General features: G+C 60.2%; 49 protein-coding genes. 30 read left to right on the top strand and 19 right to left on the bottom strand.

All coding sequences use genetic code 11. The annotated features are described in order from the left end of the window. Nucleotides 1–32 precede the first annotated feature (32 nt). Nucleotides 33–2,123 (top strand): S9 family peptidase, encoded by a 2,091-nt coding sequence (locus tag JNM85_02865; protein MBL8086998.1) that lies wholly within the window; start codon nt 33–35, stop codon nt 2,121–2,123. Here JNM85_02865 and JNM85_02860 read toward each other — a convergent pair whose 3' ends face one another. Further along, entirely contained in the window at nt 2,124–3,356 is a 1,233-nt protein-coding gene (locus tag JNM85_02860; GenBank protein MBL8086997.1) for a cysteine desulfurase, read from the bottom strand. Between the two features lie 4 nt (nt 3,357–3,360). Then, entirely contained in the window at nt 3,361–5,277 is a 1,917-nt protein-coding gene (gene uvrC / locus JNM85_02855; GenBank protein ID MBL8086996.1) for an excinuclease ABC subunit UvrC, read from the bottom strand. A gap of 213 nt (nt 5,278–5,490) precedes the next feature. Here uvrC and JNM85_02850 point away from each other — a divergent pair, with 213 nt between their 5' ends. The 9 genes from JNM85_02850 to JNM85_02810 all read left to right on the top strand — a co-directional run bounded on the left by JNM85_02850 (nt 5,491) and on the right by JNM85_02810 (nt 22,516). Then, the gene (locus JNM85_02850; GenBank protein MBL8086995.1) at nt 5,491–8,496 is read left to right on the top strand and encodes a hypothetical protein; all 3,006 of its coding nucleotides are present in this window, start codon (nt 5,491–5,493) and stop codon (nt 8,494–8,496) included. 8 nt (nt 8,497–8,504) lie between these two features. Then, nucleotides 8,505–9,911 carry a hypothetical protein gene (locus JNM85_02845; protein ID MBL8086994.1) on the top strand — a complete coding sequence of 469 codons (1,407 nt, stop codon included), beginning with the start codon at nt 8,505–8,507 and terminating at the stop codon, nt 9,909–9,911. A 52-nt stretch (nt 9,912–9,963) separates the two neighbouring features. After that, complete coding sequence (locus JNM85_02840) at nt 9,964–11,484, top strand: beta-N-acetylhexosaminidase (GenBank protein MBL8086993.1); 1,521 nt, start codon at nt 9,964–9,966, stop codon at nt 11,482–11,484. 69 nt (nt 11,485–11,553) lie between these two features. Beyond that, a complete protein-coding gene (gene rpsA / locus JNM85_02835; protein ID MBL8086992.1) occupies nt 11,554–13,122 on the top strand; it encodes a 30S ribosomal protein S1 in 1,569 nt (522 codons plus the stop codon). 86 nt (nt 13,123–13,208) lie between these two features. Further along, nucleotides 13,209–13,763, top strand: a complete 555-nt coding sequence (gene coaE / locus JNM85_02830; protein ID MBL8086991.1) for a dephospho-CoA kinase — start codon at nt 13,209–13,211, stop codon at nt 13,761–13,763. A gap of 227 nt (nt 13,764–13,990) precedes the next feature. Then, a complete protein-coding gene (locus tag JNM85_02825) occupies nt 13,991–15,901 on the top strand; it encodes a hypothetical protein (protein ID MBL8086990.1) in 1,911 nt (636 codons plus the stop codon). Nucleotides 15,902–15,986: 85 nt separating this feature from the next. Next, the gene (locus tag JNM85_02820) at nt 15,987–18,884 is read left to right on the top strand and encodes a hypothetical protein (protein MBL8086989.1); all 2,898 of its coding nucleotides are present in this window, start codon (nt 15,987–15,989) and stop codon (nt 18,882–18,884) included. A 67-nt stretch (nt 18,885–18,951) separates the two neighbouring features. Continuing rightward, complete coding sequence (locus tag JNM85_02815; GenBank protein ID MBL8086988.1) at nt 18,952–20,946, top strand: hypothetical protein; 1,995 nt, start codon at nt 18,952–18,954, stop codon at nt 20,944–20,946. Then, nucleotides 20,927–22,516: a hypothetical protein gene (locus JNM85_02810; protein MBL8086987.1), complete on the top strand. Its 1,590-nt coding sequence runs from the start codon at nt 20,927–20,929 to the stop codon at nt 22,514–22,516. Before JNM85_02815 ends, JNM85_02810 begins: the two co-directional genes overlap by 20 nt. On the opposite strand, the gene JNM85_02805 is transcribed toward JNM85_02810, so the two are convergent. Continuing rightward, nucleotides 22,513–23,298, bottom strand: coding sequence for a prepilin-type N-terminal cleavage/methylation domain-containing protein (locus JNM85_02805; GenBank protein MBL8086986.1), 786 nt, complete (start codon nt 23,296–23,298; stop codon nt 22,513–22,515). The genes JNM85_02810 and JNM85_02805 overlap by 4 nt on opposite strands. A 137-nt stretch (nt 23,299–23,435) precedes the next feature. Here JNM85_02805 and JNM85_02800 point away from each other — a divergent pair, with 137 nt between their 5' ends. The 4 genes from JNM85_02800 to JNM85_02785 all read left to right on the top strand — a co-directional run bounded on the left by JNM85_02800 (nt 23,436) and on the right by JNM85_02785 (nt 27,377). Then, nucleotides 23,436–24,089 carry an ankyrin repeat domain-containing protein gene (locus JNM85_02800; GenBank protein ID MBL8086985.1) on the top strand — a complete coding sequence of 218 codons (654 nt, stop codon included), beginning with the start codon at nt 23,436–23,438 and terminating at the stop codon, nt 24,087–24,089. 72 nt (nt 24,090–24,161) lie between these two features. Then, entirely contained in the window at nt 24,162–24,677 is a 516-nt protein-coding gene (locus JNM85_02795; protein MBL8086984.1) for a hypothetical protein, read from the top strand. A gap of 5 nt (nt 24,678–24,682) precedes the next feature. Further along, a complete protein-coding gene (locus JNM85_02790) occupies nt 24,683–26,104 on the top strand; it encodes a DUF1800 domain-containing protein (GenBank protein MBL8086983.1) in 1,422 nt (473 codons plus the stop codon). Nucleotides 26,105–26,108: 4 nt separating this feature from the next. Beyond that, on the top strand, nt 26,109–27,377 hold the full coding sequence (locus JNM85_02785) for a DUF1501 domain-containing protein (GenBank protein MBL8086982.1): 1,269 nt from the start codon (nt 26,109–26,111) through the stop codon (nt 27,375–27,377). Here the strand turns inward: JNM85_02785 and JNM85_02780 are convergent. Both JNM85_02780 and JNM85_02775 read right to left on the bottom strand, forming a co-directional pair. Further along, a complete protein-coding gene (locus JNM85_02780) occupies nt 27,369–28,079 on the bottom strand; it encodes a gamma-glutamyl-gamma-aminobutyrate hydrolase family protein (protein ID MBL8086981.1) in 711 nt (236 codons plus the stop codon). The genes JNM85_02785 and JNM85_02780 overlap by 9 nt on opposite strands. Next, a complete protein-coding gene (locus JNM85_02775) occupies nt 28,076–29,587 on the bottom strand; it encodes a 2-oxo acid dehydrogenase subunit E2 (protein MBL8086980.1) in 1,512 nt (503 codons plus the stop codon). Before JNM85_02775 ends, JNM85_02780 begins: the two co-directional genes overlap by 4 nt. Nucleotides 29,588–29,630: 43 nt before the next feature. On the opposite strand from JNM85_02775, the gene JNM85_02770 reads away from it, so the two are divergent. Continuing rightward, complete coding sequence (locus JNM85_02770; protein ID MBL8086979.1) at nt 29,631–30,587, top strand: DUF3187 family protein; 957 nt, start codon at nt 29,631–29,633, stop codon at nt 30,585–30,587. Nucleotides 30,588–30,833: 246 nt separating this feature from the next. On the opposite strand, the gene JNM85_02765 is transcribed toward JNM85_02770, so the two are convergent. The 3 genes from JNM85_02765 to JNM85_02755 form a co-directional block, all read right to left on the bottom strand. Continuing rightward, the gene (locus tag JNM85_02765) at nt 30,834–31,511 is read right to left on the bottom strand and encodes an STN domain-containing protein (GenBank protein ID MBL8086978.1); all 678 of its coding nucleotides are present in this window, start codon (nt 31,509–31,511) and stop codon (nt 30,834–30,836) included. 49 nt (nt 31,512–31,560) lie between these two features. Further along, entirely contained in the window at nt 31,561–32,481 is a 921-nt protein-coding gene (locus tag JNM85_02760) for a zf-HC2 domain-containing protein (GenBank protein MBL8086977.1), read from the bottom strand. A gap of 111 nt (nt 32,482–32,592) precedes the next feature. Further along, on the bottom strand, nt 32,593–33,756 hold the full coding sequence (locus JNM85_02755) for a hypothetical protein (GenBank protein MBL8086976.1): 1,164 nt from the start codon (nt 33,754–33,756) through the stop codon (nt 32,593–32,595). Between the two features lie 121 nt (nt 33,757–33,877). Here JNM85_02755 and pdxS point away from each other — a divergent pair, with 121 nt between their 5' ends. Further along, nucleotides 33,878–34,759 carry a pyridoxal 5'-phosphate synthase lyase subunit PdxS gene (gene pdxS / locus JNM85_02750; GenBank protein MBL8086975.1) on the top strand — a complete coding sequence of 294 codons (882 nt, stop codon included), beginning with the start codon at nt 33,878–33,880 and terminating at the stop codon, nt 34,757–34,759. 4 nt (nt 34,760–34,763) lie between these two features. Here pdxS and ruvB read toward each other — a convergent pair whose 3' ends face one another. Next, nucleotides 34,764–35,789, bottom strand: a complete 1,026-nt coding sequence (gene ruvB / locus JNM85_02745; GenBank protein MBL8086974.1) for a Holliday junction branch migration DNA helicase RuvB — start codon at nt 35,787–35,789, stop codon at nt 34,764–34,766. Continuing rightward, nucleotides 35,786–36,418, bottom strand: a complete 633-nt coding sequence (gene ruvA, locus JNM85_02740; GenBank protein ID MBL8086973.1) for a Holliday junction branch migration protein RuvA — start codon at nt 36,416–36,418, stop codon at nt 35,786–35,788. Before ruvA ends, ruvB begins: the two co-directional genes overlap by 4 nt. A gap of 63 nt (nt 36,419–36,481) precedes the next feature. Here ruvA and JNM85_02735 point away from each other — a divergent pair, with 63 nt between their 5' ends. From JNM85_02735 to JNM85_02715, 5 genes are all read left to right on the top strand, one after another. After that, nucleotides 36,482–37,135, top strand: a complete 654-nt coding sequence (locus tag JNM85_02735; protein ID MBL8086972.1) for a hypothetical protein — start codon at nt 36,482–36,484, stop codon at nt 37,133–37,135. Next, a complete protein-coding gene (locus JNM85_02730) occupies nt 37,135–37,626 on the top strand; it encodes a hypothetical protein (protein MBL8086971.1) in 492 nt (163 codons plus the stop codon). Before JNM85_02735 ends, JNM85_02730 begins: the two co-directional genes overlap by 1 nt. Before the next feature lie 9 nt (nt 37,627–37,635). Then, complete coding sequence (locus tag JNM85_02725; GenBank protein MBL8086970.1) at nt 37,636–38,466, top strand: GNAT family N-acetyltransferase; 831 nt, start codon at nt 37,636–37,638, stop codon at nt 38,464–38,466. 125 nt (nt 38,467–38,591) lie between these two features. Continuing rightward, the gene (locus tag JNM85_02720) at nt 38,592–39,350 is read left to right on the top strand and encodes a PEP-CTERM sorting domain-containing protein (protein MBL8086969.1); all 759 of its coding nucleotides are present in this window, start codon (nt 38,592–38,594) and stop codon (nt 39,348–39,350) included. A 10-nt stretch (nt 39,351–39,360) separates the two neighbouring features. Further along, the gene (locus JNM85_02715; GenBank protein MBL8086968.1) at nt 39,361–39,840 is read left to right on the top strand and encodes a hypothetical protein; all 480 of its coding nucleotides are present in this window, start codon (nt 39,361–39,363) and stop codon (nt 39,838–39,840) included. Nucleotides 39,841–39,880: 40 nt separating this feature from the next. On the opposite strand, the gene JNM85_02710 is transcribed toward JNM85_02715, so the two are convergent. Then, nucleotides 39,881–40,642, bottom strand: coding sequence for a PEP-CTERM sorting domain-containing protein (locus JNM85_02710; protein ID MBL8086967.1), 762 nt, complete (start codon nt 40,640–40,642; stop codon nt 39,881–39,883). Nucleotides 40,643–41,115: 473 nt separating this feature from the next. Between JNM85_02710 and JNM85_02705 the strand changes: the two genes are divergently transcribed. Genes JNM85_02705 through JNM85_02690 form a run of 4 tightly spaced genes read left to right on the top strand, consistent with a single transcriptional unit; the run spans nt 41,116 to nt 46,129 of the window. Beyond that, entirely contained in the window at nt 41,116–41,889 is a 774-nt protein-coding gene (locus JNM85_02705) for a hypothetical protein (GenBank protein MBL8086966.1), read from the top strand. A gap of 16 nt (nt 41,890–41,905) precedes the next feature. Further along, on the top strand, nt 41,906–44,431 hold the full coding sequence (locus JNM85_02700; GenBank protein ID MBL8086965.1) for a patatin-like protein: 2,526 nt from the start codon (nt 41,906–41,908) through the stop codon (nt 44,429–44,431). Beyond that, nucleotides 44,428–45,492 (top strand): hypothetical protein, encoded by a 1,065-nt coding sequence (locus tag JNM85_02695; GenBank protein ID MBL8086964.1) that lies wholly within the window; start codon nt 44,428–44,430, stop codon nt 45,490–45,492. The genes JNM85_02700 and JNM85_02695 overlap by 4 nt, the downstream gene beginning before the upstream one ends. A gap of 49 nt (nt 45,493–45,541) precedes the next feature. Then, a complete protein-coding gene (locus tag JNM85_02690; protein MBL8086963.1) occupies nt 45,542–46,129 on the top strand; it encodes a M15 family metallopeptidase in 588 nt (195 codons plus the stop codon). A gap of 2 nt (nt 46,130–46,131) precedes the next feature. Here the strand turns inward: JNM85_02690 and JNM85_02685 are convergent, their stop codons facing one another. The 5 genes from JNM85_02685 to JNM85_02665 all read right to left on the bottom strand — a co-directional run bounded on the left by JNM85_02685 (nt 46,132) and on the right by JNM85_02665 (nt 50,437). Continuing rightward, nucleotides 46,132–46,284, bottom strand: a complete 153-nt coding sequence (locus JNM85_02685) for a hypothetical protein (protein ID MBL8086962.1) — start codon at nt 46,282–46,284, stop codon at nt 46,132–46,134. Nucleotides 46,285–46,435: 151 nt separating this feature from the next. Continuing rightward, nucleotides 46,436–47,812, bottom strand: a complete 1,377-nt coding sequence (locus JNM85_02680; protein ID MBL8086961.1) for a cytochrome ubiquinol oxidase subunit I — start codon at nt 47,810–47,812, stop codon at nt 46,436–46,438. Nucleotides 47,813–47,821: 9 nt separating this feature from the next. Further along, nucleotides 47,822–48,892, bottom strand: a complete 1,071-nt coding sequence (locus tag JNM85_02675) for a cytochrome b N-terminal domain-containing protein (protein MBL8086960.1) — start codon at nt 48,890–48,892, stop codon at nt 47,822–47,824. Nucleotides 48,893–48,896: 4 nt separating this feature from the next. Next, nucleotides 48,897–49,379 (bottom strand): Rieske (2Fe-2S) protein, encoded by a 483-nt coding sequence (locus tag JNM85_02670; protein ID MBL8086959.1) that lies wholly within the window; start codon nt 49,377–49,379, stop codon nt 48,897–48,899. After that, the gene (locus JNM85_02665; GenBank protein ID MBL8086958.1) at nt 49,376–50,437 is read right to left on the bottom strand and encodes a hypothetical protein; all 1,062 of its coding nucleotides are present in this window, start codon (nt 50,435–50,437) and stop codon (nt 49,376–49,378) included. The genes JNM85_02670 and JNM85_02665 overlap by 4 nt, the downstream gene beginning before the upstream one ends. 241 nt (nt 50,438–50,678) lie before the next feature. Here JNM85_02665 and JNM85_02660 point away from each other — a divergent pair, with 241 nt between their 5' ends. Next, a complete protein-coding gene (locus tag JNM85_02660) occupies nt 50,679–51,380 on the top strand; it encodes a Crp/Fnr family transcriptional regulator (GenBank protein MBL8086957.1) in 702 nt (233 codons plus the stop codon). Between the two features lie 5 nt (nt 51,381–51,385). Here JNM85_02660 and JNM85_02655 read toward each other — a convergent pair whose 3' ends face one another. After that, nucleotides 51,386–52,552, bottom strand: a complete 1,167-nt coding sequence (locus JNM85_02655) for an alginate export family protein (GenBank protein ID MBL8086956.1) — start codon at nt 52,550–52,552, stop codon at nt 51,386–51,388. A 95-nt stretch (nt 52,553–52,647) separates the two neighbouring features. Here JNM85_02655 and nrfH point away from each other — a divergent pair, with 95 nt between their 5' ends. From nrfH to ccsA, 4 genes are read left to right on the top strand one after another with little or no spacing between them, the layout of a single operon-like run. Then, nucleotides 52,648–53,229, top strand: coding sequence for a cytochrome c nitrite reductase small subunit (gene nrfH, locus JNM85_02650; protein ID MBL8086955.1), 582 nt, complete (start codon nt 52,648–52,650; stop codon nt 53,227–53,229). Further along, the gene (locus tag JNM85_02645) at nt 53,226–54,653 is read left to right on the top strand and encodes an ammonia-forming cytochrome c nitrite reductase subunit c552 (protein MBL8086954.1); all 1,428 of its coding nucleotides are present in this window, start codon (nt 53,226–53,228) and stop codon (nt 54,651–54,653) included. Before nrfH ends, JNM85_02645 begins: the two co-directional genes overlap by 4 nt. Further along, a complete protein-coding gene (locus JNM85_02640) occupies nt 54,650–55,879 on the top strand; it encodes a hypothetical protein (GenBank protein MBL8086953.1) in 1,230 nt (409 codons plus the stop codon). Before JNM85_02645 ends, JNM85_02640 begins: the two co-directional genes overlap by 4 nt. Continuing rightward, nucleotides 55,876–56,676: a cytochrome c biogenesis protein CcsA gene (ccsA, locus tag JNM85_02635; GenBank protein ID MBL8086952.1), complete on the top strand. Its 801-nt coding sequence runs from the start codon at nt 55,876–55,878 to the stop codon at nt 56,674–56,676. Before JNM85_02640 ends, ccsA begins: the two co-directional genes overlap by 4 nt. Nucleotides 56,677–56,685: 9 nt before the next feature. Here the strand turns inward: ccsA and JNM85_02630 are convergent, their stop codons facing one another. Further along, the gene (locus JNM85_02630; GenBank protein ID MBL8086951.1) at nt 56,686–57,198 is read right to left on the bottom strand and encodes a hypothetical protein; all 513 of its coding nucleotides are present in this window, start codon (nt 57,196–57,198) and stop codon (nt 56,686–56,688) included. A 56-nt stretch (nt 57,199–57,254) separates the two neighbouring features. After that, nucleotides 57,255–57,671 (bottom strand): hypothetical protein (locus JNM85_02625; protein ID MBL8086950.1); only part of this gene is annotated, 417 nt, incomplete at its 5' end.

Raw genomic sequence — 57,671 nt, 5'->3', positions numbered from 1 at the left:
TTTCGCGGACGACGCGGCAGTAATCTATGAACATGTGGTCTTCGATCCTGCTCGCCGTCGTTTCCGCGTTGAATTTGTCGTACCCCTTGACCGAAAAGGGCGATACGGTGGACGATTTCAACGGCGTAAAGGTCGCGGACCCTTACCGCTGGCTTGAAGAACCGGCATCGACGCCCAAGGTTCGTAGTTGGATCGAGGCTCAAAACAAGGTCACGACCAGTTTTCTCGACTCGCTGCCGAACAGAAAGGCTCTGCACACCGAATTGCTGCGTCGCTTCAGCTTCGAGCGCTACGAAACGCCCATCGAACGCAAAGGCCGCCTGATTTATGAGCGAAACGACGGCTTGCAGAACCAAAGCGTTGTTTACGTTGTCGATGCCGCAGGCAAGACCCCGCGTGTTCTTCTCGATCCAAACAAGCTAAAGGCAGACGGCACGGCACAATTGACCTCAAGCGACCTTTCCCTGGACGGGAAACGCTTCCTATACGCCGTTTCCTTCGGAGGAAGCGACTGGGTCGAATGGCGCGTCCGGGACATCGCAACAGGAAAGGACCTTCCCGACGTAGTTAAGCAATCGAAGTTTGGACTCGGCTTTTGGGATGCGAGCGGCGAAGGCTTCTACTATTTGCGATTCACGACGGAACAAGGTGCGAACGCTTTGACCGCGCGTAACTTGCCCGGCAAGCTCTACCATCACCAGCTCGGCACGCAGGAATCGGCCGACACTCTCGTCTACGAGACAAAGAAGGAGACCGAGTTCCTGTGGCCCTCCGCATCTTCGGACCGAAAGACGATCTTCCACTACATCGAGTCTGGATCGATCAACAATCGCATTCATGTTCAGGCCGTCGATAAGCCCGGCATGCCCGTAACCAAGCTCTTCGACGACGACTCTGGGCAATTTCTGCCGATCGATCGAGTTGGTTCGAAGATTTACTTCACTACGACGCGGAACGCTTCTTTCGGCAAGGTCATCGCCGTCGATCTGAAGACTCCGGGACACATTGCCACCATCGTCCCCGAGTCCAAAGACACGCTCAATACAGCTGCGATCGTGGGCGGCAAGCTCTTCGTAAGCTATTTGCAAGATGCCAAGGCCGCGCTGCGTCGCTTTGACCTGGATGGCAGCCATGCGCGAACCGTGAATCTTCCCGGGCTCGGCACCATCGGCGGGATTTCGGGCACGCAGGCCGATTCCAGCGCGTACCTCAGTTACGTCGACCTGACCTCTCCTTCGGAAATCCTGAAGCTCGATACCGCAAAGGCGGCGACGACAGTCTGGCGCAAGCCGAAACTCAAGTTCGACACAAGCAAGTACACCGCGAAGCAGATTTTCTTCAAGAGCAAGGACGGCACCCGCGTTCCGATGTTCGTCGTGCACAAGAAGGGTCTGAAGCTGGATGGCTCGAATCCGACCATCCTGTACGGTTACGGCGGGTTCGGCAGTGCGACGCTTCCATGGTTCTCGGTCAGCCGTACGGTTTGGATGGACATGGGCGGCGTCTTCGTCATCGCCAACATCCGCGGCGGCAATGAGTACGGCAAGAAGTGGCACGAGGCCGCGATCAAGACGAACCGTCAGAAGGCATTCGATGACTTCATCGCTGCGGGCGAGACGCTGAATCGCCTTGGCTACTCGAGCCCCAAAACGCTCGCGATTCAGGGCGGATCGAATGGTGGCGTGTTGGTCGGGGTCTGCATGATCCAGCGTCCCGAGCTCTTCGCCGCCGCTATCCCTGAAGTCGGAGTCATGGACTTGCTCCGCTTCAACCTGTTCACGGTCGGCAAATCTTGGGAGAGCGATTACGGCTCGCCGCAAGATCCGGTGGAGTTCGCATCGCTTCTCAAGATTTCTCCGCTGCACACGCTGCGAGCGGGGGTTAAGTACCCGGCCACGCTTGTATGCACTGCCGACACCGACGACCGGGTGGTCCCCGCGCACTCGTTCAAGTTTGCCGCACGGTTACAGGAGTGCCAGGCGGGTCCTGCGCCTGTGCTCTTGCGCGTCGATACGAGCAGTGGCCACGGAGCATCAAACCTCTCCAAGTCGCTGGAGGAAACGCGCGACATCTATGCCTTCGTTCTGAGCGCAGCAGGGAAGAAGATTCCGTCGAAGTTCTGATCAGCCGAACAGTTCGGTCACCCGACCAAGCGCCTTTACGAGCGCATCGGCGTCCTCTCGCGTGTTGTAGAGGGCGAACGATGCGCGTGCGGTTGCTGGGAGCTTCAGCCGCTTCATGAGCGGCATACAGCAGTGGTGGCCGGTGCGAATGGCGACGGCCTGCTGATCGAGAATCGTGCCTATATCGTGCGGGTGTGCGCCGTCCATGATGAAGCTGATGATGCTCGCTTTCTGTGGCGCAGTACCGACGATGCGCAAGCCCGGAACCGTGCTGAGTTGCTCGGTGGCGTAGTGGAGTAGATCGTCTTCGTGGGCACGGATCTCCTCGCGGGGGAGCGCAGACAACCACTCGATCGCCGCGCCCCATCCGATAACGCCTGCCATGTTCGGTGTGCCTGGCTCAAATCGGTATGGCAGATCGTTGTACGTGGTCTCCTCGAAGCTCACGGAGCGGATCATCTCGCCGCCGTATTGGAAGGGTGGCATCGATTCCAGCAGTTCTTGGCGAGCGTACAGCGCACCGGTGCCGGTCGGGCCGTACATCTTGTGGCTTGACATCGAATAGAAATCGGCATCCAGCGCGCGGACATCGACTTCTAGGTGCGCGAGCGATTGGGCACCGTCGACGAAAACCTTCGCTCCCGCCGCGTGGGCCATCGCCACGATCTCCTTGATGGGGTGAATGGTGCCGAGCGCATTGCTAACGTGGCCGATCGCGACCATCTTGGGTCCGCGCTCAAGCAACGTCTGAAATCCTTCCAGATCCAGCGTCCCTTCATCGTGGATGGGAATGGGTTCAAAATTCGCACCGCGGTCGCGGCAAATCATCTGCCAAGGCACGAGGTTCGCGTGGTGCTCCATGTGGCTGGCGATCACCAAGTCACCCTGGTTCAGGAATGCCCGGCCCCAACTGCTGGCGACAAGGTTGACCGCCTCGGTGCAGCCCTTTGTGAAGACGATCTCTTGGGTCGATGCAGCGTTGATAAACTTGCGCAAACCCTCGCGCGCATTCTCGTACGACTCGGTGGCTCGCTCGGCGAGCTTGTGGGCACCGCGCCGGATGTTTGCGTTGTCATGCTGATAGTACATCTGCATGGCGCGGAGAACCGACCATGGTTTCTGGCTGGTCGCGGCGTTGTCCAAGTAAACCAGCGGACGACCCCTGACTCGCTCTTGGAGCACGGGAAACTGGTCTCGGAGGCCCACCAGGAATTCCGGATCAAGTGTCGTCATTGGGTTATATTGTGCCTTCATTGAGATAGTCACGGATGTCCTGCGCCAGCTTTGATGTCATTGTTGGAACACTGCTGAGTTCTTCTACGCTCGCACGGCGAATCCCGTCTACCGAGCCGAACGTTCTGAGCAGCAGACGCCTTCTGCGCGGGCCGACCCCGGGGATTTCATCGAGGATCGAGCCCGTCATGCGCTTGTCGCGCACCTTGCGATGTAACGTCAGCGCGAAGCGGTGGGCTTCGTCGCGCAGCCGTCGGAGCAGCACGAGGCCCGGCGCAGTTAGGGGCAGCTCAACGGGAAGAAAATCGTAACGTTGCTGGATGCCTTCAAACTTGTAGGCACCGACAAGCGGCTTGATTTCCGGCGCGTCATGGCGAAGCATGGGGACGTAAAGAATCTCTTGCTTCTTGGCGAGCCCCACCATGGGGATGCTCAAGCCGAGTGCGTCCCGAGCCTGGAGAGCGGCCGCTAGCTGGCCCTTACCCCCGTCGATCATGATCAGGTCGGGCAGGCGCGTGAACTTCTCGTCTCCATCCAGATATCGACGGCAACGCCGGGTGATCACCTCGTGCATCATCGCGAAGTCGTTGGGGTCCTCGGGGTGGAACCGAACTCGGAACCGGCGATACTCGGCTTTGGCAGGTTCGCCGTTCTCGCTCACCACCATGGAGCCGGTCGGCGAGGTCCCCTGGATGTTTGAGATGTCGTACCCCTCAATCCGCGCGGGCAGAGTCGGGAGCTCCAGGCACTCCGCGAGCTGCTCCATCGCTTCTTGGGCCCACTCTTCCTTGGTCTCCATCTCGCGGCGCATGGCAATCAGTGTCTCCTCCGCGTTGGTCGCCGCCATCTCAACTAGAGCGAGCTTGTCGCCGCCTGCAGGGACCTCGATGGTAACTGCTGAGCCTCGGCGGCCACGTAGCCACTGCTGAACAACCTCTCGCTCGGCGATCTCGACCGGGAGCAAAACTTCGCGCGGTACTTCCATCGCCTGGGAGTAGTACTGCTTCACGAACTCGCCGACGGCCTCACTAGGGGCCGCTTCTTGCGAACCGTCAAGGATGAACTGACGCTGGCCGATGAGCTTGCCACCCCGCACGTACAGGATTTGAACCGCGGATCCACGCTCATCGCGGACGACCGCGATGACGTCCCGATCTTCTCCGTCCGGGATGAGCACTTTCTGCCGCTCTTGAAGCTGCTCGATCGCCTTGAGTTGGTCGCGAAGCGTCGCTGCCTTCTCAAAGTCCAATTGATCCGAAGCTGCGTCCATCTTCGTTCGGAGTTCGAGCGTTACCGCCTCCTGATTACCCGCGAGGAACTTCTCGACGCTGCCGATGATCGCTCGGTATTCATCCTTGTCCGCCAGGCCAGCGCACGGTGCCAAACACTGCTTCAGATGATAGTAAAGGCACGGTCGTTGCTCTGGTCTCCCTGACCAACTCTTGCCGCATGGGATCAGTGGAAACGCCTTGTGCAGAATGCCGAGCGTTTCGCGCACCGCGAATGTGGACGTGTAGGGTCCGAACACTTTCCCTGCGGCCCGTCTTGGATTGCGCGTGAAGAGCACCCGCGGGAACGACTCCTTTGTCACGAGGATAAACGGATAGCTCTTGTCGTCGCGAAGCCGAACATTGAACGGTGGGCGGTGCTCCTTGATCAGGTTGCACTCCAGCACGAGCGCCTCCACCTCGGAGTCCACGACAATCCATTCGATATCCCTGATCTTGTGGACGAGCCGAGCGATTCGCGCCGAGTGACGCGTCGATGCTTGGAAGTACGAGCGGACTCGGTTTTTGAGGCTGATCGCCTTGCCTATGTACAGGACCTCGCCCGCTTCACCGCGATACACATAGCACCCGGGCTTGGCGGGGAGCGCTTGCAGTTTCGCGGATATGTTTTCAGGCAGGTCCTTTCGAGGCATCGGGGAATCTCTATTGTGGCTTGCTTGTTCACACAACTTTTCTTTGGCGTTGCTCGCAAAGTGACGGACAATGAAAGCAAATCTTGCAGGTCCCCGAGAATATTCCCAGAATCTGTCATTGGAAGTTTCTACATTCTTGCGTTGAGGTGCTATTCTAAGACGAGGAGGTAAGTGAACGCTAACTGCCGTATAGAATTGTTGGGCGGGCTTTGTGTGGTTCTCGGGCCGCGCGTCATTGACCGTTTTCAGACACAAAAGACCGGCAGTTTGCTGGCGTATGTCGCGATGCACCCCGAGAAGACGTTCGCGCGGGATGTCGTAGCGGCCATGCTGTGGCCTGATGGGGACCTCCAAGCGGTACGCAACCGACTGAATCAGGCAGTTTCAAGCTTGCGGCGACAAGTTCACTCAACGGATCGAGCGGCAGATGCGGTCCTGGTGGCAGACCATCAGACCATCCGAATCAATCCTCACAACGTGTCAACCGATTACGCGGAGTTTCTAAGCCACATCGAGGCGGCTCGTGCGAGCCAATGCGTGAAGGACTCGATGGGCGCTTACGAGAGCGCGGTGGCATTGTACAAAGGGGAGCTTTTGGCGGGCTACCAAGACACCTGGATCACGCTCGAACGGATCCACCTTGCCGACCTGTATCAGATTGCGTTGCAGAGTGTCATTCGCGCGAGCGCGAACCTGGGTGACTTGGATAAGGCGATCCACCACGCCGCTTTGCGGGTCCGCGACGCTCCCCAGAACGAAAAAGCGCACCGCACGTTGATGCGTTTGTACATGCATGCTGGTCGGGCGCAGTCTTCTTTGGCGCAGTTCGAGCAGCTCAAGCAGATCCTGGCGACCAGTGGACAGTCGCCCAGCGCGCGGTCGAACGAAATCTATGAGATCGCTCTCGGGCAGCTGAACGTGCGTGAGCCGACGCGTCGGGCGCCCAAGTACGCGGTCGTCGCAGAACCAGCTGCCCCGACATACGCCCCGCAGCGGCCCAATCGTCCAGCCAAAGTGCAGCTGCCTAACTTTGCGAGTCGATTTTATGGACGCGAAGAGGAGTTGGGGCGCATTCTGGAGCTCCTGGGCTCCGATTCGATGCAAGTCATCATTCTCACCGGACTCTCTGGGGTGGGAAAGTCGCGCCTCGCGGCCGAAGCTTCGCGTCGGTTCGCGGAAGCAGACACGCACGGCATCGCTCTTGTGGACTTCAGTCGCATCCGCCCGGAGGAGGACGCAGTTCAGTGGATCGCCGACACGGTGTTGCATGCCGTCCCGGAGCCTGACCGACGTCGCGACGGTCTGATGAGTTGGTTGGCGGAATTCCAACCCTGCTACCTGGTTCTGGACAATCTGGACGCAGCGACTTCGGATCACATCGATCAGATCCAGCAGTTCATCACGGAACACGGCGTTGGAGTGATTGGGACGGCGCAGGTGCATATTGGGTTCGAGGGAGAACGCGACCTGCAAATCGCTCCACTGTCGATTCGGGGCCTGGACGCCAACGCAGATGTCACCGATTTGATTCAGGTGCCCGCGCTTGCGCTGTTCGTTGCTCGTTCACAAGGTGTCCGACACGATTTTCAGATCACCCAGCGGAACAAGGAGTCGATTGTCGATCTGCTTCGAGCGCTGGATGGGATTCCGTTGGCGATCGAGCTGGCGGCTACATGGGCAAGGACCCTAACCCCAAAACAGCTTCTGGATCGGATCAAGGCAGATCAGTACGAGCTCAAACAGCGACGGCCTTCGGTTTCGCATCGGCATGCATCGCTGGCCCTGGCGATCAACAGTTCGCTCCAGTTCCTGGCACCGGAGACGAGGAGAGCCCTGGAGCGACTCTCTGTGTTTGTGGGAGCCTTCACTTTGGACTTGGCGATTGAGGTTCTCCATGAGCCCCAACTCCCCGACTACTTGCGGGAGCTTGCCGATCACGCTCTGGTGCAGACGGTCGAGGACGGTGACCAGCTTCGGTTCCGTGTGCTCGATATCGTGCGGCGGCTGGTTTGGCATTCGCTGGATGCCAAGGTGCGGGACGAACTTAGCGCGGCTCATGCGGACACTTTCGACCGCCTCGCCTGCGCCGCGCCGTACTTCAGCTATGAGATGATCAAAATCTTTGGCCAATGGCGGCACGAGATAAACAAAGCCATCGATTGGCGATTACATCAAGGGCAGTATCAGCTCGCCCTCGAATCGATCTGCCGCCTGCTCGCGTTCCGATTGTTACAGCGTCGCCCCCAGTCGGCTGCTGAGTTCGGAGAGCACATCTTGCGAAGCATTCCGGCGGAGGAGTTGGACACCGTCGCTGGCCTGCGGGCACAGAAGCGTACAGGCAGAGCCTATGTGGAGCTAGGCAAGTTGGACGAGGCGCAGCGCTGGCTTCAGCCGATCTCAGCAAAGATGCTTGCAAGCGACGATCCCCAGCTGGTCGCCGAGTACTACCTGACCCAAGCGTCGATCGCCATGCGCAAGTTTGAGCTTAACCAAACGGTTGAACTGCTGCTGCGAGCATATGAGCTCGCACCTCGCCTCAGCCCGGGCGTGATCTCGCGCATCACCCTATCGCTGGGGAATGCGTCGGTGGACTTGGGTCATCTGGACGAAGCATCGAGTTGGAACAGCGAAGCACTCAAGATCTCGCGGATGACGGGGGACCCTATGCAAGCGGCACTAGCCTTGGGGAACCTTGCACTCACTCGGAGGCTACAGACGCGGTACGAAGAGGCCCTCGCGCTGGTCAACGAAGCCATGCACAACGAGTTCGCGCGTGAGAACGGCTGGATGGGGCGAACGTTGCTAAGCACCTGGGCGCTGATTCGCATCCGGATGGGCTACGCAGACGAGGCCATAGAACGCATGCTGGTGGAGTCTCAAGACCCGAACCAAAGCACGTTCACCCGAATCGTTCGCTTGATTGTCGTCGCGGCTGCGATGGAGAGTTTGGGGTGCGATGCCGAGGCGCTCACGTTGCTTTCGATTGCTTTGAAGTACGACCAATCGGAGTCGAGACTGGTCGGACCGCTGTGGGATGGGTTGATCGATGAAGTGCGCGACCGTGCTTGCCTGAAGGTTGGGCCCCGTGTGGCCGAGCATCGGTGGCAACTCGGCTCGGGTATGGACTTCGAGGGGGCTGAGCGCCTCATCCAAGAGACGCGGCTTGAAGATCCCATTGACGTGTCCCCCCTGAGTGTTCAGCCCGCGAATGGCCGATAATGTAGGGCATGATCGCCCCAATTGTCTTTGCAAGCCTTCTAGCCCAGTCGGAGGCTACATCCCAACCCGTCGAGTACCGCGACTGGGTTGAGTATTCGTGGGTCACTGCCTCCGAGCCAACGTCGAAGGGTTTCGGGTTTGTTGCCGGTCGACTGACGGACCGGCTCCCGGACTGGGTCGAGCCGAACGTACCCGGGCTTCTCGGTATTGGATTCGATTCCCTTAATCCCAAGACCCAGGACATGTTCAATGCGGACGGGAATTGGTATGGACGACCGGAGCAGGAAGTGTCCATTCACTGGAACGGTCGCGAAGTGGCCAATAGGCTGTCGCCGGTTGCCGTACGAAGCGAGGCCGGGCAGCGGTATCGGGTTCGTAGCGAATCGGTTGTCGGTGGTTCTGAAGTTTCGGTTTGGGTAGGAGAGAGTGCGGTGTTCGACCGATTCTTCGTCCCGGGAATGAAGCCGCGGCTCGATGCCTGGATGGTCGGCGGTTACCAGGTAGCGGAAGCGACTGGAGCGACTACGACCTTTGGTTCGCGTCCAGTGAACCTCGAAGAACCCATCAAAGTGAGCGTTTTTAACCAAGAGGTGAACAACGCGCAACGGCACCGATTTAACCAAATGGTTGAACTCCCCGAGAGGCTGCGTGGCGTGGGACGAGTCGTTGCGACGTTCCGCCTCGGGCCTACTGCCGCTGGGATTGACCGCTGGGATCGTCTTGGACAGATCTTCCTGGTGCCCGAGAAGGGTGATAGGGTTGAGCTCTTGCGCTTCATCACCCCTTACCGCAAGGGCTGGGAGTGGAAGGTGGATGTGACCGACTTCTTGCCGCTGCTAACGGGCAAGACCAGCTTCGAGTATGTCTGCGAGACATGGGGCGAGGGGTGGAGTGTTGACCTCGACCTGGAATTCAGCTTTGGCAAGCGAGCCTGGATCCCGACGAACGTCCAGAACCTTTGGAGCGGGGTAGTGGTCCTCGGAGATCCCACCAACCCGACTGAGTCTCAACTCCCCACGCTCAACCTGCCTAGAATCGGCGCAAACGAAAGGGCCGAACTTCGATGGGTGGTCACTGGACACGGGCAATCACCGAATGCGGAGAACGCGGCTGAATTTCTGCCGCTCTGGCGCAGAGTAATGGTCGGTTCTCAGACATTCACGAACACGCTCTGGAAGGATGACGTTTACTTGAACCCATGCCGGCCCCAGGGTGGGACATGGAAATTTAGCCGAGCGGGTTGGGCACCCGGTGACACAGTCAAACCGTGGGAGATCGACGTGACGGACCTCCTGCGGAAGGGAACGCAAACTCTGCGCTACGAAATTCAGCCGTACACGAACACCAGCCCTGACCCTGGTAATCCCGCCAGACAAGTCATCGAAGCTCAGCTGATCGTTTACCGCAAGGGTTAAACTGTCGCGGCGGACGCGCACGTTGTGTGGGCGCGATTGCCGTGCAAACCCGATGGAAACGATTGAATTAGCTCTCATCCCGGCTCCCCGTTCCACCCGATTGAACGGGGAGTCTTACTGTTTGACCGCATCGACCGGCATCGTCGCCGTGCCCCTGGCCGAGGATGCCATCGCGCTCCTGCAGCGTACAATCGGTGGCGATCTGGGAGTCCAGTTTCTGACGAGCGCCGGGAGCCAAGACGCATGTATTCGACTGGAGCTCGACGAGAGCCTCGCTCCCGAGGGATACACCCTGGCTGTACATGCCCAGGGCGTGACGGTGCGGGCGAGCGGGCGGGCTGGGTTCTTGCACGCGGTTCAGACGCTCCGGCAACTGGTTCAACGCGATGGGACCATCCCGGGAGTTGAGATCGAGGATGAACCTCGGTTCGCGTGGCGTGGTGCTCATCTCGACGTCTCGCGGCACTTCATGCCCATCGAGTTTGTGCGTAAGTACATCGAGCTGATTGCCGCACACAAGGGGAATGTGTTCCATTTTCACCTCACGGACGACCAGGGCTGGCGCATGGAGATTTCGGGCTACCCACGACTGACCGAGGTTGCCGCATGGCGAAAGGAAACTGTTGTGGGTCACGCGCGCGAGCCCAATGGGTACGACGGGATTCCGCATGGAGGGTTCTACACGCGGCAGGAGTTGGTGGATGTGGTCAAATTCGCAGACGAACTCGGCGTCACGATCGTGCCCGAAATCGATATGCCCGGGCATATGCAAGCTGCCATTGCGGCGTACCCCGAGCTAGGAAACACTGGGGAACCGATTGACGTGTGGACCTCCTTTGGCGTCAGCGAGCATGTTTTGAATCTGAGTCCAGCTTCGATCTCGTTCATGGAAACGGTGCTCACCGAGGTCCTCAGTATCTTTCCGTCTCAGTTCATCCACATCGGCGGGGACGAATGCCCGACCACCCAGTGGGAGCAGAGTGAGTCCATTGCCGCGCTCATGGAAGCGCACTCCATACCCGATGTGCACGGGGTCCAAGCGTGGCTCAATCGCCATCTCGACAAGTTCCTGAGCCAGCGCGGTCGCCGCATGGTCGGCTGGGACGAGATCCTGGAAGGGGGGCTCGCACCGGGTGCAACGGTCATGAGTTGGCGCGGGGAAGAGGGAGGAATCACTGCAGCGAAGATGGGTCACGACGTGGTGATGACGCCTGGAAAATGGACCTACTTCGACCACTACCAGCATGAGGACACGGAGTCCGAGCCGCTCGCGATAGGGGGCATGGCGACGCTGGAGACGGTGTACGGGTACGAACCCGTCCCGCCGCAACTGAACGAGGAGGAGGTGGGCCACGTCCTCGGATCTCAGTTCCAGATCTGGACGGAGTACATGCCCGGGCCCACCGAGGTCGAGTACATGGCTTATCCTCGCGGCTGTGCGCTGGCGGAAGTCCTATGGTCACCCAGGGAGGATCGGGACTGGGAGTCGTTCCGGACCCGGATGGAGCGCCACATGGGGCGTCTGACGGCGTGGGGCGTGGGCGCGCGACCGCTGGATGAAAGACCTGTATAAGTTTCAGGCTGATCTCTTGGTGCCGAATACTTGGGTACAATGTCGGGGATCAACCCTATTCCCATGACTATGACCACCGACGACCAGACCCCGTCCATGACCGAGCAGAAGCCTGAAGCCCAGGCAAACGTTGCGACCGAAGTCGCACCCGAAGCTCCTGCTGCTGTCGTGGACACTCCTAGTGCACCTGCCGCTCCTGCGGCCCCGTCAGTCCCTGCCGCCCCCGCTGCCGAAGTGTCCGACGAGGACCTTTTTGCTGCAGCAATGGCCGAGCTTGAGAGCGGTACCACTTCCCAAGGTACTGAGTCTCATCGCAAGCTTTACAAGGGCGACCGCGTAGAAGCGACCGTTATCCAGATTGAGAACGACCGCGTCTTTGTGGACCTGGGGACCAAGACAGAGGGCGTGGTGCCCTTGGCCGAACTTTCTGTAGAACCGCTGGAGACTGCGCACGGCGCGGTCCAGATTGGCGACAAGATTCACGTCGTCGTCCTGAAGCCGGAAGGATCGGGTGGTGAACTCAACCCGATCGTTTCGAAGAAGAAAGCGGACTTTGAAGAGGTCTGGAACAAGATTCTTGACAAGCACAATCGCGGCGAAATGGTGAATGCCGTCGTCGTGAACCGTGTCAAGGGCGGCCTCGAAGTTGACCTCGGCGTTCGCGGTTTCGTTCCCGCCACTCACGTTGGTTCGGGCAAGCTCCGAAACATCGAGAAGTACGTCGGCCAGACGCTTGAACTGAAGATTATTGAAGTCGATCGCGACCGAAAGAAGGTCGTTCTTTCCAATCGCCAGGCGGAAGAAGAGCGACGCGGCAAGGTTAAGGAAGAGATCTTCACCAACACCAAGCCAGGCGACGTTCTCGAAGGCACGGTGCGACGACTGACCGACTACGGCGCCTTTATCGACCTCGGCGGCATCGACGGCCTCCTGCACATCAGTGAGATGAGCTGGATGCGTATCAGCCACCCGAAGGAAGTCCTGAAGGAAGGCCAAGAGCTGAAGGTGATGGTCCTTCGCCTCGACGAGACGAACGGCAAAATCAGCCTCGGCTTGCGCCAGGTGCTCCCGGATCCTTGGAAGCTCATCAAGGAGAACTACAAGATCGGTCAGCGTGTGGCGTGCGAGATCGGACGGCTGGTGCAGACTGGCGCGTTCATCAAACTGCCTGAGGGCGCCGAAGCATTCCTGCCCGTCAGCGAGATTTCGAATCGACGTATCCGCGAGCCGAAGGACGTGCTGAACGAGGGGCAGGCGATCGAGGTCGTGATCATCGATCTTCGTCCCGAAGAGCGCCGCATGGTGCTCAGCATGCGCAGCGCGGGCACGGCCGTTGATCCTCCTGCCAGCTACGAAGAAGGCCCGGTTGGAGAGTTGTCGTACGACGACGACCGACGCGGTGGCCGGATTGGTGGCAAGGCCACGGCTGGCAAGAAGAAGAAGGGTGGCCGTGGTGGCCGCCACGATGAGGACGATTTCGATGTGCCAATGGTTGGTCGCGTGCCAAGCGGTGGCGCGACGATCGGCGAGCGCCTCGGCATGCTCAAGGGCCTTCTGCGACCGGACGACGACGAAGAAACAGAGACCGCAGAGACATCAGAGACGACGGACGCCGCCGCCGAGACCGACGAGAGCTAACTCTCCAAGTACGGCGCGAAAGGGGCTACTGCACTGTTGCAGTAGCCCCTTTCGCATTTATCACGCTGATCCGGTAGAGTTCGACCGTGCGCTCAATAGGCAAGTGGATCGCAATAACGGGTGGGGCAGCGGAGGGCAAAACGGTTGTTTCCCGCGCCCTGACCGAGCAGGGATTCAAGTGTGCCAGTGCCGACAGCGTCGTGAGCGACCTGTGGGACGACCCCGAGACCGTGGAGGAGCTTGCCATCGCGCTGGGGTTAGAAGGCGACGTCACCCGCGAAATGGTCCGGCGTGAAGCATTCGCTGAGCCAGAGGTTCGGCGCAAGCTAAACGATTTCTTTCACGGCCGCGTGATGGACGAACTGATCGCTACTGAGGCCGAGTTTGTGGAGATACCACTACTCATAGAAACCTGCCTGCATCCACTGTTCGACGCGGTGTGGGTGGTTTGCTGCGGGGAAGACGAACAGCGGCGGCGATTGGCTGCGAGAGGGCTCACCGAAATCCAAATCGACCAGTTATTGGCGAGCCAGCTCAGCGCGCCCGTAAGAAAACAATTTGCGGATCGGATCATCCGAACGAACGAATCGTTGGAATCCGTCCATGAGCAGGTTCTGGACGCCATCGAGTGTTCGGGCTAAGGCAAACACCATTACTGCGTGCTATACTCGCACCACCACTCTGAAGCGGTTCCGCCGAATCTCTAAGCGAATTCGTTCGTTTGAGATACGGGTGTTGGCGGGAGTCGTTGCGCAATCCTGGGCCAATTGGCTAAGATGGATTGCGTTGCGTCCCACCCGTCCCTTTACCGGGTCAAGACGAAGGGCGCGGCGAAGCCGAGAGGATGTAAAGAGGAGGACTCGTCATAGTGAGACGGTTCATCAAGACTGGAACAGGACAGGCAATTAGCTTATTCACGATCTTTGCACTCGTGTTGCCGCTTTTGACGCTGATCGCGGGAACGCGAACAGCTCAGGCGCAACTTGAGCTGCGCGACACTTGGGCCGTGGTGGAGTTCGCGGACCGAACGAAGTCGGAGGCTGGACTTGGAAAAACCGCCGCCGAGTTCGTGAACACCGAATTCGCCAAGCTGAATCGGTACGACATGGCACTCGCCGAGACGGTCAACCGTTTCGTCACCGAGTTGGGCTACCAGAACCCTGTCGGCAACCAGAATGAGCTGGTCCGCCTGGGGCAGTCTTTGCAAGCGACTACTATTGTCTCTGGCGAAGTCGTGGACACCCGCGTGGTGGACGCTGGCAGCGGCAAGCGTGGTGAAGTCAAGCTTCGCGTCATCGTGCGCGACATCGCTTCGGGCACCGTCGTCAATGGCGCGGCTCTGAAGGGCATGTCGGCCGTACGAACGGGCGATGTGGACAACGGCACGCTGATCAATGACGCGCTTGCACAAGCAGCATTCCAGGCAGTGAGTTCGATCAACTCGAATACGCTGCCGAAGGCGACGGTTCTGAATACGACCGACAAGAACGCTCTTATTAATCAAGGTTCGCGCTCTGGTTTCCAGAACGGTCAAGAAGTCATCGTGACCCGTGGCCAAAATCAGGTTGCGAGCGGCACGATCGCCGACGTTGAGCCGGATTCGGCCTTCGTTCGCGTGGGCAAGTCGGTTCGTGGCGTTCAACCGGGCGACCGCGTTCAGGTCGTCTTCAAGGTTCCTGAGCTGAAATCCGGATGGACTGGCGGCGACGTCGTGCGTGATCGCAAGAGCGGTAACGCCTCGGCCATCATCACCGTCCTTCTCGTGCTCGGACTTGCGGTCTTTCTGCTAGGAAGCGGTCGCAGTTCCAATAACAACACGATTACGGATCTGTCGGCTAGCCTGCTCCCGCCGGCCAATGATACGCGCCTCGCGATCCAGCTTAGCTGGCGACCGGACGCCTTCATCAAGGAGCCCTATCGATTCCAGTGGCAGATCTGGCGCAATGACGTGGCCACCGGCCCGATCATGGTCGTCGACGGCCGTGCAACGAGCGCGGTGGATGACGGTCTCAACACCCTGATCGCTCCTTGGTACGACATGCGCGATGCGATCCCCGGACTGTGTAACGGTCCATCGGGTGGCGGAGCAGCGGCGACTCCTGCAACTCTCGCTTCGGGCGTACCTTATCAGTACTCGATCGAGCTGATCTACCGCACGAGCGCTCTGGATAGCCCAGATGCTGGTGGAAACGGTGGCGGCACGACCAGTGGCGGCACAGGCACGACCAGTGGCGGCACAGGCACGACTAGCGGTGGCACCGGTTCGACCAGTGGCGGCACGGGCACGACCAGTGGCGGCACGGGTTCGACGAGTGGCGGCACAGGTTCGACCAGCGGCGGCACGGGTAGCACTTCTGGCTCGACCGGCGCGGACTACTGCTACGGCGTGACCCCTCGTAAGGTCATGAACAGTACGATCACTCCGTTCCGGCAGCCGACTTTGACGGCTCCGGACGATGCGGTTACTCTGGCAGTGCCGACGGTGTTCCGATTCGAATCGATGCGCCGTTCGGGTAGCACGATCCCCATCGAGTACATCCTGCAGTTCTCGTCCGATCCTCTGTTCCCGTCGAACAACACACTGACCGTGTCCCGATTTACGGACACTTCGGCAGTGGGTACCGTCTCGACGCCTGGGGCAGTGGCGGTGAATCAGGGATTCACTGGAATCACGGACATCTACTGGCGAGTTGGGGTGCGAAACGCGGCTGAGAATACGACTTACACCTACAGCGGTGCAAGGAAATTCAAAAGACCGGTGAATCCACCCAGCCCCTAGTTCGTCCAATGCTTCGAGAGTAACAATCCGATAACCATGGATGCCCTCAACGAAACCGCTGGGGGCATCCTTTCAGGATGATTTGATGGTCAAGATGAGCAATTGCAAATGGATCGCTTTTGGAGTAGTGGCGCTGGGCTCTCTGCAGCACGCCCACGCTCAGGGTCGCGGGCTTTGGTACTACGAGTGTATCGACCCGATGAACATGACGCCGTACTCGACGCCTTATGGCTTCATAGGTACTGGGAACGACTTTATCAACGTCAACATGGGCGTTGTCGGGACCGTCACCATGGGCGGCATGAACGGACCGTGCTACGCTCCGAGCAGCCGTACGATGGATGCCTCGGGCCGATTCTGTTTCTTCACGGGCCCCGTCGGTTCGCAGCAGTCGTCCTTCGACGACAACATTGCGTTGTCCATGGGCGCCCCGTTTGATCCGGTAGGCGACTTCTCATACGCCAAGATCATCCGCTACTCCGATCCAGCGGTCGCCTCGGACCAGAAGCTCAAGCTCTTTGGCGAGGGCGGGTTGCGCGGCTGGTACGTTGGCGCGAGTAAGCGCTATTTTGTCGCCAGCTACGCTGACGGCGGAGCAGATATCAACCTCGAAACGCGGGTTCTTGGTGACGCCGTACGCATGCGGTGGCGCATGCGCAATACGACCGCAAACATCCTCTACTTAGGTTTGCGCTTTGGTACGTTCGTCGGGATGCGCTCTGATACCGGCGATACTGCTGGCAACACCCAGGCGAATACCACGATCGGAAGCGCGTCCGGTTTTGCAAAGGGTCCAACTTCTGACGGTCAGGTCTGGATTGGATACAACACGACGCCAACCACCAAACCCGTTCGCATTCAGCGCGCGTTCATTCGCTCGCGACAGAATTTCCCGTCGTACGCCAACTTCCAGTGGGGGCAATCCACGCCTTACGGTATTCGCGTTGACAACGACCCAACGCCTCAAACGCCCGATGCCACCCCAGTTGAGCACTTCGTCATCGGTGACTACGGCGGACCCGGCTGGCCAGGTCAGCTCTACGGGAACGCAATGCTTCCCCGTGTTTACACCGATTTTGGAGTTGGTGATCCCGTTCTTGATGCAGCAGCCGATCCGATTCAGGAAGTTTCGGATACCTACATCTCTGATACTGCCTATCTGCAGACCATCAAGCCGGAAGCGGTTGCTGCATTCGGTACCCGAGATGTAATTCAGTACATCCGATCCCCCTGGTCGGTGGGTGACTACCGTGATCCTTACACGACGATCATTGACGCTCCCCGTCTGATCTCGACAGGTGCTGGTAGCAATGGGTTGGATCCCAACCCGATGCAGATCTACGTCCACATCGACAACCAGTACGCGACGGTGGATCAAGAGGTCCCACTTACCAACGTTCGATTGACGCTTGAGCTGAAAGAAGGTTCAGGCTTAGTGCTGGATACCGGCGAAGCCAAGACGAAGATCATCTCGCGGATTGAGCCGAACCAGATTTCCAACATTTCGTGGTCGGTTGTTGCCGACGGCACAGCATTTGGCAAGTTGCCATTCACCCTCAAGGTGGAGCCTGCGACTGGTCCGGCGCGCACGTTGGAAGGAAGCATCCTCGTTGCGGCAACGCCGACTGTCCGCATTGCCGAAGGGCCGAACTTCATGACGTTTCCCTGGAGTTTCGCTGACAGCTCGCTGGACGCGATTCTCGGACTGAAGCAAGGCATCGATTATCTGGCCTATCGCTGGGAGCCGGAACTGGGCGAGTACGTCCCGGTGACTTCAGCGACCCGTGCGAACGGTCTGTGGATCGTTCCGGTGACCGACCAAGGTCTGCTTACGCTCTCGGGTGCAAGTTCGCCGTCCGATGCGACAACCGGTGGTCAGGTGACGATCCTGAAGCCAGGCTGGAACATGATCGGCAACCCATACAACTATCCGGTCACCCTCAGCCAACTCGTGGCTGTCGCGGACGATTCCCCAGCGCAATCGCTCACTTGGCAAGAGCTGGTGGATTCGGGATTGGTGAATTCGAGCTTGGCCTACTGGAAGCGAAATCCAGAGGACCCAACTTCAGGCACCTACGAGTTCACGACCGGTTCGGCCGACCAGGTTCTTCCGAGTCAGGGTTACTGGGTCTACGTGACCTCGTTTAACCCGATTCGAATCACTTGGCCTGCCATTTACTCCGAGGGCCTGCCGAATAGCGAGCGCTCGACCGGAAACCGACCTGGTTCCAAGTGGCAGCAGACTGAGAAGCAGTGGAGACTGCAGCTGACGGCCCGCAATGGCCAAGGTCTCGACGCTAACAACTACGTGGGCGTTGCCGCCACCGCGTTGGCTTCCAAGCAACTTGCAATCGTCGAGCCACCGGCGGCCATCAATAGCAAGCTCCAAGTGAGCATCGCAGGTGAGCTGAACGGTAAGGCAACCCGGCTGGCACAGTCGCTCGCCGAAGGCGCAGGCCGTAAGGAATGGAAGGTTCTCGTGAAGTCGGAAGTTTCAGGCGATGTGACGGTCACTTGGCCGAACATTTCGACGGTGCCGCGCAACGTGAACTTGCAAGTAGTCGATCCGGCCACCAAGACGACGCGTGACCTCCGATTCAACGGTAGCTACACCTTCCGCATGGATCAGCCAGGCACTCGCGAACTCACGGTCCAGATGCAGCCGGGCGCGGCAGCTCGAGCTCTCATCGGCGACGTGCTCGTGACCCGAACGGGTCGAGATTCGCGATCTGGGTTCAGCATCAACTACGCTCTCTCGGCTGGTGCCAACACTTCAATCCGCATCCTGAATGGATCGGGCAAGGAAGTGTACACACTGACCCGAGGCCGGGCTGACGGAGCTGGTCAGAACACCGCCACGTGGCAGATGCGCGATAACGCAAATCGTGCGGTTGCCCCGGGTGCCTACCAGGTCGAGATCGTCGCTGAAACCGCATCGGGCGAGCGAGTACGCAAGTTCGTTCCGATCAACGTCGTCCGCTAAGCGGACCTAACAAATCGAAAGGGCGGCTTCCAACTTTGGATGCCGCCCTTTCGTCTTAAGAGTGTCCATGTCGATCGCCCGTATTCTCGCTTGCCTCGTCCTGACGCTTGCAGTCTGCTTGGCTTTTGGGCGCGAGGGCGTCATCACACTCACTGCCTTCCCAACCGTCGAGGTCGCCAACGGTCGCAGCACCATTACCATCAAAGCAGAGGTGCGGGACAACCGCGGAGCGCTGGTGCCGGACGGCACCCAGATCCTCTTCGACACGAACCTCGGGTCGTTCCGACAGAACGTCCTAACGACGGTCAACGGTTTTGCCAGCGCACTGCTAGTGGCCAGCGCGTCGCCGGGCCGAGCGCGCATCACGGCCACTGCTGCCGAATTCAACGCGAGTGCACTGATGACCTTCGACTTTGTCGAAAGCAAGGCACAGCTCTCCAGTGCGAAGGAGTACTTCGAGATCGTCTCGCGCGGGAGTATGGTTTACAGCTCGGAGTGGAAGGTCATTGAGGCTGCCGGTCCCAACAAGGGCGTAACTCTCCGCTATCGGGATATCCAGATCGAAGCCGATGACCTGCAACTCAGCGTCCCGGGCTACGAAGTCAAAGCCCGCAAGGCACGCATCAAGATCGGTCGCGAATCGGCAGAGTATGACGAGCTCCTCTACAACCTGCGCGAGAAGACCGGCACGGGCATCGGTGAGCGCATAGAGCAGATCTCGAAGCCCGGTGTGCGGTTCCCGTTCTTGCGTGCGAACACCACCGAACGGATCGGGCGCGGGCCAGTATCGATTGACGGGCTGAAGAACGAGCCGATGAGGACCCCGCTCGCCCCGACGACTTTCGCCTTCCGCGACCTGAGTGAAACGCTCACCCTCGTAACCGCCCAGCGCATCGTCGCGTTTCCGCGCAGAGAGATTCAATTCCAGAATGCGGCGGTGCTGTACCAGGGAACCAAGGTTTTGCGGGTCCCTTACTACCAACTGAGCGCCTCGAGTCCATTGCCGCCTCTGAGCGACCAGTTCATTGAGATGACCGGCAGCCAGCTCGCGGTGAACTATCCGTACTACACCAGCATGCGTCCAGGGCAGACGAGTCTGCTGCGCATGCGGATCGGTAACCGGTACGGGGTCGGTTCTGGCGCGAGCCGCGGGGTCTTCATGGACTACGAAATCAAGTGGAACAAGGGCGATGAATCGGAGGGAGGGCTCGACGTGACGAGTCTGGGCCGCAAGGATTGGGGGCTCTCGGCGCGCCAGTTCTTCCGGTTCGATGATCGCTCTTCGGGGACTTTCCAGCTCGATACGCCTGCCAACCGAAGCGTCTTTGGGTCGATGAACTTGTCGCGGCAGTTCACCGGGTTCGCGGGCATTTATAGCGGCAGCCTGGGCAAGAGCCTGCGCGGCGTCTCGTTCACCCAGCAGAGCCACTACATGACTTTGGAGAAGGATCCGACGACACTCGGAAGGTTTCCGGCGAGATTCTACACGGGACTCACCGCAAACGCCAACCAGTACCGATCCGGCTCGCAGCGCTCGACCCAGTTGGCTTACGGCGTCCGGTCGCGCCTGCAAAGCAACACCTTCCGGTTCGGGCCGCGGACATCGGTCGATGCGAGCTTCGCTGTGAGCAAGCTCTATGGCAAAAACGTTAATGCGGGTCTGACCACCACGGGAGCAGTGACCTTTTTGACCCAAATCGCAAGAAATCTCTCGACTCGGTTGACGTACGACTATCGCAACGACGGGTTCAACTCCAAGCTGCTGGGCCAACACGCGCTGTCGATGTACACGCGGTTGGAAGTCGGCAGTCTTTCGGCAAGCTTCAATGTGAACAAGAGCTTGGGCGTGGCGCGCCTGGTGGGCTATGGCGACGCGAGCTACCGAGTCACGCCGCTCATCCGGTTGGGAGCGGGCATTACGACCGAACAGTTTGCGGGTAGCAAGTTCACCGACTCGACCTTCTTCGTCGGCTACACTCTGGGTATTCGTGAAGTGGGGCTTAGCTGGTCGCAGCGTACGCGACGCATCGGATTGGAGATTCTTGGCTCGACCCTGCCGTAGCTTGGGGCTGGCGGCGAGCTTGCTGTCGGTGCAGGTGTGCGTGGCGCTGCTGCCGGTCCGCGACTTTCGGATTTCGGCTGCTGGCTTCAAGATCACGAACGCCCGCTCAGACGAGCTGCAGTTCGCCTTTCCGTTGAGGGACGCCAAGGTAGATTGGGATCGCCTGGCAGTGCGCGGCTTGTCCGTTGCGCCCGCCAAACTTTCACCCACCCGACTCCGCGCATCCGGGTTTTCGGAGGGGTTCGAGATGTTCTTCACCGCGGGGTTCGCGCTGCGGGTTAGCTCGCTCGGTGCCCCGTATCTGTCCTGGCAAGAGGGAAGCGTCGCTCCTGGCGTCCTTTGCGCGCCTTCGAAGTTCATCGCCCTGAGCTTTCGCGACGACCAGCCGCCGATTCTCTTTTGCTTCCCCGATCAGCTGACGACCATGAAGATCGATGGGCGACCGGGCGAGTGGATCATTCGCTCCGGTTCGCAGTTGTCCGGATGGGTCCGGGTGATTGCGCCCTTCGGTGCGCGCGGTTACCCGACGGTGACGGCTGCCGACCTAGGCCGCCTAGTCAAAGCGCTGCAGCCCTCGCTGCCCAGGTGGACTTCGCCCTCCACGCGGTTGTCCGAGGTCCGTGCCAACCGGACTGCCGACGGGCTGGTGGCGCAGTTCAAATTTGACGGTGTGGGCGCGACGATGCCACAAGCTTGGGAGCGGCTGATCCTCAACAAGTCCGCGCGGCAAGTGGGTGTTCGGGGGCTTTTGGGTCGCCCGATATCGGATGGGCCGCGGGTCTTCAAGAAGGATTCCGTCGAACTCGTTTTGCCCGACGTACGACCGTTGCCCGGGCGCGCGCTCACGAGCAGGGACCCAGGGCTCCCGCGCATCGTGTTCAACGATGCGGCGAGCGTCCTGCGGCTCGCGATGGCCAATTCGCTGTCCTCGCGCAGTAGTGCGGTCCGGGAAGTCGCGATGAGCGAGCTGAACTCCTTTGCGCAGCGCTTCCCGAATGGGCTTCAGCGCTCGGCTGCGGGGACGACGTCTGAACTCGTGGCCGCATACTTGCTCCTTGGTCAGATTGTTGCTCCCGCACGGCGGTCCGACTGGCTACAGACGGCAGCGGACTGGATCGCTTGGGACACGTTGGACCCGGCGGTCAGTGCCGAAGCATCTGGGACGCTTGCACTGGCATTGGGGCTAGGCGTGTCGCCCACGATGCAAGTGCGGGCCGGACTCCTGGACGCGATGCTAGAGCTTGATCAGGCAGGTGGAATGCGCGAGTCGCGGCACCAAATTTTCCGAAAGGACCACCCGTTCGGCGAGTTCTCAACTCCGAACCGGGTGCTGAGTATGCACTCTGTGCGGGGAAGCGGCACACCCGAGACGGTACTGTTCACCGCGACGTCCTTATTGCCCGGTGAGCCGCTGGTGCTCGCGACCGAGAAGAAAAGTGGGCCGCTGAAGGGCGAGTGCCTGCTCAAAGCGATCGAACTCCCCGGTGCGCGCGTCTGGGCATTTCCAAACGTTCCGCCAGCCGGGGCGTTCGAGGCGGTATTCGGACCGCCAGTCAAGCTCGTCGATTAGCGGAAGCGCCAGATGGTACTGCCCGCTCGGCCAAGGATCTGGTTGGCGCTCATGGCCTTCACGTGTCCGTCAGCGTAGACGACGGGCGTCTTGCCATCGTTCTTCTTGGTAGCGCTGTAGAGTGCGTAGATTGGCTTAAGCTGGCTTGGCGAAAGGCTCGCTCCCAACTCGGCCACCAAGTCCCGATCCGAAACGAGCGGTGGGCTCAGCTGTGGGTCAGCAGTGAACGTCGTGCCATTGTATGGGCTGAAGCTGTAGCCGCGATACTTCGAGGAAAGCGGGCCGTGCGGGGTGGTCGCCAAGAGGCCGGTGCGGGCAGTCTCAGTTGCCTGCGAGAAGTTTGCTGGCGTCTTGAATCCCTCACAACCGGTGGTGACCGCTTGACCCTCGGAGCATCCGGCTGCGCTCAAGTCAACGGCCGTCGCGCCATTTAGGCCGACGTTCTGCTGGTTTCTGGTGGCCCAGTCTTCCGCGTACTTGCCGGTGGTACCCGGTGCCTTGAAGATGTCCTTGTTCTTCACATACGGATAGATCATTTGCGACCAGATCACGTACGGAGCCGGGTCGGTGGTGTAGATCGTCGCAGGGACGAAAGAATCGTCGCTGTCCTGGGCGTACAACATGACCGAAACGCTAAGCTGGCGCATCTGTGCCGTCGCCGAGGTGAGCTTCGCAGCTTCCTTTGCCTGGGCAAAAACGGGGAACAGAATGGCGGCCAGGATGGCGATGATGGCGATGACGACCAAGAGCTCAATAAGGGTAAAAGCCTTGCGCAAAGACATGATAGATTTCATAGTACGACAAGCGACTTCAAACCGGGTGCCAGAGTTGCGGTAATTCTCAGAAGCTGGCGGGATTCATGGGGTTACTGCCCGGCAGAATCGGGAACAGAATTCGATAGCCAGGAGGTGAACCCCCTATGCCATCCAAGGCGGAGTACTTCGACGCGCTGCGCGTCGGCGACCTTTCCCTTGTTCGCTCGATGATCGAGTCGGACCCCAGTTTGGTGGATGCCCGAGACATCCACGGAAGCCACGCGATCCAGGTGGCTTGCTACGCCCGGCAGCTCGCGATGGGCGAGTTCTTGGCTGCGCGTGGCGCAAAGCACGACATGTGGACCGCGAGCGTGCTCGGCCATGAGGCGGTCGTGCGCGGTTGGCTGAACGAGTTCCCCGGGGTCGTGAACGATGCCTCGATGGACGGATTCACGCCGCTCGGCCTTGCCGCCATGCTCGGGCACGGCCCGACCGTGGATACGCTGTTGCAGTACCGGGCAGACCCAAATCGTCCTGGCCCAGCGCTCTGTGGGGCGAGGCCAGTGCACATGGCGGTGCTCAGTGGAAACTCGCGCATCCTGCTGTCGCTGGTGCGCAACGGCGCACAGCTGGCCGGGACCACAAGCGATGGCGCAACGGCGTTGCACTGGGCGGCCTATGCGGGCCACTCGGGACTCGTCCATGCGCTCCTCTCGCTCGGCGCGCCCAAAGATGTGCTCAACAAGCGCGGGCAATCGGCCCTGGACCTTGCTCAGGCAGCGGGCAAGCGGGACGTTGTGCCCCTTCTTGCCGCTTGATCGGGACCAATAGTCCCGCGCCACCGAACTGCGCAGCAACCCCATCGTACACTTCAGTCAGTGAGGTGAATCATGGGAATCACGATGGGTGATGCGTTGACAGTAATGGGGCTCTTTGCCGGGCTCGGACTCTCCAGTTGGGCGGCAATGATCGTCGCGGCGCTGCTCTTTCCCAGTCGGGCCGAGGTCGCACAGGCCGCCATCGTCAAGCCGGGCAGAACAGTCGGGTTGGGGTTGGCAACTGGATTCGTGGGGATCGGTTTTTCGCTGGTGCTACTTTCTGTTCCGCAGCCGCTGGCCAAGCTCATCGGCTTTGCAGGGCTTGGCACCATGCTCTGCATCGCGGCTGTGGGTGGAGCGGGCTTGAGCCGGCTCCTGATGACACGGATCCACGCGATTGATCCCTCGTGGGGACCGTTCCCGAGCTTGGCTCGGGCAAGCACGCTCGTCGTGCTCATGGGTCTGTTGCCGATCATCGGTTGGTTCCTTCTGGGGCCTGCGATGTTCGTGCTCATGATCGGAGCAGGGACACGGTCCCTGTTCCGGGGCAAGCCTGCGGCCCAGGCGACTGCGCCGCCTGTGTACTGAGGACCATGAATCGTCGCGAGTTCCTCATTGGGCTAGGGGCCCTCTCGGTCGGGGTGGCGGGCTGCGGAAAGCCCGCACGGCAACTTGCCGCTCGGCATGCGCCGTACACTGGGCCCGCCCCGACCCTGCCAGACGCCGACCTGCGGGTGTTGCATCGGACGAGTTTCGGTCCCAACCGCGAAACGATCCAGCAGATCCAACAGATGGGTCGCGGGGCGTACGTGGATCGGGTCTTGGCGGCCAATGATCCCGAAGATGACGCGCTCGGCATGCAGCTGGTCCGGCTGGAAGCGCTGCACATGCAGGCCGCTGAACTGCAAGATCAGCCTCAGCACGAGGTGATCAGTCAGATTCAGAGCGCCTCGATCTTGCGCGCCACGTATGGGAAGAATCCTCTGTTGGAACGGATGGTCTCGGTGTGGACTGATCACTTCAACATCGACGCCAAGAAGGAGTACTCCGCGTACCGGAAGCCGCAGGACGAGGACCGTGTCATCCGGGAGCATGCGCTCGGGAAGTTTCCCGATATGTTGCTGGCGAGCACCCAGAGCCCGGCCATGCTGGTTTATCTGGACAATCAGCTTAACCGTCGCGGCGTGCCGAACGAGAATTACGCGCGCGAACTGCTGGAGTTGCATTCGATGGGAGTGCACGGGGGCTATACGCAGAGGGATATCTTGGAAGTAGCCCGGTGCTTCACGGGCTGGACCGTCGAGCGACGATTTCTGCACGCGCGGGGGCAGCTGCGGTTTGACCCGGCCTTGCACGACGACGGAGCGAAGACGGTGCTTGGGGTGCATATCCCCGCGGGAGGCAGGGAGTCCGATGCGAGGCGAGTCGTCTCGATCTTGTCGAACCACCCGGCCACGGCACGCAACATCGCGACCAAGCTCTGTCGCGCCGTATTCGGAGTGGCAACCGCAGAGTGGGTTGCAAGAACGGCTGGCATCTATCTGGAAACGGGCGGCGATATCCGAAGCATGCTCCGGCCGATGCTGATGAGCGAGGATTTGCTGACCGCTCCACCGATGGTGAAGCGCCCGATGGACTTTCTCATTTCGGCGCTACGGTGCTCAGAAGCCGTGACCGACGGCGCACGTCCGCTGCAGCAGTGGCTACGGACGATGGGGCAGTCGCCGTATGAGTGGCCGATGCCGGACGGATATCCCACGGATCTGGATGCCTGGACTGGCTCGCTGTTGGCGCGGTGGAATTTCGCATCTGCGCTCTGCGCCAACGGCATTGCGGGCACGAGTGTGAACTGGCGAAGGTTAGGGCTGATCGACCAGCCTCAGGAGCTCGTGCCGACGCTGCTCGGGAGGTCCCGAGACGCAGCGCGACCCCTGGACAAATCGCTCGACTTGACCAAGGCCGCCGACCTCAACGCTGCGCTCTGCCTGATGAGCCCGGAGTTCCAATGGAGATGAACGCATGAACGACCCGTGGATGACTTGCGAAGGACGATATGAGCCAGGGGTGTCGCGCCGGACGCTGCTCAAAGGCGCGGGGGTGGGTGCTGCGGCTTGGTTGGCCGGGAAGCTGCCCGCGCTGGCGCAGATCACGGTCAAGCCGGGACAGCTGGGAGGGCCCGTGCTCGTGAGCATCTTCTTGCGCGGTGGTGCCGATGGTCTGAACATGGTCGTACCGCACGGCGATCCGGACTACTATCGATTGCGCCCGACCTTGGCGCTGGCGAAGAAAGACACGCTTTCGCTGGGCGATTTCTTTGGGTTGAACCCGGCGCTGCGACCGATGATGACGGACTTTGAGGCCGGGGATCTGGCGATCTTGCATGCGGTCGGTTCGGCGGACGAAACACGCAGCCATTTCGAGGCCATGAACGCGATGGAGCGGGGCCAGGCCAAAAGCCGGGATGGGAACTCGAACGGGTGGTTGACGCGGTACTTGGCGAACTCGCCGAGCGAGAACACGAGCCCGCTCCGGGCGGTGGCCTTTGGATCCGTGATGCCGGATGCGCTGCTGGGCGCGCCGCATGCCTTGGCAATGCAATCGCTTGAAGACTTTCGGCTCGTCACCGCCGGAGAGGGGCAGGAGGCTGCGGTCACCGCTTGGCTGCAAGAGATTTATGCTGCGGAGAACGACGCGATGGCGCACGCGGGTCACGAGACCTTACGCGTGATGGAGTCGCTTCACCGTCTGGAGCCAAAGCAGTATCGTCCCGCGGCCGGCGCGAACTACCCCACGAGTGACTTGGGCGAGTCGCTCAAACAACTCGCTTTTCTCATCAAACACGACATCGGGGTCGAAGTGGCCTGCCTGGACAAAGGCGGCTGGGACACCCATGTAGCGCAGGGCTCGACCGCCGGATGGTTGACGTACCTGCTCGAAGATCTCGCCAAGAGCCTCGCAGCCTTTACGCGTGACCTTGGCGACGCGATGCACCGAGTGACCGTCGTGGTGCAGACCGAGTTTGGTCGCCGCGCCTATGAGAACACCCAACTCGGGACCGACCACGGTCGGGGCAGCGTGATGTTTGTGCTTGGCAAGGGGATCCGCGGCGGGCAAGTCCTGGCAGATTGGCCCGGCCTGAAAGACGATCAGCTAGACGGTCCGGGCGACCTCAAAGTCACTCGGGACTACCGCGACGTGCTGGCCGAGCTGATCCAGCAACGACAAGGTCTACGGGACGCTCGCAGCGTCTTCCCAGGCTCGATGCTGCGACCTGTTGGACTAGCTTGAGCGTTGCGCTTTGAATTCGGCGGCGGCGGCGATGAAGCTGCGCAGGAGGTTCTGCGTGTCGTCGCCCTCGGGGGTGCGCTCGGGGTGCCACTGCACCCCGACGAGCCATCGCTTACCGGTCCCTTCGACCACTTCGATCGTGCCGTCCTCATGATGCCCGACGGCGCGGAGTCCTTCGGCGACCCGGCCAACCGCCTGGTGGTGGTAGCTCTTGCCTTGAGGCGTGGCGGTACCCAATACTTGTGCGGCCCGCGATGACGGGTCCAGGACGTACTGCTGGAGCGTCCCGCCGCTATGCGACTCATGCTCGACGCGGTCGGGGACGTGCTGTTCAAGCGTGCCGCCCAGCGCGACGTTGATCATCTGGCAGCCGTAGCAGATGCCAAGCACGGGCAGGTCAGGCGAGACTTGCTTCCAGAGTGCGAGCTCTGACTCGACCCGCGAGCCATCGTTCGGTTCGGATTTCTCGTGGTTCGGTTCGCCCCAGTAGCTTGCGTCGATGTCGGCCCCGCCTGGAATGAGCCAGCCATCGATGATCTCGGCGACGGCCTCAACGTCGGCGGTCGGCGGGATTAGGATGGGCACGCCCCCGGCTTTGGCCACCTCCTCGGCGTAGTTGTATCCGAGCGACAGCATGCCGCGATTCCGGGTGTTTTCCGGCTCGAATTTGCTCTCGACGGTGATGCCAATGATCGGCTTCATGCCCCGCTCACGAGGCTGGTGATGGCTTCGACATTGCGCCTGACCGCGTTGATGAACTCGGCAGCGCCGACCCCGTTGATCACACGGTGGTCAAAGGTGAGAGCGAGGTTCACGTATCGGCACATCTGCGGGGTTGCAGAATCTTGCGCGAGGCCGGTGTAAGGCTCACCCAGGAAGAGCGTACCAACTGACGGTGGTACGACGACGGGGACCGCGTCGCGCAAGCCAAACGCCTGCATGTTCGTGAGACTGAGTGTGACCGACTCGTTCGCTTGATCTTTGCCGCCTCGGGCGAGATCGATCTGTTCGCGGCATCGGTCGGCGAACATACGCCAGGCGAGCGTGTCGGACCGATCGACGACCGCCAGCACCAATTCATCACCGGGCAGAGCCACGGCGATGCCGAGGTTGGCGTGATGATAAGTGCGCAGCTTGTCGTCCCCAATCAGGGTCGAGCGAAACGCCGGGAAGTCGGCTAGGGCGCGGGCTACCGCGAATGCAAACATGGTGAACGCGCTCGGCTGGAATGTCTCCCCGGTGGCCTTTACTCGCGCCCGTTCGGCCTCCATCGCGCCCCATTGGCAGGCCACGGTGATGGTGCCGGGCACGACCAACTGCGAACCGCGGACGAGACGCGAGGCAAGCAGCCTTTGTTTCTGGGGGACGGCTGCTTCTGCATAGGTATCGTTCGACGCGAGGGTGGGCGCAGCCGGCGCGCCAGAAGCGGCGGCAGCACCGCCGGAGAGGAACTTGTCGATATCCGCGGGCATGAGCTTTGCCCCCGCGGCGGGGATCGTCTGCAGTTGATCCTCGGTAATTCCTTTCTCCTTGGCATACGCACGGGTGCGCGGCGGGATGTCGGTGCGGCGCTCGCCCGATGCCGCTCGTGCCGCGGCAGGAGAAGCGCCGGTGCTGGCGGAGGGTGCGGGGCCGTGCGATGAAACCGACTCCTCGACTGCACCCTGGACGCGCATCCGGCCAACTTCGGCACCGATTGGGAGGACCGTGTCTGGCTCGGCAACCCACGCTTCGAGCACACCGGCGTACGGCGATTCGACGTCCATGACCGCTTTGTCAGTCTCCATCTGATAAATGGGTTCGTCGCGGCGGACGGTATCGCCGGGTTGTTTCAGCACCGCCACGAGGCGGGCTTCCTGCAGGCCTTCGCCGATCATGGGAATACGCAGCGCCACGACCGATTCGCCGGTACTCGTTGGCGCGGTGGCAGCAGGTGACTGGCCATGAGGAGCTGCCGCCGGGACCTCGCTGGCGACTTCCATCTTGGCGATCTCAGCACCGATGGGAAGTAGAGTATCGGGCGGTGCAGACCATGAAACCAGGGTCCCTTCGAACGGAGATTCGACGTCCATGACGGCCTTGTCGGTTTCCATCTGGTAGATGGGTTCGTCACGTCGGACGCGGTCGCCGGGCTGCTTCAGGACGGCGACGAGGCGAGCCTCTTGAAGGCCCTCACCAATTTGAGGAATATGAACGGAAACAATTGGCATCTTTGCACTCAACTCCTTCCTGGAGCGTATAGTGCATTCTGACATGATGTTCTGGAGATGGTTTGCTCCCTCAGCACTGCTCGCCCTTATGGTGGCGTCGGCAGGTGCCCAGACCCCCATCGATACGCGCAATCAACGGGCGGTGGCGTTGCCGTTTCTGCGGCTGCCATTTGACCCTCAGATCCGCGCAGAGGGGCAGAAGGAGTGGAGTGTGGGACTCTCGATTGCGAACGAGATGCGGCGGCGCGGTGCGCTGGAGGACGATCACGAAACCACACGCCTCATGTACCGGCACACTCGTGGCACCCAGTGGGGCGAATGGTGGGTCGAGGGTGGAGTCGTCACTCGGGGCGGCGGGTTTTTGGATCCGATCATCGATGGGTGGCACAAGAATGTCCTTGGTTGGAGCGACCCGGTTCGCAACTCGACCCGAATGGGCCGCACCGTGGTACGCGATGGTGGGAGGTACAGTTTCGGTTCCGCGAGCGGCATCTCGGACATCACTGTGGGAGTTGGCAAGCAGCTCTCCAGACAGATTTCTGCGCGGGCAGCGATCAAGCTACCGACCGGTAGCGCATCGAACCTGATCGGTTCGGGCGGATTGGATGCAGGAGTGTCGGTGTACGCCACCCAGCCAATCAACCGTCGTCTTTCGGTTGTTGCCCAAGCCGGTTTGGTAGTGCAGGGGCACGCTACGCGGTTGCCCAACGCGCGCAAGTGGGTGGACCAAGAGGGGTTGGCACTGGTGCTCGCTCCCAATCGTCGCGACGAGTGGATCGTGCAGTGGCAGAGTGAGCGTGCACCGATCACCGGTTCGGAGAGTTCGGTCAATGGTGCTCATCGGCTCATGACCTTTGGCTACCGACGCAAGCTCGGTCACAACGAGTGGCTGGAGGCGTCATTCAGCGAGGATGAGGACCTGGTGAATCGTCGCCAGCCGATGATTGCCTCCAGCGGGCCTGACTTCAGCGTCAGCTTCCGCTGGGTCAAGAGGTTCTAGCCTGCAGCGGTTTTTCCAGCGGTGGCGTCAGTGGTCCACCCTCGTGAGCATGGTTTTGCTCCGGGTGTGCGCGGTGCTGTGCGTCGGCAGCGCATTCCAGACGTACCGCCTTGGGGGACCCCAGTGGCTCATGTGGTTAACGCTCGCGGGCGCAGTGGGGCTGTTCGTTGCCAGTTTGGTCCCGCCAAGAAAACATCCCGACCGCCGTTAAGGGGATCGGGACGCCTTGAAGTTGTTGCTTCCGGCTCAGTTGTCGAGGACGGTGATCCGGTTCGGATTCGGCTTGAAGATCATGATGCTCTGGTTATCGGTGAACCGATACTCCAGTCCCAGGGCCTGGGTGAGCATGTCGAGCCCCTGCTTCAGCGTCGTGTCGATCAAGTAAGCATCGACGAGGCGGCCGGTGAGCTTTTCGTCCACTTCGATCCAGATGTTCGTCTGCTTGGCGATGTTCTTGATGACGTCACGGAAGTCCGTCCGCGCAAAGCGGGTTGTGAACTTCTTCTGCAGGACTGAATCGGAAAGCTTGCCTTGGAACCGCTTGGGCTGCTCGGGATCTACTTTCGGCTGGGCAACCTTGGTAGGGTCGGTCCGCTTGATGAAGTAAATGCCGTTCTGGACTTCGTACTCCAGGTTCGCATTGCGGCAGATGATCTCCAGCGTCTCGTCAAAGTCGAGGCCGTTGAGCACCAGGTAGAGCTCCGAGCGCGGCATCCGATCGAGGACGAAATTCTTTTTGCCCTGGGTGAACAGGTCAGTGAGCACGTCGCGGACGTCCTTGCCCTTTGATGTGAGGTTCACCAATCCGGTCGCCTCGGTCTTTACAGCTTCGTCGGCTGGGTTAGGGTTCGTGACGGGCTCGGAGTTGGCCCAGGCTGAGCCCAAGCCGAGTGCGAGCAGAACGATCAATGGCAACTTCTTCATGACGATTACTACAGTTGAGGACGAGTGAACCCGGGCTTTTGACGCGCCTTCAGTCAAGGACCTTGACGTATCCAGTGCCCGGTTTGGGGTCGGGTCGGCTCACGGTGCGGTGCTTCGTTGCAGGTTTGCGTCGCTTCGGTGCGGAGTAGTGAAATTTGCGGGTCGTGCGCCTTGGGCTCACTGACTTCTTGGGTGCGGGCTTTGGTGTCGGCTTCTCGACAACCGGCCGCTGGGCGACCTTCTTCCCGTTCTCAATGGTCTTCTCGACGACCGCGCCGTCGTTCTTCGCAACTTCGTACTTCTGCTCTGGCTCGTCAGCGGGGGGAGTCGCGTGCTCCTCATGTTTCGGAGTCTCCACTTTGGGCTCTTCGTGCTTAGGTTCTTCGTGCTTCACGGGCTCTTCGGCCTTTGTTTCTTCATGCGCCGGTTCTTCAGCGGCGGCTTCGTGCTTCGGCTTTGCTTCTTTCTCTTCGGCGGGAGCCTCGTGCTCGGCGGTGGCGAGTTTGTTTCCGAGCACAGCGGTCGGGCGCTTCATGAACGCGGTCATGCCGATGAGCACCGCCCCGAGGGTGAACCCTAGGAGGAGGGGCTTCAGGTTTGAAGCAAGCATCGGCTTGAGAGCGTCGAGGGAAAAACTGAACTTGGGCAGCGCGAGCTTTTTCTTCGCCTTTGGCTCGGCGACTGGTTCCGCTGCTTGGGGTTCGGGGGCCGGTTCTGGGTTAAGCGCTGCCATGGCACTTGCGAGAGCCTCGTCGCTTACTTCCAGCGGGTCTGGGACAGGAGCGGCCTTCTCGGTCACTTCGAGGGCAGGCGCTTCTACGGGCGCGGCCTGGACCTCGGTGAGCATGGTCTCCAGAGAGATTGCCTTGTCTTCTGCTGACTTCTGGCATTCCGGACACTCACTGACGTGCTTTTGAAGCTGCAGAACGGTGTCTTCGGGCAACTGATCTCCCGCCAGATACCGGCTCATCTGCGCTTGCGCTAATTGACACTCTAGATTTTCGAGTTCCATGGTTGACAATCCGCTTCAGCTTTTTGAGGGCAAAACCTCATCCGGCTATGGAGATTGTCGGCACGAAGCTCATAAATCTTGAATACGCTCGCAGAGGGCGCACACCGGACGCCCGCCTCGTCGCGTCACGAGCAGCTCCACCGCGCGTTGCCCGGACGCTTTGAGCTGCTTCTGCCATTGAGCGGGATCGAGATCGAGCCCCCGGGGTTTGACCGCCACGACCCGAGCATCGAGCATGTTAAGTGTGGACAGGATTTCTTTGCGATCGAGCCGAGTGACCGCAAGCACTCGGAACTCGGTCCACCACGGAGAACGCTTGCCGCTTGGGCCGGTGAGAAAACCGTTGGAGTCTGCCCACTCCTGGACCCCCTCTGCCTCGCAAAGGGTACCAAGGGCGTGCGCTCGGATGGCCGCCGGTTCCGCCTCGTAGATGGAGTTCTCGGGATCGTTCGCTACGGGGCCGGGTGCGGCGGTGGCTAGGGTGCTACCCGACTCCACGTGCACGGCGTGACATCCGCTACCGCCGTCCGCGCCCAGCCAAACGATGGCCTCGCGGCACTCTCTGCCGAAGTTGACAAACTCGATGCGACCGCCGAGCTCGCGGAGTTCGGCGTCAGTGAGCATGACCGAGAGCTTGATGCCGCCAAGCCGGAGCGAGCGCATCTGTTCTGCAGCGCGGGCGACGTCCGGGGCGTATTCACCGATCCGCTGGAGCCTCCGACCTTCAGCACGTCGCGCGGGGTCGCACCAGGCGCAATCGGCGTCGGACTTCACAAGCAAACAATCGCCCAGGTGGACGGCGGCGTGGAGATCGTGCACATGCAAGTTATGTTGAGCGTAGCGCGCGCGTTCAGGGTCTAACTCCGCGCCGAAGGCCGGGCCGCGAGCAGCCAGAGCGATGAGGTCTGCCCCGATGCCGCAGGTCATGTCAAAGACTCCGCTCGTGCAGAAACGCGAACTGTGCCAGGCGGCGAGCGTCTCGTGGGTGGCTTGCTCTAGTGCTTCCCGGACGAAAAGCATCTCGTGGCTGCGTGCGAACTTAGCCGCGCCTCGCCCTCGCAACTGCCACTGGGTAAAGGCCCATCGTGCGAGCTCAGCACCGACCTCGCGCGCGACACGCTCCAGATTGGCGGGGATTGGCGCGAGCCCCTCGCTGTGCGCGAGCGCGGCGAGTTCTTCAGTCGTGATCGGAGGAAGCATGTCGGCCAACAGGCTGAGTATACGGCCCCGCATCAGAGTCAAGTGAGTTGAACCGGGTATCCTTCGGCGTAGAAAGATGTAGCTAGACCCGTGCTTTGGGTCGCGAATGCTCTCTTTGGACCACACCATGAAAAACAGTTCCAGTGGATCGTCTATGCCGGTGAAGACCTGGCGCGAGAAGGTCGGTTTGGCCGAGATGCTCAAGGGTGGCGTCATCATGGACGTCGTCAATCCTGAGCAGGCGAAAATTGCCCAAGATGCTGGCGCAATTGCGGTCATGGCGCTGGAAAGAGTCCCTGCTGACATCCGCCGAGACGGTGGTGTTGCACGCATGAGCGACCCGGAAATGATCCTTGGGATCAAGGAAGTCGTCACCATTCCCGTGATGGCCAAGTGTCGCATCGGGCATTTCGCTGAGGCGCAGATCCTGGAATCGCTGGAGATTGATTTCATCGACGAGAGCGAAGTTCTGACCCCCGCCGATCCAGACAATCACGTCGACAAGCATCCGTTTACCGTTCCGTTTGTGTGCGGAGCTCGCAACCTGGGCGAGGCGCTTCGACGCTGCGCCGAAGGTGCGGCAATGATCCGTACGAAGGGAGAAGCGGGCACGGGCGACGTCATCGAAGCCGTGCGACACATGCGCACCATCATGAGCGAAATCCGACGGGTCGCAAACGCGCGCCCCGATGAGCTCTACGTCCTCGCCAAGGAGCTTCAGGCTCCGCTTGAGCTCGTCCAAGAGGTCCACGTGAAGGGTCGGTTGCCGGTGCCGAATTTCAGCGCCGGTGGCATCGCGACTCCGGCCGACGCCTCGCTTATGATGCAGCTCGGCGCAGAGACCGTTTTCGTGGGTTCGGGCATCTTCAAGAGTGGCGACCCAGCGAAGCGCGCCCGCGCTATCGTCGAGGCAGTGATGTTCTACGATCAGCCGAAGCGGCTTGCAGAGATCAGCCGCAACTTGGGCGAACCGATGGTGGGCATCAACTGCAGCAGCTTGCCGGAAGGCGAACTGCTCGCCGTTCGCGGCTGGTAATCGGCTACTCGCCTTCGAAGAGTCCGCCCTTGGGAGCGGCGATTCCAAGGTGGGCGTACGCTCCGGCGGTGGCCATGCGGCCCCGCGGGGTGCGCTTGATCAAGCCCTGCTGCATGAGGTACGGCTCGTAGACGTCCTCAATGGTCCCGGCGTCCTCGCCGATGGTTGCGGCGAGCGTCTCTAGCCCAACCGGACCGCCGTCGTACTTGAGAATCATGGCTCGCAGGAGCTCCCGGTCCAAGCGGTCCAGACCCGCGGCATCGACTTCCAGCGCGCCCAACGCTCGGTCCGCACTGGCTTTGTCGATCGACTCGAGGCCGTCGACCTGGGCAAAATCTCGAACCCGGCGCAGGAGCCGGTTGGCGATACGCGGAGTTCCCCGCGAGCGGCGGGCGATCTCATGCGCTCCTTCTTCGTCGATGCGATAGCCAAGGATCGAGGCCGAGCGGCACACGATCTGGTGTAGTGCCGACTCGTCGTAAAACTGGAAGTGCGACACGATGCCGAATCGGTCGCGAAGCGGACCAGTAAGGAGGCCCTGACGGGTCGTGGCGCCGATGACGGTGAATCGCGGGACATCCAGGCGGATTGAGCGGGCGGCTGGACCCTTGCCGATCATGATATCGACCTTGCAGTCCTCCATCGCGGGGTACAGGATTTCCTCGACCATGCGGTTCAGGCGGTGGATCTCGTCGATGAAGAGGACCGCGCCCGGTTCCAGGTTGGTGAGGATGCCCACGAGGTCTCCCGCGCGCTCAATCGCTGGGCCGCTGGTGACGTGCAGGGTCGCCCCCATCTCGGTCGCGGCGATGTGGGCGATGGTCGTTTTGCCCAGCCCGGGAGGACCGTAGAGGAGGACGTGATCCAGCGGTTCACCACGCTGCTTGGCGGCGGTCAAAAAGACTTGCAGGTTCTCCTTCAGCTTCTCTTGGCCTACGAACTCCGCGAGGCTGCGCGGTCGCAGCGAGAGATCGAGCACTCCATCTTCGGTCCGTTGCTCGGGCACCACCAGTTCGTTCTCGCGGCTCATTTCTTCAGCAACCTCAGCGCGGCTCGAATCTGGTCTTGGATGCCGCTGGCCTCTTCACGCGCGGGGGCAGCGGCGGCTTCGGCATCGGACCGACGATATCCGAGCGCCACAAGCGCTTCGATCAGCTCATCGCCGCCACTTGATGTGGGCACCGACCCCACCACGGCGGTCGTGATCTTGCGGGTGAATTGCTCTTCCTGAATACGGTCGCGCAACTCAAGGATGATGCGCTCACCGAGGCGCGGTCCGACGCCGGTCGCGCGGGCCAGGAGCTTGGCGTCTTGTGTTGCGATGGCGTTGGCGACGGTCTCTTCGCCCAGTTCGCCGATGAGCGCGAGGGCAATCTTGGGACCGCACCCCTTGACGTCGGTTAGCAAGTCGAAGAGCCGACGCTGAAATGGCTCAAGGAAGCCGTATAGGTACGTGCCGTCTTCGCGGAATGTTTGGCGAATGAGCAGCGTGATCGACACCCCGGCTGGCGGGACTTGGACGAGCACGGACTCAGGCACAATCACCTCATAGCCGACTCCGCCGACATCCATGGTCAGTCGGCCTCCCCCCGATTCGATCACATCCCCGCGCAGACGAGCAATCACGGGGTGATGGTACCGCGCTTTAGGCCTATTCACTTGTACACCTGTTTGATGTGCCGCTACACTGTACGCATGCGGTTCATTGCGGTTTTAGCTTGCATGGTTGTCGCGGGCTCGTTGGCGGTCGATGCCAAGCCAGCCAAGCGGACAAAGAGTTATCTGACCGTGCTGATGTCCGGTTCGACGCCGACGGGCAAGTTCACGCCGAAGCAACTGGGTGAGATGCAGGCCCGGCACATCAGCAATCTGGCGACGTTGCAGCAGCAAGGGAAACTGGCCTTGGCGGGTCCGCTCGAAGATCCGCAACTGCGTGGCATCGCTGTATTGACGGTGCCGACCTTGAAGCACGCCCGTGACTGCTTCAAGAACGATCCATTGATGCAGACCGGAATCATGAATTCCGAGCATTGGCGGTGGTGGACCGAACCGTTCGGCTTTGAATCGAAGCCTATCGACCCAAGCAAAATCGCTCCGTACACTGTGGCGTGGATCCGGAAAGGACCAAAGTGGGATGCGCGACAGTTTCGCGATCGGAGGGAGGCGCACCAGCAGATTTGGATGATGCTGCGACAGTCGAAGACCTTAGCAATTGTGGGGGAAGTTGAGGACAAGGAAGATCGTCTGGAGTTCGCGATCTTCTATGAGTCGGATGTCGCAAAGGTGAAAGCTGCGATTCGCAGGGATCCGCTTATTGCGGACGGGATCCTCCGAGCAGACGTGATCAAGTGGTACACGGTCCGGGGCGCGTTCTGATGTCTGGCGATCAGCGGTTTGAGCCGGACGACGCCGAGGAGATTCTGCGGCGTGCGGTTCAGCTTGACACGAGCTCGAACACCCTGAGCCGTTCCGAGTTGCTGAAAGCGGCCGGTGAGCTTGGAATTCAACCCGAGTCCGTCGAAGCGGCGATCACCCAACTGGAGAGTGACCGAGCCACTGCGCTGCAGCGGGCCCAGGATACTGAGCTTCGGCGCGAGTGGAAGCGATATCGCTACTCGAAAGTTATTGAAGACGTCCGCGGCGCGGTCGGCTTTTGCGTGCTCATGATTGGTATCGACTTCTTCATGGGTGGATTCAGACTGTCGCATCCGCTGAGTTGGAGCATTTGGCCCGTGGCGTTCGTCGGCTTGGTCACTCTCGGCAAGGTGATTGAGTACGTCTTCAATCTGCACGGCGATTCCGGGTTTGAGAATTGGAAACGGAAACGAGCGCGACGCCGGGAACGCGAAGCCGCCGCCACTGAGTAGTGGCTGGCGATGGACATTGAGAACGGTCTTGGATTTTCAATAGAGACCCTTGCCGAGGCGTTCGGTCGGTGTTTCGAGGGGTATGTGATTCCCATCCAGCTCCCGGGCGTTGTGCTCGGCGAACTTGCGATGCGTGATACTCTCGACCTCGCATCGAGTCAGATTGCGGTTGAGAACTCCGAGATCGTCGGGATGCTGCTCGTGAATCGTCGTGGGCGTGAGTGCCGCGTCGCCGCGATGGCCGTTGCGCCTTCCCACCGAGCGACGGGTGTGGGCAGCGAGCTTATGACTCGAATGTTACAGACGAGCGCGGAGAGAGGCGACGATTCGATCGTGCTCGAGGCGATCGAATCGAACACCGGGGCCATCCGGTTCTATGAGAGGTTTGGGTTTACGGTGCAGTGTCGCCTCATCGGCGCGAGTCGATCGCTGGCTGCCGGTGATGCAGGGCGATTCCGTGAAGTCCGATTTGAGGAGATGGCGCGGGCGGCGCTGGGGCGCGACGAGTCCGGCACTCCCTGGGAGATGCGCGGCGCGACGGTGGCGCAGATGGCCACTCCGACCCGGGCGTTTGCGGTGGACGGACTGTATTCAGCCGTCTTCCCCACGGAGAACGGTGAACTGGTGACGCGGTCGATGCTTCTTAGCGGCGAGGATGATGAAACCAAGTTACGCCAGCTTCTGCGAGGTCTTGAACCGATTTTCCCCGGGCGCAAGTTCCGAGTTCCGATCTACTTCCCGGAGCCCGTCTTTGGATCCCTGTTCGAGGCGGACGGGTTCGAGTTCGCTTCTCTGGCTCAAGTTCTCATGACTCGGTTAGCCAGCAGTGATTGTATATAGAATACGACGATCTCTTTACTCAAGTGATGGTTAGTGCTTTTTCTTGCGCCCCCGTAATCACTTTTCGTTGTCCTGGACTATTATACAGTGTCTGCCAATTTTGCTGGCGGTGAGAGGAGGATCTTGTGAAACTTAGATACGCAATGTACGGGCCGGTGGCCCTGACGATTGTCTTGCTACAGGTGAGCTCGGCTCAGACGCTGAACGTGACTCAGTTCACGCCTTCGACCGCGCAGGGCGGCGTCAACATTCAGGCCACCTATGACCAGGGCCCTTCACCTTGGTGCCCCGACGCAAACGTGCGGTGGCTGCAGCGAATTCTGCTGAAAAGGGGTGATGGAACGACTCGAAAGGACGATGTGCCAGGCTATCCGGTGGGTGACTTCATCGACCCACAGCCAACTCAGCCGGGCGGACCGTGGGACAACAACCCATGGTACGACGTGACCTACAACTCCGCCGCGGACCGCGCGAGCGACACGAACCGGCAGGGAGGCAAGGGGAAGTTCTTCAACGACTCGCCTACTGGCTGGGGTCCGTTTGGGCCGATGTACTTCTGCGCTTGGACTGCCGTCGTGTGCATCGACACGACGACCAAGAAGGCCTCGTACATGGGTGGCTTCACGTGGGGATTCTGCGTGAGTGCGACGGGCGGGGTGACGGGAATCGCTCCCGCAGCGCTGAGCAACACCGCCGCGACCGCGGGCATCTTCAATGGGGCGCTCGGCATGGGACCAGCATCATTCAAGGAGTGGTCGGTCATTCCCGGCGATCAAAATTGCCAACTGACCTTCTCCTCGGTGCCAGAGCCGGCATCGCTGATCACGGTCGCCGTGGCGATGGGTGCCTTGGTACTTCGTCGACGCGCCCGATCGCGTCGATGACCTTTAAATCGTGGCGGACTCAGTCCGCCCCGGACTTGCCGTGGTTACGACAGTCCTGGCCCTGATCCGACTGATGAACCCGGTCGCCTCACTTCAACTGAGCGTGGTGGACGACGGCGTCTTTGTGACGCTGAAGAACGAGTCGACTTCTGTGCTCAGACTCTGGCCAGCCGATTCGATTTTCGGCGAGAAATGCGTGGTCTACGAAGCTCGCCAAGCTTCAGGTTCAATTCGGACTTGGCGACCAACACCTGCGCCGCGAGCGGCCGCGCCGGTATTGCGCTGTGTGGAGCTTGACCCTGGCGCCAGCCGCCAGGTTGGCCGTCGGTCCATTGCAGAGATTGTCCGTGAGACCGGTTTGGGGTCCGGTGAATGGGACCTGAGGGCGGTGTATCAGAACCGCATCGAGGCAATGGACGACCTTTCGGGGGTTTGGACTGGGTACGTGGAATCACCGTGGACAACGATTTCCGCTACTGAGGGAATGTAGACCGGTCGCCCAATTGGGGTTGGGCGACCGGAGGGTGGCATCAACGCCGCGCTCTGCGACTGAGAAGCGCGACGAAGCCAAGTCCGAGTGCCGCGAGAGACGCGGGCTCGGGGACGACCGTCACGCTGACGGCGTCAAACTGGACTGGGCCCACGGACTCGGCCTCGGTGAGAAGCGAGATCATGAGCGGCTTTCCGATCGCGGCATCGCCCGGAAGGACGGTGTAGATAAGATCCACCCGGTTCCAGCCGACGCCGGGCAGGATCACTGACGGCTGGAACCAAGTCCAGCTGGCAGTGCCTGCAGTCTTTTCGCTGAGAATGATCGATCCTGGCGCGAAGAGATCTGCATCGGTGGGGTTCAGGTCCCCGGCTACGAGCGAGATCCGTCCGCAACGGGCGTCATCCACCAGTGATCCGACCCAGACAGTTGCCTGGTACGTTTCACCGACGGCCACCGTGTGGGCCAGCACCTGGCTGAAGCGCCGATTCCAATTGTTAATGAAGGCATAGCGCTCGCCCTCAATCGGGCTGATTCCCAGGATTCGCGAGATGCCCGAATCGCTGGCCTGGTCACTGTTCAGGCCGTTCACCCAGTGGGGAACGCCCGAGATGCTGGAAGTGTAAAATTCGGTAGCGGGATCGAGCCGAATCATCTTCGACTCGTCCGCAGCAACGTCCGATTGGCCAAAGCCAAGGATCGGCGTCTCCTCAAAACTGGGATTGAGCACAAGGTTGAGAGCCTGTGCTGAAGGAACAAAAATGATCCCCAAGAAGGAGATCATAAAACAGAAACGTTTCATGGAATCTCTCCTCTCTAAAGTATATCATAACAATGCCTTAGGCTAGCGCTTTTGCGAGTTAAAGGCGCTGTGCTTTGGCCCATCTGAACAGCCAAAAGATTGCGCCCGAGACGATGGTCTCAACAATGAAGCTCGTCGTGTCCACACTTCTGCTTTCCACAGTTGGGTCGTCTTGGGGGCAAGCATTGGCACCGGAGCGCTTCTGGCCTAGCAGTTGAGAGTCGTCAGCGTCAGTCCGTCACCCGTTGCCTGGACCTCGGGGTCTGACCGCCGCACGCGGAGGCACCGGCTGCAAACGGCAGACGACGGCCCGTGGATACTGCGTGGGGCTAACCACGATATAGGCCAAACTCAGCCCGAGGTCCGATTCTTGTGCAATTTACAGCACATTAATTTTCCATTTTGGTTCCGTTGTGGTCGCAGTGGCAATTCCATGTTGGTAGAATGCCGAAATCGGAGGATGTATGAACCTTATGTTCAAAAAATTAACGATTGTCTTGCTTCTAATCGCGGTCACTGCGACCGCGTTCGCTGATTTGATTGGGAAGGTAACGTTCGAGAAACCGGTGACATTGGCCACGAAGGACTGGCAGCCATTTGAATTCTTTCGCGTCACGGGTTACGACAAGTCGATGAACGTGCTCTTCACGCAGGTGTGCTCGGGCAGCTATTTCGGCGCAGCCGACAAGAAGGCGTTTGAGGTCAAAGTCCGATTCGTGGCCGATGAGCGAGCCGCGCCGCTGCTGGGAAAACTAACCAAACTCGTCGTCGTCATGACGGCCCTGGATGAGGCGGACCCGACCTCTGAGGTAACTGGGTCATTTGAGGTCACCGATAAGACCGCCATCTCTCTCACGCCAGTTGGAGCCCAGCCCGATCCTTACAAGTTTGCGGTGACGCCGAGTATCGGGTTCTCAACGTTCTTTGGCGGCGCGATCGCGGATCACAAGAACGACGATTATTCGCCGGCGACGACTGCTTACATTCACTTCCCGCTCGGTAAAGAATTCTCGGATAGCCTGCTGCGTGGGTTCCTCAAGAACCCGAAAACCACGCGATTGGCGATCAGCCTGGGCACTCCCTTGAGTGGTGCCCGCACCTACATCATCGGTCCGACCCTCTTGTGGGGATCGAACCGCTTCGCGACGACGCTTGGGTTTGCGTTTGCAAATCACGGCAGTAATGGCCGCTCAAACCGGAGGATCGGATGGGGCATTGGCGTGAGCTATTCCATCGGAACGAACTGAGGCGGTAGCTGCACCCATGAATAAAGTCCCAACCCTAGAGAATCGAATTGGCATGGTCATGTACGGCGGCATTTCGCTCGCCATCTACATGAATGGGGTCGCCCAGGAGTTTCTCAACCTTGTTCTCAGCACGGCTGAGGACGAGGACGGTAACCGGTGCTTGGAGACAAAGCCTGGAGAGCCGGGACACAAAGGGAAGCCGGTTGGGACGCCCGCAGTTTATCGCGAGCTTGCCGATCGGCTTGAGCAGCGATCGGGGCTTCGGCACAAATTCATCGTCGACATCCTTTCTGGTACCAGCGCAGGCGGGATCAACGCGATGTTTCTCGGCAAGGCGATCGGCGAGAAAAAGAGCTTCGGTCCGTTGCGCGATATGTGGATCAACGAGGGTGATATCGGGGTCCTGCTTGACGACAAGGAGTCGTACCGAGGTTTGGGCTGGCTGACTCGGCGCGCTCCGAAATCGCTGCTGAACAGTCGGCGCATGTACACCAAGCTAGTGAGTGCGCTTGACGAAATGGACCGGACTCCTCTGCTCGACGGCGCGTTGAGTAGCACGACGGAACTTGTGGGGGAACTCGACGTCCACATGACCGCCACCGATATCGTGGGCCGCATTACGCCCGTTTACCTTGGACTGAATGAGCCAGATCATGCAATCGGGGCGATGGCGAAGATCTACCAGCAGCTGGAACTGGAACATCGGGCGGTTTTCCATTTCCGTCATTGCGCGGCGGAAGCCACCCGTGATTTCGTGCCCGAGAATAACCCGTTCCTGGCGTTCGTCGGACGATGCACCAGCTCCATTGTGCCGGCATTCGAGCCGATGCGGCTGGAGGACGCCAAGGAAGTACTTCAGTCCAACGGCGAGCTTCATCGCTATCAACCTCGCAAGTGGGCAACTTTCTTTGGGGACTACTGGCGAGGGGTGCAGTTCTTGGAGCAGACATCGGACGCGGCCGCAATCGCTCAGGCAAGAGCTGACTTTGAGCTGCGACCGTTTGGCGATGGCGGCTATCTCGACAATAAGCCATTCGGTAACGCCTTTCAGAGTCTGAAACTTCGTCGAGCCGATACGGCCGTCCGGCGGGTGGTTTTTTATCTGGAGCCGCATCCCGAAATGAACTCGGCAGTGGCCAAGAAAGGGAAAGTACGCGGCGAAGCTCCCAACGTGTTCGAGCACGCGCTTGCAGCTCGGGGCTTGGCGCATACCCAGAACATTTCCGAGCGGGTACGCGAAATGCGGCAACTTTCGGACTTCGCTGCGAGGGTCAAGCGCAGCCGAGAGGCCGTGAGCTCGATGAAGGTTGAAGTTCCGTGGGGGCTCCATGTGGAGAGCGTCGCCGATCAACTGTCTTCTGTACTCGCTGAGATTCTGGGGTTGGGGTCCGATGTTTCGCTTGCACCCGGTCTGCGCCTGTTCGTGCTGGCTGGGCTCAAGCTGTACTACAACGGTCTGGACCCCGCCAGCGAAGGGAGTGACGCTCCGGACCAAAGCATCTTCAAGTCGCAATCGCGACGAGAGCAAGCGGTTAATGATCTCGATTACTCCTATGTAATGCGGCGTGCGGAGTACTTCAGAGGAAAGTTGGAGGGCTCAATGTTGGACGTCGCTCGAGCGAAGGGTTTGGCTGAGAAGCAGGTCTCCGCCTTCGTCCAGCTAAATTCGATAGTCTACGATTCTCAGTCGGGGCAGAGCGACTCGGGCAATAGCGCGGACACGCCTCCGAAAACGAAGGAGCTACAGCTCCCACGCCTTGGTTCGTCGAAACTGCGTTTCTCGCGGGTCATCGCCGCGCTCGAGGCAGACCGAATGAATCAGCCACCCGTTGTTCTCGATGATAACGAGCAGGTTATTGTTGACAACCTGCGCGCTCTCAACATCAAGATCTGGGAAGTGTGCCGCGTCCAAATGCGCGCGGCTTATGGGGAGACTTCTGACGCGCAGGCGCAGGGTCTTCAGCGGGCGACGGATTTGCTCGCGCCCGACCATCGCGCCGAAGCGATGAAGAATCTGGTGAGCGCGACTGTCCGTTTGTTAGATCTGAACGGGCAGCGAGAGTCCATCGATCAGTGGGCAAGGGACAATGGGCTGAATGGCGAGATCGAGCAGTTTGTCCGCGAGGACGCCATTACGTTTCCGGTTTTGTACAGCGCGGGGCTGGCAGACAGCTACGCGCTGGACTTGGTGCGAATCAGCCCGACGGACGCGACGTCAATCACGGGCGAGATGGACGATCCCGCGAAGAAACTCGCTGGCATCGGGCTCGGGCACTTCTCGGGATTCCTTACCCGAGAGGGTCGCATCGTCGACATCATGTGGGGCCGCTTGGATGCGGCAGAGATCATTCTCAAGACGTACTCACCGGGAAACTATAGGGACTTGTTGAGCATCGCTCAGCAAGCGATCATTGCCGAGACTCTGAGTACCGTTCCGCGTGTCGATCCGAATAGTCCAAGGAGAGACAAACTCTCCGAAGCGTGGGTGAAAATCGGGGCGATTGCGGCTTTGGTGATGCCGGAGCGGAGTGTGAGCGAGTGAGACTGTCCGACTGTATTGATCAAACGGCTCAGCAAAACCTGGTAAGAGCACGCAAGGATGGGACGGGCGAAGCATCACCCCTCATCGGCGCACCGTTGAAGCGTGATGAGCTGTGGGAGCTCGCACCTCGTGCGGTTGAGGTCGTATCGCAGATGCTGGACGGTGCGGTTCGCGGCAAGGGCGCAATGTCTCCAATCGGGAAGTGGGGAGCGTGGATGGCGCGGTTTCTGTGGATTCTCGTGGAGGCCACGGTTCCGCGACGACCGTTCTATCGGCTCTTCGGCTATTGGTTCCAGGTGATCCTGACGATCTTAGTCTTTGGGTTCATCGTGACGCTGCTCATGCCCGGCACCGACTTAGGAACCTTCTTCGCTAAGGGTCTAGGGGCAGCAATCGTGGTGTGGTTGTTGGCCGAATGGGTGCGGTCTTGGGTCTTCCGCGCAAAGGACAGGCTGATGAATCTCAGCGCTACTTTGAGTTTCATGGCCGCGCTTCTTCTTCCTTTCGTCATGTTGATCACCGCGAACGTGCCAGTTTGGAGTCTCAGCGACTCTCGCTCGGTGGCGACTTGGATCCTAAGTCTGTTGCTCCTGTTGCCGGCACTCGGTCGAGGATTGTGGATTCTTGGCTTGGCGCTACGGCGAGGGTGGCGGGGACGTGGGGCTAAGAAAGCGTTGCAGCCGGGGCGTCACCCTCTTGTAACAAGAAGTCGATCTGGCTTCGTTCGACGTTTTGAGAGCGTGCTTGGATGGGTTGGGACGACCGTCTACGTTCTGTCCATCACAGTTCTGACGACATGGCTATTCAACGAGAACCTGCGACTGGCGCTTGCGGCCGCGAGGATGCAGGAAACTCAGGCCGCGCCCGCGCGCCAGGAGGCCAAGCTTGATGAGAACTCGCTGAGGACAAACAGCGTGACTCCGCCATCCAAACCGACCCTCAAGAAGGCGTCCCCTGGTGGATCAGCAGATGCGCAAGTCGACGAGACTCCGCTCGGCGTCGCCCAGTCACGCGTTCGCCGGATGCTGGAGGAACTGGGGTCGAAGCTGAGGCCGAAGTAGTTTTTCATTTCCGTGTCTTGGGTGTCGGTGTGCACCCACGAGGAGGTCCATGAACAAGCAACAGATCATCGAGCTTCAACGGCGAATCGGCACGACCCCAGATGGGTTCTGGGGGCCGCAGAGTGAAAAGGCGTGCCGGAGGCATTTGCTGGACATGATGCCAGCGAACAGCCCGTTTCCAAGCCAGGCTAGGGTGGAGTCCTACTACGGCAAGCACGGGGTCAAGGACGGCTACACGCCGCCAACGAAGCTCATCACACTTCCGTTCACGATCTACTATGAAAACTCGGCGGTGAAGGTGCTTCGGCCGCATGAGAAGTGTGCGGACTCGTTGCTGGCCGTTTTTCAGCGGCTGGCGGAAGTGTTCCCGGACGAAGCATCGCGACGAGCCGCCGGGATCCTGACCTACGGGGGGCTGTACAACCCGCGCAAGATGCGCGGCGCGAACGCATGGTCGATGCACTCCTGGGCCATCGCCATTGACTTGGACGCCGGTCGGAACGGGAATCAGGTGCACTGGCCCAAGAGCGCGGTCATGCCCATAGAAGTGATGGAGTGCTTTGCCAAGGAAGGGTGGACGGCCGCTGGCGCGTTCTGGGCGCGCGACGCCATGCACTTCCAGGCGACGAAGCCGTAAGTTCAACGCTGGTTTTCCCCCGCGCCCGGCCCGATGCCACGCCCTCGGCCCGGCTTGGCCGGGCCTCCGCCCCGTGCGCGGGGGCTGATGGGCTGCCTGCGATCGACGAAGGTGGCGACGCACGCCTCCGCCTCGCGAGCGGAGGCTGATGGCATCGAGTTGCACACCGATTATCCGGACGGCGGCCACGGTCCCGCACTCGGCGCAACCCGGACATCGTTCGGTGTTGTCTCACTGCGCCAACAAGGACCGTGTTCCGAGAGGAGGTCTCCTCCCGGAACACGTGAACCCCACGGCCAACAGGTGCTATCGCTTCGCGACGGCACCTTGCGTTGTCTTCTTCGGTTGGGAGAGCGTCGTCAGGTACATCGCCAAGTTGCGGATCTCTTCTTCCGAGCCGACCAGCGGCGGCATGTACTTTACGTAGATGGAGTCCTTCTCGGGCTTATGCAGCATCATCAGGAGTTGCATGATCGCCTTTTCGTCGCGTGCTTGAAGCAGTCGCTTCATCGACCGATAGCCGGATTCGGTGTGGCAGGCGGTGCACTGACCCAGGAACATCGACCGACCGAGGTCCATGTTGGTGGCGTCTTTCTTTGACCAGATTGACTTCACCAGGTAACCCTCCTGGTTTTTGCTGGGAACATCCTTCACTCGCACTCCGTTTGAGTACATGTGGTTTTGGATGACGAACGGCTTGCGAATGGTTTCGCGAGCGTACTCGGTCGAAGCAGTTGCAACCGCGCCGAGCGCAAGTAGCGACACCGCATGCCCGAGCGTTAGATCCCGCGGGTACTTGTAGGCGAAGAAGTACACCACTCCAGCGATCGTCAAGGTCGTCAAGATGGTCAGCATCGAAACGCGAGTGACGACGGTGAACATGCCGCTGCCGATCGTGGACATGCCCAGATTGAGAATTTCCCGGCTCTCGGGGTTCATCGCAAAGAAGAACCAAGCCAGCGTAACCGGGAGGCCTAGCACCATGGGCATCAGCCACTTGGCGCTCCAGCGCACCATGTGTGCACGGTGCGGTTCCAACTCTGGATCGGTGACCCTCGAGTAAGTGATGAGCGCATAGATCCCGGCCAGAGACGCACACGCCAGAGCGCGCATGATCAGCGAAGGGAAGTACGTCGGGTTAAAGAACGCATGCCAGAACTTGGCGGCTTCGGTCCCGGTGCCTGCCACGTTCAGCCAGGCCTGACCCGGGGTCAACATGAAGGAAAGGATTCCGTTGATGATGACGAGAGTCAGGAACGATGAGATGGCGTACAGGTAGCCGACCTTGAGGTGCAGTTCCTTGGAGATCCGTCCCCAGGTCAGGTAGTACACCGCTGCCGAAGCGAGCTCAATGACGAAGAACACCCACTCGATCGCCCATCCAAACACGAAGTTGTGAATGAGCGTGGACGTTGCTTCAGGCTGGACCAGGCCGATGGCGAACCAGATCCCGACGCCGGAGACCGCGCCGAAGACACCGGTGAGTACCAGGAAGAACTTCGAGTGCCGCACGAGTACTGGAATCCATTCCTCGCGTCCCTCGGCGTAGAGCTTACGCTCGGCAAGCGGCAGGTAAAGTCCGCCTCCAACCGCGAACCAGGCGATCAGGACGTGGAAGATCGAGATGATGCCGATGACCCATGGGCCACCGATAGCAGGAACTTGCCAGACGGGATAGTTCATAGAGCCTCCTTAGCCCACCGCCAGATAGCCCCAAACGGTCGTGGTCACCAGGATGAACACCACCAGGAGGCCGAAGTAAGTTGCCAGGCGTCCCCGCTTGCCGCTGGGTTTGGCGTTGTCATAGAACGGAATGAGCATCCATAGGATCAGGCCGACGGTGAAGAGGGTCATTCCGATTGCCTCACCGGCCATGCCTGGGAAGATGCTGCCCATGAGCTTCAGCGTTTGGAACTGGCTCATGAAGTACCACTCGGGGTGGATTCCTGCGGGGGCCGGTGCAAGCGGATCGGCCGGTGGGCCGAGTTGCCACGGGAAGACCGCGGCGAGAACAGCGATCACATTGAGGGTGATCAGCCACATCGCCAGATCCTTGGCAAGGAAGTTCGGGAAGAACGGCATCGTACGTCGTTGCTCGACCGGCTTTGCTTCTTCGCTTTCTGGCATCGCGTTCCCGTGCTTTTGCACCATCCAGAGGTGAAGCCCGAGGAGCGGCAAATACAGCACCGGCAGGATCACTGCATGCAGGGCGAAGAACCGCTGCACGGTGAACTCTGTAACCTCAAGTCCGCCGCGAAGGAGGTTCGCAATCGGCGGGCCGATGACCGGAATCGCAGCCGGAACCTGAAGCCCTACGGTCGTGGCGAAGAACGCCAAGTCGTCCATGGGGAGCAGGTAACCGCTGAAGCCGAACGTCAGTCCAAGCAGCAGCAACAGCATCCCCGTGACCCAGCCAAGTTCGCGAGGTCCGCGGTAGGCCTTCATGAAGAAGACTGAGAACATGTGGATGAAGACGCTGACCAAGAACAGGGACGCGGACCAGTTGTGGGTGGATCGAATAAGCCACCCGAAATGGATCTCGTAGGTGATCTGCCTCACTGAATCGTAAGCGAGTGGGCCGGGCCGGTAGTAGATCATCAGCAAGATGCCCGTGATCGCCTGGATCAGGAAGCAGAAGAGGGAGATTCCTCCCCAGTAGTACCAAAAGCTGTGCTTGTGATTGGGGACGGTCTTCTTCTTGGCGGCTTCGAGCGTATCCGTCAAGCCGAGACGGTCCACAAAGTATTGTTGAAGTCTCGTCATGTGCTTAGGCCCTCGTCACCTTTACGAATGTGGGTTGGACGTCCACTTTGTAGACCGCGAGCGGTCGAGGCGGTGGCCCCGCAATGTTCTCGCCCGTCTTCGAGTCGTAGACGCCGCCGTGACATGCACATCGTATTTGGTTCTTCGCAGGGTCGAACTTGACGGTGCAGCCCATATGGGTGCAAACCGCGTCGATCGCGACCCATGAGTTATCGGCGTGGTGGATGAGCATGACCGGTCGAACGCCGAACTTGAACATCAGCGCGGTTCCGACAGCAAGTTCGTTGGCTTTGTCCAGGGTGACTTCGGTCACTGCCGCCATCGCAGCCGCCTTCTCAACCGGTGAGTTGAGGTAGCGGTAGATGGGGTAGCCCATCGCGCCTAGGTAGGCGACGGTGACTCCCATGGCCGTCAAGCGGACGAACCCTCGTCGGGACATTTGCTCGTCGACATCCGTCAGCTCGGGGGATCTTTGTGTTTCGCTCATGCAGCGATTTCCTCCTTGGGTGGCGTGGCCGATCGCATGACTTGGAACAGCCAGTACACGATGCCGAGCATGATCACGAACAGGAGCAGAAACACGATGAGCACGCTCCAGTTGGGATAGACCTGGACGTTGTAAACGTCAAATCCCTTGGACTTCAGGACGAAGTCGCGAATGCCATCGCGGACGATTCCGCTCGTCACGCACGACAGGAACCCAACCACGAGTCCGAGTGTGCTGATGAGCACGTTCGTGCCCTTGCCAAACCCCTGTACGAGTCCGAGAACCCCCGCCAATAGAATTGTTGCGCCGCAAGCGAGCAAGCTGATGTTGTACATCGGTGCACCCGCGATGCCGTCCCGCACGAGCTGCGGTTGCTGGGACATGACTTGGTAGCCTGCGCCGAGCATGCCGAGCGCGCCGAACAGGGCGAGCATGCCGCCTGCTTTGCGCAGGACATCGCGAACGCCTTCGGCGAGATAGACCATGTTGCTGAGCAGTGCGGCCCAAAGGCCACCGATCAGTGGTCCTCCAAGGAACACAAAGAGGAAACGGCTCATGACCGTCGGGTCGCCCTTTACCATGCTTAGCCCCTCAGGACTGTTCTGGTACATCTCGTTCCAGACTTCCGGCCGGAGCATGAGTGTCATGTTCATCGAGTAGATCTTGCCGATGATCATGACGACGATCAGCGAGAGTAGCGCGGGGATCCATCCGCGTTTGCCTGCCTCAATCCACGCGGCCGCTCGGTAGAGCAACCAGTAAGCAATCATCAACAGGAAGATCACAGAGATCCACGTAACGCCGATGAGGACGCTGCTGGAGTAGATCTGCGGTCCGTACAAGACCTGGAGGAATAGGAGCGGCGGTACGCCGAGGTTGATCACATACGTCATGATCAGCGGGTGCCGCTTGGCCAGGGTGAATGAAGCGAGCAGTAGATTTCGGTCCTTGCGTGCAAGGCCCCGGAAATTCAGCCAGATGACGAGCATGAGACTGCCGATGAGCAGCATTACTGCGGCAAAGTGGAGCCCAAGAGTCAGCAAGCTGAGCAGCTTCATCAACCACACCGGAGCCGGTAATGGAATCGGGTCTGCCTGGGGGAACAAAATGGGTAGGCCTCCTCTATGAATTAGGAGCTATTCCGTTCGGAGTCGGCTTAGCTCACCCTTGAGTGTCGCCCATTGATGCGCCGGGAACCCAGTCTTTGTTTCGTGTACCATAATCCGATGACGCCGTCTGTACGACAAACCCGGGTCGTCCTGGGCCTGCACGCGGGCCTTTATCTGCCACACTGAGTGTGTGGCAGAGCCATTGGAAGCCCCCTCTCGACGCGATGTCCTACTGAGCAGTACCTTGCTTGGAGGGTTGACCGACGAGCAGGTCTCCGATCTGGTCGTCAAGTCTCGAATGGCCCACGCGGAGAAGGGCGAGGTGATTTGGCTCAGCGGTAACTCGGTTGAGTTTTTCGGGGTGGTGGGCACCGGCTTCATCAAGATGACGACGATGGGGCCGAACTACCAGGAAATCGCCACCGAGATCATGGGTCCGGGGCAAGTTTTCGGGCTGCTTGGTGCGCTGGATGGCACGGGCTGCCCCCAGGCAGCCAAGGCGATCACCGGAACTTGGTACCTCAAGGTGCCGAAGAAAGAGATCGTTCCAATCTACGACAACAACGTTGTCCTGAAGAGCCAGATTTTCCGACGGACCACGCATCGATTGAGGCAGTCGTTCGACTTGATCGCCCACCTATCGGTCGGGACCGTCGAACAGCGGGTGGCAGCGGTCCTGCTGGTACTGACACGTTCATTCGGGCAGGAGCGAGAGGACGGCATCCTCCTCGATGTGCCTCTCACACGGCAAGACATTTCCGAGCTTGCGGGCACAACGGTCGAGTCAACGATCCGCATCATGAGCCGCTGGCAAAAGAAAGGCTGGATCGAGACACAGTCTCGGCACGTGTTGGTCAAAGAACTCGACAATCTGTTGGCAGCCGTCCGATAGCGGCCTCAGTACCTCCAACCTAGCATCACGTAGCCGTACGTTTGGTTGCCGAATCGCGAGCCTCCGAAGCTCTTGACGAAGCGACCGGGCACAAACAACCCGCATCCTGCGCTCAGCGACAGGTTCGACTTCAGCGTCGTGACGTACTCAAGATCGAACTCATGACCTAGGTTTTTGCCCGAGTTCCCCGTCGGGTCTTTATAGGTCGTCGTACCGAAAGTGTTTGCGGCTCCACCTGCCCCATACCAGGCATCTTTGCTGCTGTATAGCTGGAGCCAGGTACACGCAAGCCTCAGGCTTGAAGTCTTGGTGAACTTCATTTTGAGCCCGGCCGAGGCTGCGACCACGTTTCTCCACCCAGTGGTGTCCAGCAGACCGAGTTTGTCGTGTGCAGTCGGGTAGAGCTGGTCGAAGGTGGAGTTCACCCCCTTCGATGCGCCGCCGCTGGCGATGTTGATCTCGCCATACGCTTCGAGGTCCTTTTGCACATCCGCGGTATAGCGTCCGTTGGCTGCCCAAGCTTGGACTTTCTTCCCGCCCTCATGTCCCGCTTGGAGAGCGACCTGGTAGGTCAGGCTCCGACCAGCGACGGGTTTCGACTTGCCCTCTGTCGAGAGGGTCAACCGCGTTCGATGAATCTGCTTGGCGTCGTCGCTCTTGACGATCAGCGAGGTCGTCGATAGTGGCGTGGACGTGCTCGCTCCGGCCAGGAGCAGCCCCTTCGAGGGAACCGGCTGGACCCCGGATCGGAGCAAGAACAGAGTCCAGTTTCGATCATCGACTCTTGCGCCTTCGAAGCTGTTGCCGACGTTGTTCCAGTCCAATTCACCGATCAACCTGCGATTACCGAGTCCAAAACGCTGTCGACCCAGCACGACCTTCTTGTTTCCGCTCTTGAAGCTGACGTTGGCTTCGAGCAAGTCACTCCGGATGGCAATGCCGTTTCCGGCCACCAGCCAGTTAAGCGAGCTTGAATGCTGGTACACGAGCCGCACGGTCATGCCGTCTTTGGTCATCTCGGCACCGACTCGTCCGCGCTGCAACAGGTTACTGCGGTTGTCGCGTCGGTCGGGTTGAAAGTCCTGATCCATTCTGCGCTCGTATCGAGCGCGGTACTCCAGGATCGGGCGAACCGTGAAATGCTTGATGGCGGCATGGTCTATAGGTGACATCTCATGCTCATTCTGGGAGGGGCAGCGATTGCACGCTATGACGCACGTCATAGAAGCACGGAAGCATCTGCGCGATGATAGGAACGGAGTTAACGGTGAAGTTCCTGCAGAGAATCGGATTTCAGTCGATGCCCAGCAAGTTGAAGAGCGCGTGCCTCATCTCCCTGGGAGCATTCAGCGGCATGGCAGTGTACGTTGCGAACATTTCGCAGGCGGCGAGCTATCTCTCCGATGATCCGGAGGCCTGCATCAATTGCCACATCATGACTCCGCAATACGCCTCCTGGCAGCACAGTTCGCATGCGCGGGTGGCCAGTTGCAACGATTGTCACGTCCCCCACGACTCGGTCCTTCGCAAGTACTACTTCAAGGCCATGGATGGAGGCAGGCACAGCGCCATGTTCACCTTGCGCATGGAGCCGCAGGTGATCAAGGCAAGGGAAGAGTCGGTGAAGGTGATCCAGGCGAATTGCATGCGGTGCCACACCGATCAGGTGCACGGGGCGACGACCGAAGCGGCGTTCAGCCGCAACTGCACAGAGTGTCACCGCGAAGTGCCTCACGGACGAGTGAACAGCTTGTCTTCCACCCCAAACGCGGCCGTGCCCGAGCAGCGTTCGGTGATTCCAGATTGGATGCGGGCATTGAAGAATTCTCAGGAGACTCAAGACAAATGACAGAGAAAAGGCATATGGGTTGGTTCGTCTTCTTCGGCTCGGCGCTTGGCGTCTTGGGCCTCGGGCTGCTGGCAAGTTCGATCACTGAGCGTCGACAGGAACGGGTCATTTCGCAGGTCCAGTTCAAGAAGCCCATCGGGGAGTGGGAGAGTGACAACTCGGTCTGGGGTGTCAGTTTCCCTCGCGAGTATAACTCTTGGGAGCTGACCAAACAGGACAGCGCGTATACGAAGTACGGCGGTTCTGGGTTCCGGGACTACCTAAAGGATCACCCGTCCTTGGTCGTGATGTGGGCCGGCTATGGCTTTGCCAAAGAGTACAACGCCCCGCGGGGCCACTACCATGCGGTTGAGGACGTGACCGATACCCACCGCCGCAATGAAAAGACCCCCGCAACCTGTTGGACCTGTAAGTCGCCGGACGTTCCGCGACTGATGGCCAAGGAGGGCCCCGCAAACTTCTACAAGCATAAGTTCGACGACTACATCGGGGAGGTCAAGAACACGATCGGGTGTGGCGACTGCCACAACAACGAGACTATGGCGCTACAGATCTCTCGCCCGGCACTTAAAGAAGCGTTCGAGCGCATGGGTAAGGACATTACCAAGGTCTCGCACCAGGAGATGCGCAGCCTCGTTTGCGCGCAATGCCACGTTGAGTACTACTTCAAGGGCAAGAAGGAGAACTACCTTACGTTTCCTTGGGATCAAGGTCTGAAGGTCGAGGACATGGAGAAGTACTACTCGACCGCCGGACACGTGGACTGGGTTCACGCCATCAGCGGGGCGAAGATGATCAAGATGCAGCACCCGGACTATGAGGTGTACAAGCAGGGAATCCATGCCTACCGAGGGGTGAGCTGCGCGGATTGCCACATGCCGTATAAGGCGGAAGGCGGGATCAAATTCACTGATCACCAGGTTCGTAGTCCGCTTGAGAACATCGAGAACAGCTGTCAGGTGTGCCACCGATGGAGCGAGAAAGACCTGCGCTCCAGGGTCGAGGGGATGCAAGATAACCATTTGCAGATGCTCAAGAACGCGGAGCAGGTCATCACCGAGCTGCATCTGGAGATCGGCGATGCGATGAAGCTTGGGGCGACGGATGCGGAACTTGACTCGGCTCGCAAGATGGTGAGCCTAGCGCAGATGTACTGGGACTATGTCGCGGCAAACAACGGCATGGGTTTCCACGCACCGCAAGAGTGCGCCCGCATCCTGAACAAGGCGTTCAAGATCGCTTCGGAAGGCCGAACTGAGATCCAGCGGCTGCGCGCCAAGAAGGGCCAGTTGGAGCAGGTCGTCTACCCGGATATCTCGACGAAGGAGCTCGCCCAGGCGTTCATCAAGCCATATGTTGATGCACAGAAAGCGGCAGCCGCCGCCAAGGAAGCCGCCGAGGCGGCAGCAGGAGCCAAGAAGTGATCCGATCGGCAGGCGCGAGGGTGACGCCGCGGGTTAGGGACGGCTTCTGGGACCAGCCACTGGGTTACGCCCACGCCTTCGTCACCGTCGTCATGGCGCTGACCCTGGGGCTGGCATTCCACGCATGGGTCGGATATCGGATGCTCGTCACCGTGCCCCCGCTGTGGCTGGGCGTGGCGGGTGCTGCTCCGCTCATCGTTCTGGCAGTGGCGGCCCGGCTTGGCCGTGGCGATCGATTCATACGGTGGATCACAGGGATACCGTTCGCGATGATGAGCACCGGCGCGGTGGGCTTGTTTGCCGTCGCGGGCGGAGTAGTCCCGGAGAGGATTTGGGCGGAGCAGTTCGGTCTTTCGTCGGTTTGGGGCAGTTGGCCGTTCCTCTTCGCTGGTTATCTGATGATGCTCAACTTGATCGGCTCGTGTGGGCGACGTTGCTGGCCGATGACGTACGCAAACATCGTCTATCTCACGAGCCATCTCGGATTGGGGCTGGCGCTGTGCGGCGGGGCGATGAGTAGCATCGTGCTGGAGCGACACACGATGGTGCTCTTCAAGGGTGTTCCAACCCAGAAGATGACCGATCGCGAGAACCGGGAATGGGAGGCCCCGTTTGCGGCGACCCTGCGCGAGTTTCGCATGGAGACATTCCCGCCGACCGCGATGTACGCCAAGGCAGATGACAGGAGTCAGGACGGCATCGACCAGACCTCTGGCGAGCAGTTCCTGAAGGCTGGCATGAAAGAGAAGATCGGGCCTGTGAAGCTGGAAGTCTTGGAGCACTTTGCACACGCTGCCTACGACGGGCTCCATTGGCGAGCCGTCGCCTGGAAGACCGCCGCACCCGCATCGAAGGTCCGCGCGACACTAGCGGACGGAACCACGAAGGAGGGCTGGATCTCGTCGGGCAGCCCGGAAACGATGCCCGCGTATCTCATGCTTGGCGACAAGGAGGCGATCTTTATGAGCGCCCCTCGGCCCCGGAAGTTTGAGTCTTCGCTCGACGTGGACGGCCAGAAAATCGACGTCGCCGTGAACCGTCCAGCACACGTGAAGGGCTGGGACGTCTTCCAATTCTCCTATGATGAGAAGATGGGTGCGGCGAGCGGTTACAGCGTCATCGAACTCGTTCGGGACAAGGGTCTTCCCGTCGTCTACACGGGCATCTTCGCGATGCTGATCGGCGCGGTGCTCCACCTTTGGAACGGCGTTGGAGGAAAGAAGTGACGACAACTCTAGGCTTCTTCGCGATCGGTTCTTGGTGTGCCGCTAGTGCAGCCTACGCCCTCCCGTCTAAGCTGCGCCGACCCGTCGTGGGGGACATCCTGACGATCCTGGGCATCCTTGCCGGAGCACTTCTGATCGGCTTGCTGTGGGTTAACCTTGGTCGACCTCCGATGCGGACCCTGGGCGAAACACGCTGGTGGTACGCAGTCGCGGTGCCGACCCTGGCTTTGCTGATCGGTTGGCGATTCCAAACTCGGATCCTGGCGATTCCGGCCATGGCGATGGGAGTAACGTTTGCGCTGATCAATCTGCGGCATCCCGAGTATATGGACCGGACGCTGATGCCCGCGCTGCAGAGCCCGTGGTTCGTGCCCCACGTCGTGGTGTACATGCTCGCCTACTCGGCGCTGGGCTTGAGCAGTTTGGTGGCGGTCTGGCAGGTCGGGCGGCGGTTCCTGAACAAGGAAGTGACGGATGACTCGGACGTGGACGTCCCGCATCGGCTGGTGCTGGTCGGGTTCCCCTTGCTCACGTGCGGCCTGCTCTTCGGGGCGTTGTGGGCCAAGGAGGCGTGGGGTCACTACTGGACTTGGGACCCCAAAGAGACCTGGGCGTTTCTCACGTGGTCGGCATACCTGGGCTACCTGCACTTGCGGCACAAGCACCCGATGAAGCCGTGGCTCAACCTGGTGACGCTGGTGGTGGGGTTCGCAGTGCTGATGCTCTGCTGGTTCGGCGTGAACTACATGCCCACCGCCCGCGAGAGCGTCCATACGTACACGATGCCGGGTCGATAAGGTCTGGCATCACGGGTTCGCTCGGCGCAGCCGCTTCGACTCCCTGACTACCAGCACGGCGATGATCGCCACGGCAATCGCGGCGAGAATGTACTCGCCCATGTGCGCCAAGGCAACGGCCATAAGCCGACGGTCCGATTCGAAGCTGGCTCGCCGCTGGGCCAATGGGACGATGCCCGCGACCAGGTAGATCGCCGCCAGCACGGCCATCATCGTGAACCAAATGGCTGCGCACCCCTTGGCGACCCAGCGGAGGATCTGCGTCGGCGGTAGAGGAGGGGTTAGTCGATGATTGACCAGCGCGAGGATAACCCCGGCGATGAGACCGCACCACCAGGAGGCGATGAAGCCCCACACGAGCGCCATCACCAGGGGCGACTGGCTGTCCAGTACGTGCGGGTGGTGCACGGTGAAGTACTCGACCGCGACGTGCGCCGTGACCAGATCGACCGCCCACCCCAGCAAGCAGGAAAGGGCTACGCAGCCGACCACGATTTTGGACGCATCTCGGAGCGGATGCATGACCTTCGGTTTACCCCAAGGACCACAGCGGACCCCAAAAATGAAAGCCGCCGTTGTCACACGGCGGCAAATAGTTCAGCGGGAGAACCCCGCCGATTCGAATACACAAAATTACGCTGACCCCAGGCGTTATACGCCGAATGGATCAGCGGTTCATCGGCGTACCGAGCCCCCGAGAAGAGGCAATGAACCGCGTTGCCTTGCCAGTCGAACTGGTAATCCCCAACGACCGGGATCGTGCCCGACAGCTTGCTCCAGCGAGTCACCAAGCCATCCGGCGCAAAGATTTTCATCCCCACGATCGTTCCATCAGCCTTGGTCTCCAAAACCGCGTTGCCACCATCGTAGTACGAGTACATCTTCGCGCCTGAGGCACTCTTGCGCGTCCAAGCGCGAAGCCCATCAGACCGGTAACCCGCACCCCAGACCGCCGATCCGGAAGGGAACGCAGTAAGACGGTTCTCCTCATCGTA

The organism is Chthonomonas sp., from assembly GCA_016788115.1.
Taxonomy (GTDB): Bacteria; Armatimonadota; Fimbriimonadia; order Fimbriimonadales; family Fimbriimonadaceae; genus UBA2391.
This window is presented reverse-complemented; position numbering and strand designations above follow the sequence as displayed.

Excerpts from the sequence above, each read along its gene's own strand:
- JNM85_02785 (MBL8086982.1), top strand. The coding sequence starts at position 26,109 with ATGAACGACCCGTGGATGACTTGCGAAGGACGATATGAGCCAGGGGTG.
- pdxS (MBL8086975.1), top strand. The coding sequence starts at position 33,878 with ATGCCGGTGAAGACCTGGCGCGAGAAGGTCGGTTTGGCCGAGATGCTC.
- JNM85_02760 (MBL8086977.1), bottom strand. The coding sequence starts at position 32,481 with ATGAGCCGGTATCTGGCGGGAGATCAGTTGCCCGAAGACACCGTTCTG.
- JNM85_02865 (MBL8086998.1), top strand. The coding sequence starts at position 33 with ATGTGGTCTTCGATCCTGCTCGCCGTCGTTTCCGCGTTGAATTTGTCG.
- JNM85_02780 (MBL8086981.1), bottom strand. The coding sequence starts at position 28,079 with ATGAAGCCGATCATTGGCATCACCGTCGAGAGCAAATTCGAGCCGGAA.
- JNM85_02845 (MBL8086994.1), top strand. The coding sequence starts at position 8,505 with ATGATCGCCCCAATTGTCTTTGCAAGCCTTCTAGCCCAGTCGGAGGCT.
- JNM85_02765 (MBL8086978.1), bottom strand. The coding sequence starts at position 31,511 with ATGAAGAAGTTGCCATTGATCGTTCTGCTCGCACTCGGCTTGGGCTCA.
- JNM85_02700 (MBL8086965.1), top strand. The coding sequence starts at position 41,906 with ATGAATAAAGTCCCAACCCTAGAGAATCGAATTGGCATGGTCATGTAC.
- JNM85_02725 (MBL8086970.1), top strand. The coding sequence starts at position 37,636 with ATGGACATTGAGAACGGTCTTGGATTTTCAATAGAGACCCTTGCCGAG.
- uvrC (MBL8086996.1), bottom strand. The coding sequence starts at position 5,277 with ATGCCTCGAAAGGACCTGCCTGAAAACATATCCGCGAAACTGCAAGCG.
- JNM85_02805 (MBL8086986.1), bottom strand. The coding sequence starts at position 23,298 with ATGTCTTTGCGCAAGGCTTTTACCCTTATTGAGCTCTTGGTCGTCATC.
- JNM85_02860 (MBL8086997.1), bottom strand. The coding sequence starts at position 3,356 with ATGACGACACTTGATCCGGAATTCCTGGTGGGCCTCCGAGACCAGTTT.
- JNM85_02820 (MBL8086989.1), top strand. The coding sequence starts at position 15,987 with ATGGTCAAGATGAGCAATTGCAAATGGATCGCTTTTGGAGTAGTGGCG.
- JNM85_02655 (MBL8086956.1), bottom strand. The coding sequence starts at position 52,552 with ATGTCACCTATAGACCATGCCGCCATCAAGCATTTCACGGTTCGCCCG.
- JNM85_02645 (MBL8086954.1), top strand. The coding sequence starts at position 53,226 with ATGACAGAGAAAAGGCATATGGGTTGGTTCGTCTTCTTCGGCTCGGCG.
- ruvB (MBL8086974.1), bottom strand. The coding sequence starts at position 35,789 with ATGAGCCGCGAGAACGAACTGGTGGTGCCCGAGCAACGGACCGAAGAT.
- JNM85_02815 (MBL8086988.1), top strand. The coding sequence starts at position 18,952 with ATGTCGATCGCCCGTATTCTCGCTTGCCTCGTCCTGACGCTTGCAGTC.
- JNM85_02690 (MBL8086963.1), top strand. The coding sequence starts at position 45,542 with ATGAACAAGCAACAGATCATCGAGCTTCAACGGCGAATCGGCACGACC.
- JNM85_02670 (MBL8086959.1), bottom strand. The coding sequence starts at position 49,379 with ATGAGCGAAACACAAAGATCCCCCGAGCTGACGGATGTCGACGAGCAA.
- JNM85_02705 (MBL8086966.1), top strand. The coding sequence starts at position 41,116 with ATGTTCAAAAAATTAACGATTGTCTTGCTTCTAATCGCGGTCACTGCG.
- JNM85_02630 (MBL8086951.1), bottom strand. The coding sequence starts at position 57,198 with ATGCATCCGCTCCGAGATGCGTCCAAAATCGTGGTCGGCTGCGTAGCC.
- JNM85_02795 (MBL8086984.1), top strand. The coding sequence starts at position 24,162 with ATGGGAATCACGATGGGTGATGCGTTGACAGTAATGGGGCTCTTTGCC.
- JNM85_02730 (MBL8086971.1), top strand. The coding sequence starts at position 37,135 with ATGTCTGGCGATCAGCGGTTTGAGCCGGACGACGCCGAGGAGATTCTG.
- JNM85_02665 (MBL8086958.1), bottom strand. The coding sequence starts at position 50,437 with ATGAAGCTGCTCAGCTTGCTGACTCTTGGGCTCCACTTTGCCGCAGTA.
- JNM85_02735 (MBL8086972.1), top strand. The coding sequence starts at position 36,482 with ATGGTTGTCGCGGGCTCGTTGGCGGTCGATGCCAAGCCAGCCAAGCGG.
- JNM85_02755 (MBL8086976.1), bottom strand. The coding sequence starts at position 33,756 with ATGCGGGGCCGTATACTCAGCCTGTTGGCCGACATGCTTCCTCCGATC.
- JNM85_02775 (MBL8086980.1), bottom strand. The coding sequence starts at position 29,587 with ATGCCAATTGTTTCCGTTCATATTCCTCAAATTGGTGAGGGCCTTCAA.
- JNM85_02675 (MBL8086960.1), bottom strand. The coding sequence starts at position 48,892 with ATGACGAGACTTCAACAATACTTTGTGGACCGTCTCGGCTTGACGGAT.
- JNM85_02680 (MBL8086961.1), bottom strand. The coding sequence starts at position 47,812 with ATGAACTATCCCGTCTGGCAAGTTCCTGCTATCGGTGGCCCATGGGTC.
- JNM85_02840 (MBL8086993.1), top strand. The coding sequence starts at position 9,964 with ATGGAAACGATTGAATTAGCTCTCATCCCGGCTCCCCGTTCCACCCGA.
- JNM85_02800 (MBL8086985.1), top strand. The coding sequence starts at position 23,436 with ATGCCATCCAAGGCGGAGTACTTCGACGCGCTGCGCGTCGGCGACCTT.
- JNM85_02685 (MBL8086962.1), bottom strand. The coding sequence starts at position 46,284 with ATGCCATCAGCCTCCGCTCGCGAGGCGGAGGCGTGCGTCGCCACCTTC.
- JNM85_02770 (MBL8086979.1), top strand. The coding sequence starts at position 29,631 with ATGATGTTCTGGAGATGGTTTGCTCCCTCAGCACTGCTCGCCCTTATG.
- JNM85_02790 (MBL8086983.1), top strand. The coding sequence starts at position 24,683 with ATGAATCGTCGCGAGTTCCTCATTGGGCTAGGGGCCCTCTCGGTCGGG.
- rpsA (MBL8086992.1), top strand. The coding sequence starts at position 11,554 with ATGACCACCGACGACCAGACCCCGTCCATGACCGAGCAGAAGCCTGAA.
- JNM85_02710 (MBL8086967.1), bottom strand. The coding sequence starts at position 40,642 with ATGAAACGTTTCTGTTTTATGATCTCCTTCTTGGGGATCATTTTTGTT.